This is a genomic window from Polymorphum gilvum SL003B-26A1 (assembly GCF_000192745.1).
GTDB lineage: Bacteria > Pseudomonadota > Alphaproteobacteria > Rhizobiales > Stappiaceae > Polymorphum > Polymorphum gilvum.
In genome coordinates this window covers 1-56,527 of sequence record NC_015258.1, presented here as the reverse complement: position 1 = coordinate 56,527, position 56,527 = coordinate 1, and the positions used below count along the sequence as shown (strand labels likewise).

Genomic DNA, 56,527 nt, shown 5'->3' with positions numbered 1-56,527 from the left:
CGATCATCGAGCATAGTGACGCTGGTCCTTTCAGGAGCGCGGCGTGACCCAGCTGCGTTCCCATCCCCGTCTCGTTCGTAAACTCCAGGACGCCCTCGGCGACCAGCTTTGCGTCGCACTCGACGATGCAACGGTCGTCGAGATCATGCTCAATCCCGACGGAAGGCTGTTCATCGAACGGCTGGGGCATGGCGTTGCCCCGGCCGGTGCGATGAGTGCCGCCACTGCCGAAGTCGTCATCGGCAGCGTCGCTCATGCCCTGCAGTCGGAAGCCGACGATGAGCAACCGATCATTTCCGGCGAACTGCCGATCGGCGGACATCGGTTCGAGGGCCTGCTTCCGCCGGTGGTATCGGCGCCCGCGTTCACGATCCGGAGACGGGCGTCGCGGCTCATCCCGCTCGACGAATACGTCAAGTCGAAAGTGATGACGGAGGCACAGGCCTCGGTTCTGCGCAGCGCGATCGCGTCGCGCATGAACATCGTCATTTCCGGCGGAACCGGGTCCGGCAAGACGACACTCGCCAATGCCGTCATCGCCGAGATCGTCGCGACGGCGCCGGACGATCGCATGGTCATCTTGGAAGACACCGCCGAGATCCAGTGCGCGGCGGAAAACGCCGTGTGCCTGCATACCACCGACACGGTCGATATGGCCCGGCTCCTGAAAAGCACCATGCGTTTGCGACCTGACCGCATCATTGTCGGCGAGGTCCGCGACGGCGCCGCACTGACACTGCTCAAGGCATGGAACACCGGCCATCCGGGGGGCGTCACCACCATCCACTCCAATACGGCGATGTCGGCCTTGCGCCGGCTGGAGCAGCTGACCGCGGAAGCGAGCCAGCAGCCCATGCAGGAAGTGATCGGGGAGGCCGTCGATCTCGTCGTCTCCGTCGAGCGCACGGGCAAGGGAAGGCGGGTCCGTGAGGTAATCCATGTCGAGGGTTTCGGCAATGCCCGCTACCGGACCGAACATTACGCCCAGGTCGATGAGGACAGCCATGTTGCATAAGACAAAGATCACGCTCGCCTGCTTGGGCCTCGCCGCTATCGCTCTCGCCCTGGCGGAACCGGCACTGGCTTCCTCGGGTGGTGGCGGCCTTCCATGGGAGTCGCCGCTGCAGCAGATTCAGCAGTCCATCACCGGGCCTGTTGCCGGCTTCATCGCTCTGGCAGCTGTGGCAATCGCCGGCGCCATGCTCATCTTCGGCGGCGAGCTCAATGATTTCGCGCGGAGGCTTTGCTACGTCGCCCTCGTCGGCGGCGTTCTGCTGGGCGCAACTCAAATCGTCGCCCTGTTCGGCGCAACCGGCGCCAGCATCGGCGAGGTCGAAGTGCGATCGGCACCTCACATCACCGAGCCGACGGAAGTGCTTCGCACGGAAGGGGAGGGGGCTCATGGCTGAGGCCGGCTCCAGGCTGTCCCGTTCGCGCGTGCACAGGGCGCTGTCGCGTCCGAACCTGCTGATGGGCGCCGACCGCGAGCTCGTGCTGTTGACCGCGCTTGCCGCTGTTATCCTGATCTTCGTCGTGCTGACCTGGTACGCGGCGCTCTTCGGCATCGCAATCTGGCTGATCGCTGTCGCGGCGCTGCGCATGATGGCGAAAGCTGATCCTTTGATGCGGCGGGTCTATGTCCGCCATATCTCTTATAAGGCGTTCTATCGCGCGACGTCGTCGCCTTGGCGCAAGTTCTGAGGGTTTTCGATGGTTGCCCTCAAGTCATTCCGTCATTCCGGTCCGTCCTTTGCCGATCTCGTGCCCTATGCCGGCCTGGTCGACAACGGTATAATCCTGCTCAAGGACGGCTCGCTGATGGCCGGCTGGTATTTCGCGGGGCCGGACAGCGAGAGCTCGACCGACGCCGAGCGCAACGAGGTGTCGCGGCAGATCAATGCAATCCTGTCACGGCTCGGCTCCGGATGGATGATCCAGGTCGAGGCCATCAGGGTTCCGACCGGAGACTATCCGACCGAGGACGATTGCCACTTCCCCGATCCGGTCACGCGGGCGATCGACGCCGAACGACGAGCCCATTTCCAGAAGGAGAGGGGGCATTTCGAGAGCCGGCACGCGCTGATCCTGACGTGGCGGCCGCCGGAGCCAAGGCGCTCAGGCCTGACGCGCTATGTCTATTCCGACGCCGGCAGCAGGTCCGCCACCTATGCCGACAAAGCGCTCGATAGCTTCCAGACCTCGATCCGCGAAGTCGAGCAATATCTCGCCAATGTCGTGTCGATCCGCCGGATGATGACACGCGAGACGTCAGAGCGCGGCGGCTTCCGGGTCGCCCGCTATGACGAGCTGTTTCAGTTCATCCGCTTCTGCATCACCGGCGAGAACCATCCGGTGCGCTTGCCCGAAATCCCCATGTATCTCGACTGGCTGGTGACGGCCGAGCTGCAGCACGGTCTCACCCCTTTGGTCGAAAACCGCTTTCTCGGCATCGTGGCGATTGACGGCCTGCCGGCAGAAAGCTGGCCCGGAATCCTCAATAGCCTCGACCTGATGCCGCTCACCTATCGCTGGTCATCGCGCTTCGTCTTCCTTGATGCCGAGGAGGCGAGGGCGAAACTCGAACGCACCCGCAAGAAATGGCAGCAGAAAGTCAGGCCCTTCTTCGACCAGCTTTTCCAGACGCAAAGCCGCTCGGTCGACCAGGACGCCATGCTGATGGTTGCCGAGACCGAGGACGCGATTGCCGAAGCCTCCTCCCAGCTCGTCGCCTATGGCTATTACACGCCCGTGATCGTCCTCTTCGACGAGCAGCAGGCGCGCCTTCAGGAAAAATGCGAGGCGGTCCGCCGGCTGATCCAGGCCGAAGGTTTCGGCGCACGGATCGAAACGCTGAATGCGACCGACGCCTTTCTCGGCAGCCTGCCGGGCGTCTCCTATGCCAATATACGCGAGCCGCTGATCAACACCCGCAATCTTGCCGACCTCATCCCGCTGAACTCGGTTTGGTCGGGCACCCCTGTCGCGCCATGCCCGTTCTATCCGCCTGGCTCGCCGCCGTTGATGCAGGTGGCCAGTGGCTCGACGCCGTTCCGGCTGAACCTACATGTCGACGATGTCGGACACACGCTGATCTTCGGGCCGACCGGTTCGGGGAAGTCGACCCTGCTGGCGCTGATCGCCGCGCAGTTCCGGCGCTACAGCCAGGCCCAGGTCTTTGCCTTCGACAAGGGCGGTTCAATGCTGCCGTTGACGCTTGGTCTTGATGGCGATCACTACCAGATCGGCGGCGATATCGGTCCTTCGGCAGAAGGCGAAGTGAGGGCGCTGGCTTTCTGCCCGCTTGCCGAGCTTTCGACCGATGGCGACCGCGCGTGGGCGTCGGAATGGATCGAGACCCTGGTGGGGCTGCAGGGTGTGACCATCACCCCGGACTATCGCAACGCCATCTCCCGGCAGATCGGGCTGATGGCGGAATCGCGTGGCCGTTCGCTCTCGGATTTCGTGTCGGGCGTGCAGATGCGCGAGATCAAGGACGCGCTGCATCACTACACCATCGACGGACCTATGGGTCAGCTGCTCGATGCCGAGGAAGACGGTCTGGCGCTCGGCGCTTTTCAGTGCTTCGAGATCGAGGAACTCATGAACATGGGCGAACGCAATGTCGTGCCCGTCCTCACCTACCTCTTCCGTCGCATCGAAAAGCGCCTGACCGGCGCACCCAGCCTGATCATTCTCGACGAGGCCTGGCTGATGCTCGGCCACCCGGTGTTTCGCGACAAGATCCGCGAATGGCTGAAGGTGTTGCGAAAGGCCAATTGCGCCGTCGTGCTCGCCACCCAGTCGATCTCGGACGCGGAGCGCTCCGGCATTATCGATGTGCTGAAGGAGAGTTGCCCGACCAAAATCTGCCTGCCGAATGGGGCTGCCCGGGAGCCCGGCACACGAGAGTTCTATGAGCGCATCGGCTTCAACGAACGGCAGATCGAGATCGTCGCGACGGCGCTTCCAAAGCGCGAATACTACGTCGTCTCACCCGAGGGCCGCAGGCTCTTCGACATGGCGCTCGGTCCCGTCGCGCTCTCCTTCGTCGGGGCATCCGGCAAGGAAGACCTGAAGCGCATTCGTGCTCTTCATTCCGAACATGGGGCCGCATGGCCTTGTCCTTGGCTCCAGCAAAGGGGGATCGCCCATGCCGAAACATTCTTCCCGGCCAAGTAAGGTGGCGTGCGCCACCGTTATGGCGGCCATCATGCTCTCCGCCAAGCTACCGGTTTCCGCCTATGCAGGCGGCGTCACCGGTCAGGCGACCGAGTGGACGCAGCTCGCCAACAATGCCGAGCTCGTCTCGCTGGTCGGCAAATCGGCTGAGCAGGTGAACAATCAGATCACCCAGATCTCCCAGCTTGCAGAGCAGATCCAGAACCAGCTCAATATCTACAACAATCTACTGCAGAACACGGCGCAGCTTCCGAACCATATCTGGGGGCAGGTCGAAAGCGACCTGAAGAACCTGCAAAACGTTGTCGCCCAGGGACAGGGCGTCGCCTTCTCGATGGGCAATATCGACGACGTGCTCAAGCAACGCTTCCAGAGCTTTTCCGAGATGAAGAGCAATCTGCCTGAAGGAGCGAGCTTTTCCACGACTTACCAGAACTGGTCGGACACGAACCGCGACACGATCGCCGGTACGCTGAAGGCAGCGAACCTGACCGCCGACCAGTTCTCGAGCGAGGAGAGCACGATGTCGCAGCTCAGGTCGATGTCGGAAACGGCCGATGGCCAGATGAAAGCGCTGCAGGTCGGGCATCAGATCGCAGCCCAGCAGGTCGCCCAGATGCAGAAGCTGCGCGGCCTTGTCTCCCAGCAGATGACGATGATGGGCACATGGTTCCAGTCCGAACAGGCGCAAAAGGATCTGGCCCAGGCACGACGGGAACAGTTCTTCAGCGGAACCGAGCGCGATATCCGCGGCGGCCAGACGATGGAGCCCCGCTGGTGAGTCCGCGTCTGGTCGTCATCCTCGTATTGGCGGGCATTGCCGCACTCAGTGCCAGCGTCGTCACCTGGAATGTGATCCAGCCGCGTCCGGTTCCCATGTCCGGATCCGGTACAGCCGCTACGCGACCTGCCTCCGAAACCGAGCGCCGCGAGCATCGCGAACAGTTCTTCAGCGGCGACCCGGACCGCGACATCCGCGGTGGCCAAGAGATGAAGCCGCGATGGTGATCGTCCGTCCCTCCCGGAAGCTGGAGCTTTCGTTCATTTCGATCGGCCTCATCCTGTTGGTCGCGACACCGGCGCTTGCCCAACAGGGTTCGGTTCTAACCACACTGGAAAACTCCGTCGTCACAGCCGCGAAAGGCTGGGAGACGACGGTGATGAACGCGGCGCGGTCGCTGTTCTGGATCCTTGCCGGCATCGAGGTCGGGATCGCCGCGGTGTGGCTGGCGATCAACGCCGCCTCGCTCGACAGCTGGTTCGCCGAACTCGTCCGGCGGATCATGTTCATCGGTCTCTTCGCCTTCATCCTCGACCAGGGCCCGTCCTTCGCCAAGGCCGTGGTCGACAGCCTCTATCAGATCGGTGCCGGCGGCGGCTCGGCTTCACCCGCAAATATCTTCGACGCCGGCATTCGGGTCGCGACCAAAATGTCCGAGCAGGCGAAGTTCGGGCTTTGGGAAGACAATGCGCTGGCGATCGCCGCCGTCTTCGCCATGGTCGTGGTCGTCGTCTCCTTCTCGTTGGTTGCCGCGATTTTCGTCGCCGTCATGGTCGAGATGTATGTCGGTCTGCTCGCCGGCATGATCATGCTCGGTCTTGGCGGCTCGTCCTTCACCAAGGATTTCGCGGTCAAATATCTGGTCTACGCCTTCTCCGTCGGCATGAAGCTGATGGCGCTGGTGATGATCGCCAAGATTGGCTCCGACATCCTGCTCGGCTTGGCGGAAGCGCCGACAGCGACCTCCGAGCAGTTCATCACCACACTTGCCATCGCCGGCATCTCGGTGGTGGTCTTCGTGATCGCCATGTATGTCCCGCCGATTCTGCAGGGTGTGGTCCAGGGCGCGTCGATTGCCGGAGGTATGGAAGCGATCCGTCATGGCGGCCAGGCCGCGACATTCGCGGCCGGCGGCGCTTTCCTTGGCGCGAGTGCCGCAACGAAAGGAGCGCAGACGGCTAGCTCGGCGAGGGCAGGGGGCTCTTCGTTGGCTGGAGCGGCGCTGCGCGGCATGGCGTCCGGTATTGGAAGTGCTGGATGGGCTGCCGGATCCGCAGCCAAGGAGAAGGCGATCGCGTCTCCCGGCGCCTATGCCGGATCGCTGCTCGGGCTTGCCAACGCCAAGCTCGACCAGACGCGTCAGTCGGGCCGACCAACACCGCCACCTCCACCCCCACCCATCAACGAGAACAAGTAGAAGGCTGACAACGCATGGCCGGACGCAATGCGCCAGATAATACCCATATCGCCAATCCCTATCTCGCTGCGCGCAACGAATGGAACGAGCGCTATGGCTCCTATGTGAAGGCGGCCGCGGCCTGGCGCATCGTCGGCATCACGGGCATGGCCATGGCGGTGATCGGCTTCACTTACGCACTTTATCAAAGCACGCAGGTGAAGCTCGTCCCCTATATCGTCGAGGTCGACAAGCTCGGAACGGCCTCCAATGCCGGCTTCCCGCAGCAGATCGAATATGCCGACCCGCGTGTGGTGCGCGCCACGCTCGGCAGCTTCGTCTCGAACTTCCGGAGCGTAACGCCGGATGCCGTCGTCCAGAAGCAATATATCGACCGAACCTACGGCCTGCTTAGGACCTCGGATCCCGCAACCGAGAAGGTCAATGCCTGGTTCCGCTCCAATTCGCCCTTCGAGAAAGCGAAGACTACGACAGTGGCGGTCGAGGTCAACAACATCGTCGCTCTGTCGAACCAGTCCTATCAGGTCGACTGGACCGAGTTCGAGCGTGACCGCCGCGGGAAGGAGACGGCGGTGCGCCGTTTTCGCGGCATAGCCACCGTGACGCTCACGCCTCCGCAGGACGAGGGCGTCATCCGCTTGAATCCCATCGGTCTTTATCTCCGCGATTTCGACTGGACAGCGCAGCTTTGAAAGGCATGGCCCCGAACATGAATATCCGACTTGAGAATTTTTCGGCCATGTTGATTGCCGGCGCCACCGCATCGACGGCACTGGCGGCCATTGCCCTTGCCCCTCTCCACGCTTTTGCGGCCGATGGCGTCACCGCCAATGAGGCGAAGGGCGTGAGCATCTCCGGCCAGTGGCGGGGATCGCGCGGGCTTGTGACCAAGGGAGCCGACGGCAAGGTGATTTTTCTTTTTGGCGAGGTGCAGCCGTCGGTCGTCTGCTCGCCACTCCAAGTCTGCGACATCGAGCTTCAGGGAGGCGAGGTCGTTCGCGACGTCCTCGTTGGCGACACCGTGCGGTGGAAGGTCGAGCCGGCGACATCAGGTGCGGCGGGCGGCCAGGCGATCCACCTGATCGTCAAGCCGTCGGAGCCTGGTCTCGTCACCTCGATGGTGGTGACGACGTCGCGGCGGACCTATCATATCCAGCTCAAGTCGCATGCCACGCAATACATGGCCCGCGTCGGTTTCGAATATCCGGAGGACGTCTCGGCGAAGCTCGCCGATATCAATGCCCGCCTCGAGGCGAGCACCATTCCAGGCGCCGGCGTGCCGGCCGAGCAGTTGAACTTCTCCTATTCGGTCTCAGGCAGGGCCGGCTGGCGGCCGACACGGGTCTATTCCGATGGCCTGAAAACCTACATCCAGTTCCCGCGCTCGATTTCCGGCCAGGATGCACCGGTGCTGTTCGTCACCTCCGGCGGACAGAACCGGATCGTCAACTACCGGATGAAGAACGACATGATGGTGGTCGATTATCACATCGATCGCGCGGTGCTCGTCTCCGGCGTCGGATGGAAACAGGAAAAGGTGACGATCAGAAGAGGAGGGCGGTGATGCGAAACTTTGCCGACAATCTCTTCTTGCGCCCCATCCGCGCTATTGCCGCAGCCGGCACCTTCGCCATCCTCCTCTCCGGATGCCAGTCTATGGGGACTGACGGTCTCGTCGCCAGCAACGCACCGGCGGAAATCTCCGGCCCGGCGGCAAGCGCCATTGCCGGCGATATGGTCAGCCGGCTTGCCGAACAGATCGGACCCGGGAAGGCGACCGTTGCGCTCAAGCCGGACGCCTCGCCGTTCGGACAGGCGCTGGAAGCGGCGCTGAAAGGCTGGGGTTATCCCGTCGTCACCGATCAGAAGACGGACAGCGGGACAAAGATCATCCCGCTCGCCTATGTGATCGTGCCATTCGACGGGCAAGTGCTGGCGCGTCTTTCGACCGATAGTGTCGAACTTGGCCGCGCCTACACAGTAACGGCAAGCGGCGCGACGCCGGCGAGCGCGCTCTCGCTGATGCGGCGCGGCTGAGGGAGAGCATCATGGTCCAATCCTTGCAACTCGGTGGTGCTGCGAATGCCGAAGCGGAATCCGGCATCAAGCGGATTAATCGTCTGCCGATTGTCGTGGTGATCGTGCTGGTCATCGCCTTTCTTGGCGTTATTTTCTATGGCCTCACGACACGCGGACTCAACTTTGGCAAGGACACCGGACCGGAAACGAGCTCGGGCAATCCGGCCTCGACCTTCGCCGACCAGATCAAGCGCGGTGTGACGGACGGCATCATCGGCGAGCCGCAGCAGCAGACGACGTTCCAGCCGACACCTGTCGAAACAAAGGAGGAGAAAGACAAGGCGAAGAATCCGTTCACGCCGCAGCCGGGAGAGCGTCAGGAACAGCAGCGCGGACAGGAGCTGGAATCGGAAAAAGTCTGGCGGGCGCGTCTAGAACGGGAACAGCAGGAACAGTATCTGCGCGAGCGGCATCGCCAGCGCATGGCCCGGTTGCAGGCGAATGACGCGGCCTATGACGCGCCGCTCGCCATCGACCGCAGCAAGCTGGAGGCGAGGGCAGACGAGACCACCTCAGCAGGAACGACGACGAACACTGCGTCATCGACGACCACCGGCGCCACCTCCGATCTTTATGCCGCCGCGTTGCGGGCTGGTCTCGGCGGGCAGAATATCGATCCGAACGGACAGTCCTCCAAGGAGGATTTCTTCAATGCCGATCTCAAGGATCTCGGATACCTTCCCAAACGCGTCGTGCCGCAGCAGTCACCCTTTGAACTGAAGCGCGGTTCGGTCATCCCGGCGACCCTGATTACCGGCATCAACTCGGATCTGCCCGGTCGCATCACAGCCCAGGTCAGCCAGAACGTCTATGACAGTGCAACAGGGCATCGCCTCCTCATTCCGCAGGGAACGAAGCTCTTCGGCCGCTACGACAGCAAGGTGTCGTTCGGGCAAAGCCGCGTTCTCGTCGTCTGGACGGATATCATTTTCCCGAACGGCTCCACGCTGCAGATTGGCGGCATGGCGGGAACGGATGCACAAGGCTATGGCGGTTTCCACGACAAGGTGAACAACCACTATTGGCGGACATTTGGTTCGGCGGCGCTAATCGCGCTGATTGGAACTGGGATCGACGCGTCCTTACCCGAAAGTTCGACGCTTGCCACGCAGGACACGGCATCCGATGCGGCAAGACGGAATTTTGCGGAGAGTTTCGGTCGCGTGGCCGAACTGACGATCAGCCGCAATCTCAATATCCAGCCGACCCTCGAAATCCGACCGAGTTACAAGTTCAACGTCTTGGTTGATCAGGACATCGTCTTTGCGAGGGCTTATCCATGAGGCCAGTCGATCCGATTTCAGCGAACCTTGTGCTGCTCTTTTCAAGGTTGTTCAGTTCCCCCCACAATGCTTGCTTCAGCCGAAATTTTTCGCCTGGTCGGCGCGCTGCTGCTTGAACAGAACGACGAATGGGCCGTCCAGCGGTCTCGCTACATGACACTTGAGACCATTGCTACGATGAACGATGATCCGCTCATCAGCCTGCCAACGGCAAGCTGATCCATTCCCGGCTCTGTCCGGTAGGCCACGGCGAGCGCCGAAGCTACACCACCTCTTGGGACACGATCGCCATTTGCGCGTCATGAATGTGACCGGCACTTGTGCGGACAATTTTCGGCCGCTGTAAAGCGCCCGCAAGTGGTCCACTGCCCTCAGAACCGGGTCATCGGGGCGAAACGACCGGAAGGAGAATGTGCGGAAGATAAGCTTTCCGAATTTCCGCAGCGATTTGTGTCGTTCGATAAGCTCATCGAACTCGTCGTTATTGTCGGGCCGAACAACAGAACTGGCAGCCGCCATGCTGGCCATCAGCCCGTCCCAGCCCAGCGAGGCCGCGATCGCCGAGGAGAGATCGCTGCCGTTTTCGCGAGCAGCCAGAAGCGCCTCGCCAAGCTTGAGATGGTCGAGCGCCACCCCGTCAAGAATCTCGGCATCCTTCAGACGACGTTCTTTCCGGCTGAGTTCAGCCTTGCGGCGCGTGCTGCCGATCAGCTTGCAGAACATGTCGATCGCAAGATCGGTGATGGCCGCCTGCCTTTCTATGACGAAGGCTGTCAGGGTGGCGTGACGTCGTTCGACAGTCAGACGCCGTATCTCCCGGGCATGCAGGATACGGGCATCGCGAGCGATGATGCCATAGCGGTTGGCATGGATCGTTTTACGCCGGTCATCGGAAATGGCGGCCGAGCGCAAGACCTCGAGACGGGCGATCAGGGCTTTGAGGTTTTTCAGCTTCACGCCTTCCGGCGCTTCGGCAATCCAGCTCAGATGACTCCGGTCGCCAGATCGATCGACAAGCAGCCGATCAAGCGCCGCTATGGACGGTTGCTCCAGATCCCTGATCAGCCCGCGATAGGCTTGCCGCCGTGCCGCCGCCCGGCCCGCCATCGCCAGCCGGATCAGCAGTTCCGGCATGGGAACGAGCAGCTTTCTATCCTTCAGGGCTTCGATCACTGCCTTGGTGATCGGCTGGCCTTGCTCGGTCGCGGCCGCCTCGCGGGCTGCTGCTGTGATCAGGGTTCGATAGTCGCTCGTGCGAACGGGCTGAAGGTCCAGTGCCGCAACAATCTCCCGCGTATGTTCTCGGCGGGTTTCCTCACGCTGCGCGTAGAGCGCAAACACGGCAGGGTCGATGTCCAACTGATCAGCGACGACAGAGACGACCGCCTCCGGCGGAACCTCTCCTACGCGAAGTGGCCGGCCGAGGTCCCGTACCAAGGCAAGCTGGATGGCAAAACCCAGACGATTATGAGAGCGGCGATGCGCTGTGGCGAAGGCGACATCTTCTGCAGATAGTGCATAGCGGGCCAGCACCTCTTCATAAATGTCAGGCGGATCAAACAGAACAGCGCGTGTCTGCGCGTCGAGGAAGGCCATGGGCACGCCTGCTTTCAAACCGGGGTGGCAGGGTCATCTGCTTTGCCCGGTCCGGTCCAACCGGCTCGTCGTAATGTATCGATCAACGTCGAGCGCGGTACATGGAACGTCCGGCACACGGCCGCCTTGCTGGAGCCGGCTTCCAGCGCCGCCAGAATCTGCTCGATTTTTTCCGTGTCGATCGTCGGAGGTCTGCCGCCCTTGCGTCCACGTCGGCGAGCCGCTGCCAGGCCGGCGTTGACCCGTTCCGTGATCAGCGTTCTTTCGTATTCGGCAAGCGTCCCAAACAGGTTGAACAAAAACGACCCGTGGGAATTCGTTGTGTCGATCGCTTCCGTCAACGAGCGGAAGGCAATACCATGCGTCTTCAGATCTTCGACGATCCGAATCAGATGGGAGAGCGACCGGCCCAGACGGTCAAGCTTCCAAACGACCAGCACATCTCCTTCGCACAATTCAGCAAGGCAAGCCTTCAGTCCTGGTCGATCGTCGCGCGCACCCGAAGCTCGATCCTGATGCAGGTGACGTTGATCCACACCGACGGCAAGCAGGGCATCACGTTGCAACGCAACCGACTGACGCTCGTCACTGCTTGACACCCGCATGTAACCGATCAGCATGTACGACAAACCTCAAATTCCGCCTTGTCGTACACTCTCACAATCCGACAGGGCTTGTCGCGTAAAAAATCGGCGTCCGGCGGCATCGATGTGGGTCAATCGAGCCCTTGCACGGAAATCATCTGTTTTCCGTCACACCGAAAATCCCTTAGCGGGTATTATTGCAGAGATTCCCACGGAGCCTCCTCAAGCTGTCTCAGCGGGCTCCTCCAAACCTGCAATTGACGGCATTGGCGTCTGGCCCTTCAAGGTCGACCTATCAGGCAGTTCGCTGCTGCGACAGCGTCAGCGCCAGGTCCTCGATCATGTCCTCCTGGCCACCGACCATGCCGCGGCGACCCAGTTCCAGCAGAAGGTCGCGCGCGGGAACGCCGTAGCGCTTCTCGGCGCGCTCGGCGAATAAAAGGAATGAAGAATAAACACCGGCGTAACCCAGCACGAGCGAACCGCGGTCAACACGGATCGGCCGGTCCATCATCGGAACGACAAGATCCTCTGCGACGTCCATGATCTTGAACAGATCGACGCCCGTCTGAGCCCCCATGCGCTCGAACACGGCGACCAGCAGTTCTGTCGCGGCATTGCCGGCACCGGCGCCGAGTCCGGCGATCGCCCCGTCGATACGGTTTGCACCGGCGGCAACCGCGGCGACCGAATTGGCGATGCCCATGCCGAGATTGTGGTGACCGTGGAAGCCGAGCTCGGTCTCAGGCTTCAGTGCGCCGCGGATCGCGGAGATGCGGGCCGTCACGTCGTCCGGCAGCATATGCCCGGCGGAATCGGTGCAATAGACGCAGTTGGCGCCGTAGCTTTCCATCAGCAGGGCCTGCTCGACCAACTTCTCCGGGCCGGCGCGGTGCGACATCATCAGGAAGCCGACGGTGTCGAGACCGGTCTTGGCGGCATAGGTGATGTGCTGTTCGGCGCAATCGGCCTCGGTGCAGTGGGTGGCGACCCGCACGCCGGAAATGCCGCAGTCGATGGCTTCCTTGAGCATGTCCACGGTGCCGATGCCCGGCAGGAGGAGGGCGGAGACCTTCGCCTGCTTCAGGTTCGGCACGACGGCGCGCAGATAGTCCGCATCCGTGTGGGCGGCGAATCCGTAGTTGACCGAAGCGCCGCCGAGGCCGTCGCCATGGGTCACCTCGATCCACGGCATGCCCGCCTCGTCGGCGGCCGTGGCGATGGCAACCATCTGGTCGGTCGAGATCTGGTGGCGCTTGGCATGCATGCCGTCGCGCAGGCTCATCTCGTGAAGGGTGATCTTGCGACCGTCAATGTTCATGGTCTCTCTCCTCAACCGCGCGCCGGCAGGGTGACGACGCCATTGGCCGCCTCCTGGGCAAAAAGTTCGGCGGTGCGAAGGGCAGCCGCCGTCATGATGTCAAGATTGCCGGCATATTTCGGAAGGAAGTCGCCAAGGCCTTCTACCTCGAGGTAGATGGACACGCGGCGGCCGTCGAACACCGGACCGTTCACCAGTTTGTAGCCGGGCACATATTTCCGCACCTCGGCCACCATGGCCTTGACGCTTTCGGTGATCGCGGCTTGGTCCGGTTCGCCTTCGGTCAGGACATGCACCGTGTCGCGCATCAGAAGCGGCGGCTCGGCGGGATTGACGATGATGATAGCCTTGCCGCGCTTGGCGCCGCCGACCTTTTCGATGGCCGCCGCCGTCGTGCGGGTGAATTCGTCGATGTTCTTGCGCGTACCTGGGCCGACCGAACGCGACGATACCGCCGCGACGATCTCGCCATATTCGACCGGTTGCACGCGCGACACTGCCGCCACCATCGGAATGGTGGCCTGGCCGCCGCAGGTGACCATGTTCACGTTCATCTCGAGCTTCTTGGCGTGATCCGCGAGATTGACCGGCGGAATGCAGAAGGGCCCGATCGCCGCCGGCGTTAGGTCCACCATGATGACCCCGAGTTCATTCAGCTTGCGCGAGTTTTCCGCATGCGCATAAGCCGAGGTGGCATCGAAGGCGACGCGGATATCATCGGCGATGACGTGTTCCAGGATGCCGTCCACGCCGGTTGCACAGGCCTTCACGCCCATGTCAGCCGCCCGCTTCAGCCCCTCCGAGCTCGGGTCGATGCCGACCATCCAGACCGGCTCCACCCATGCGGAACGCTTCATCTTCATCAGGAGATCGGTACCGATATTGCCGGGGCCGATGATGACCGCCTTGAGTTTGCTGCTCATATTGGATTCCTTTGACTTACATTCCGAAGAAGGCGGGCAGCGCCAGCGAGAGCGCGGGCACATAGGTGATGACGAGGAGCACGGCGATCATGACGAGCATGGGCGTGATCGCACCCTTGACGACCGTCTCCAGCGATAGGCCGGACACGCGCGAGGCGACGAAGAGATTGACGCCGACGGGCGGGGTGATCATGCCGATCGCGAGGTTGACGATCATCACGATGCCGAAATGTTCGGCACTGACGCCGAGCGCGGTCACCAGCGGCAGGAGGATCGGGGTCAGGATGATGATCGCTGCGATCGTTTCTATGAAAGTGCCGACGATGAGCAGGATCACGTTGATGGCGAGGAGCAGCAACCAGGCCTGATCGACGGCCGAGGTGATGAAATCGGCCAGCATCATCGGCACACCCTCGATTGCCAGTGCCCGGCCGAAAATGGTCGCCGTGCCGACGATCAGCATGATGGTCGCGGACGTTAGCGCAGATCCCGCGAAGATCTTGTAGAGATCCTTCAGCTTCAATTCGCGATAGACGAAGGTACCGACCACCAGGCCGTAGATGACGCCGACTGCGGCGGCCTCGGTCGGGGTGAAAATGCCGCCGTAGATGCCACCGAGAATAATGACCGGAACCATCAAGGCCCACTTGGCATCGTTGAGGACGGCCAGCATTTCGCGACCTGTCGGGCGATAATCGCCCGGCTTCTGCCCGTCCTTCTTCGATTGCAGCCAAGCATAGGCGATGAGCGCAAACCCGATCAGCAGGCCGGGAACCACGCCGCCCATGAACATCTTGGAAACCGACACGTTCGCGGAGGTCGCATAGATAACCATCGGGATGGATGGCGGGATGATGACGCCGAGCGAACCGGAGCAGGCCACCAGGCCGGACGAGAAGCTGGGCTTGTAGCCATCCCTGGCCATGGCCGGCAGCAGGATGGCGCCGACGGCCGCAACTGTCGCTGGTCCGGAGCCGGAAATGGCGGCGAAGAAGATGCAGGTGACGACGGCGATGATCGCCATGCCGCCGGTGTAGCGGCCGAAGAACATGCGGCCGACATTGATCAGCCGCTGCGATAGGCCACCCTGGCCCATCAGGTCACCGGCGAGGATGAAAAAGGGAACCGCCATCAGCGGGAAGCTGTCGATAGAGGTCACAAGGCCTTGCGGCACGTAGGAGCCGGACACCTTGCCCGAGACGATGAGAGCAATCGTCGAGGCGATGCCGAGCGAGATCGCGATCGGAACCGACAGCAGAAGCAGCAGAGCGAGAAGGCCGAAGAGGATGAGCGAGATCATCGGGCGGCTCCCTGTCCCGCGGCGCGCAAATCGATGACGATCGCCTGGATCAAACGCAGAACGACGAGCAGAAAGCCGGTAAATGGCGCCAGATAAATGATGCCCATCGGAATGCCGAGCGAGGCGGACTTCTGGCCGAAGCGGAAGGTCTTCTCGACCATGAACCAGCCCTGGTACATGACGAAGAGCGCAAAGGCGCCGAAGATGACATGGGTCAGGATGCGGACATAAGTCTGGCCCTTTGCCGACAGCAGGTCCGTGCCCATGGTTACGCGGATATGCGCGTCCTTGCGCACTGCATAGGCGATGCCGACATAGGTCGCCCAGATGAAGAAGTAGCGCGCCAGTTCCTCCGACCAGGACAGCGAGGCGCCCATCACGTAGCGCATGAAGATCTGCACGCCGATGAGGACCGACATCAAGGCCATCAGGGCCACGACGATCGCCTCCTCGAAATGCTCATCGATAAGCTTGAACATGAACTCCTCCCGCGCAACACGGGTGCACCCGCTCGCGCCAGTTCAATGAAAAAGGCAAAGGGCCTGGCGGCTTTTGCGCCGGGCCCCAGGAAGTGATGCTTACTTGGCGGCAGCCAGCAGGCGGTCAACGAGATCCGCGCCGGCCTTCTGCTTGACCAGATCGACGATCGGCACGACTTTGTCGGAGAAGGCCTTGAGCTCTTCCGGGGTGAGCGTGGTGAAGGTCACGTCGGTCATGGCCGCTTCGGCCTTGTCGTCCGCTTCCTTGGCAAGGCCGCGCTGGTAATCAGTGGCGGCCTTGACGGCTTCGTCAAAGATTGCGCGGTCCTCATCGCTGAGGCTCGCGAGCTTGTCTGGATTGGCAAGGAGCGGCCACGGCGAATAGATGTGGTTGGTCTTCGAGATGAACTTCTGCACCTCGTTGAACTTCATGTCGTAGAAGAGATTGATCGGGCCTTCCTGCGCATCGAAGGTGCCCTGCTGGAGCGCGGTGAACAGCTCATTGAAGGCGAGCGGCGCCGGGTTTGCGCCTTCGGCACGCCAGGCTGCGATGTGCACCTCATTTTCCATGGTGCGCATTTTCAAGCCGGCGAGGTCGTCCGGAGAGCGGATTTCCTTCTTGTTGTTGGTCAGCTGGCGGAAGCCGTTTTCCCAATAGGCGAGACCAACCATGCCCTTGTCGTTCAGCGAGCCGAGGATTTCCTTGCCGACGTCGCCGTCGAGCACCTTGTAGGCCTGCCCGCGATCCTTGAACAGGAAAGGCACGTCGAAAGCGAAGAACTGCGGTGCGAAGGATGCGACCGGCGCCGAGGAGACGAAGGTCAGGTCCACATTGCCGAACTGGATGTTCTCAACCAGTTCGCGCTCGCCGCCGAGCTGCGAGTTCGGGAAGATTTCGAGTCCGATGCGGCCACCCGACTTTTCGCGCAGTTCCTTGTCCAGGAATTCGAAGGCCTTGTGGCCGGTCGACGACGGCGTCGAGGAATGGGCGGCGCGGAAGGTGATTTCCGGTTCTGCGGCGGCGGTGGTGCTGAAAAGCGCGGCCGATGCGAATGCGGCAACGAAACCTGCGCGCAGCGTGTGCGCGGCTTTTGTAAGCGACATGTCTGTCCTCCCTGTGATGCAAAAACCGTTGCCGGTCTTCGTTCTGGCTCCTGCCGGGTTTTGTCGTGGACCCGAGCGCAAGGCGGGTGCCTCCGCTCCTCCCCCAGCGCGGCCGAGATAAACAGAGGCCCGTTTCTTTGTCAAATAGTAAAATCAATTTGCAATATGTGCAATTTTCGGCCAAATGCCGCTCGAAACAGACCGGGAGGAACCCATGAACCTGGAAAGATCGTCCGCAGGCCTCCTCACCGCGCTCAAACGCGCCGTGGGAGACAGCAACATCAAGCGCGGCTCGGACATACCCGAGGCGGCGTTGCGCGACTGGAGCGACGAACGCGGCGGAACACCGCTCGCGCTGGTGACGCCACGCGATACGGACGCTGTGGCGGCGGCCTTGAGGATCTGCCACGACTATGACACGCCGGTCGTGCCGCAGGGCGGCCGCACCGGTCTTGCCGGCGGCGCGGTTCCCTCGGAAGGAGCCGTTCTCTTGTCGATGGCCGGCCTTGACCGCATCGATGAGATCGACACAGCTTCGGGCCTGATGGTCGTCGGCGCCGGCTGCATCCTGCAGCGCATCCAGGAAGCCGCACTCGACGCCGGCTTTTCCTTTCCCCTCGATCTCGGGGCCCGGGGCTCCTGCCAGATCGGCGGCAACATCGCCACCAATGCCGGCGGCAACCGCGTCATCCGCTATGGGATGACGCGCGATCTGGTTCTGGGTCTGGAGGTGGTACTGGCCGACGGCACGGTGCTGTCGATAATGAACCGCATGCCGAAGAACAATGCCGCCCTCGATCTCAAGCACCTGTTCATCGGCTCGGAAGGCACGCTCGGCGTGGTGACGCGCGCCGTGCTCAAGCTGCATCCCGGTGTCGGCGGCGCCAATGCGGCTCTGGTGGCGGTCGCCGATTTCGAGGCAGCCGCGGGCTTGCTGCGGCATGCGCAACGCGCATTGTCGGGCCGCGTCACGGCCTTCGAGCTGATGTGGAACGACTATTACCGGGCCGTCCTGGCCGAGACCGGTGTTCGCGCGCCGGTGGAACCGGATCATGCGATCTACGCCCTTATCGAAATGCAGGGCGCGGATGCCGATGCGGAGCGTCCGGGCTTCGAAGCCATGCTCGAGGCCGCCTTCGAGGCCGGGCTTGTCGCCGATGCGGCGATCGCCCAGTCGCAGCGGGAGGTCGAGGCCTTCTGGTCGCTGCGCGACGGCATCGCCGAAATCCTGTCACGCCGGGCGCCGACGATCAATTTCGACGTGTCCGTACCGCTTGCCCGGATCGGGGCCTGCGTCGACGAGATCCGCGCCGCCCTCGAAACGGCCTTCCCGGCACTGAAGGTGATCTTCTTCGGCCATGCCGGCGACAGCAATATCCATCTGGTCGCCGGGCCGATCACGGACATCGACCCGACGGGCCATGGCATCGAAAAGGCTGTCTACGAGATCATCAGGGCCTATGGGGGTTCGGTGTCCGCCGAACACGGCATCGGGCTGCACAAGAAGCCCTGGCTTGCCTATAGCCGTTCGGAAAACGAGCTTGCCATGCTGCGACAGCTGAAGCGGAGCCTCGATCCGAAGGGCATCCTCAATCCGGGCAAGGTTCTCTGATCTTCGCCCGGGCAACCGCCGGGGCGTGAAGAGCGGCGGCGCGGCTCAGCGGGGCCGCGCGCCGAGTTCGGCGGAGATCCCCGCGGCCACCCTCTGGACCTCGGGAACGAGGTCGCGCATGCGGTCCGGCGACATGTATTCCAGCGTCGAGGAGACCGAGATGGCGGCAATGATCCGCCCCGTCGCGTCGCGGATCGGGGCTGCCACGCAACGGATCGACGGCTCGTCCTCGCCGAGATCGTAGGAGTAGCCGCCGGAACGATAACCCGCCATGAGCTGCAGCCAGTCGGCTTCGCTCATATCGCCGGGCAAAAGATGGTGATCCCGCTGGTAGAGCCTGGACAGGCTGGCCTCCGACTCATCGAGGACCAGCGCCTTGCCGACCCCGGTCGAGATGACGGGCTTGCGGCCGCCGATCCGCGAGCTGATCTCGACCGGTCGCGTGCCGCGCAACTTGTCGAGATAGGCGACCTCCCAGCCATCAAGCTGTGCGAGATGAACCGTGTCACGCGTCGCCCGCGCCAGATCCTCCAGCCAGGGGCGCGCGATACGGACGAGATCGGTGCGCGAATAGGCGGCAAAACCGAGTTCGATCAGGCGCGGGCCAAGGGCGAACTCGCGCGGGTTCTCCGCCTTGAGGTAACGCCGCTCCAGCAGCACCGATACGATGCGATGGACCGTGCTGTAGGTGAGCCCGGTCATAGCCGCGATCTCGGCAATGGAGCGCGCGCGATCGGCCACGGCGTCGATGATCTCAAGCCCTCGCACCAATGTCTGGCTGCGCGGTGCACGCTCTTTTTCGTCCTCGCCCGCCTCGGCAGCCATGATGACCCTCCCTGAAAATTGCGCCCCTTTCTAACCGCCTCTTGGCGGACACGAAAGAGACGTCCATCAGGAAAGGGATGCCAGGATAAGGATTTTGCAACTTACCGCCGTGTCTCTGTATCTGACGAGGAATGAAAAGGGATTCGCGAAATACAGCTATTTGCGACAATCGTTCTCAAAGATCAGGGGGTATTTTCCGGCACTGCAACGTTGATCGTGCAACGCTGATCCTTCTTCGCCTTGGCGGCCGTCTCGGCGCACACGGTAAGCGCCTCCTGGTTGGCGCGTACAAGGTTGCTGGCATCGACCACGCCGCGCCAGCCTCCAGGGCTTCCTGACTGCATCAGAGAGATTCCAGCGTTCCAGCGAGTGATCGGCGTTCATGACGGTTGCAGCAACGGCCATATCGACTGATCCCGGGAGGACGCGCGGCAGAAACAGCGTGAGCAGCACGCCAGCGACTAGGCCGGCCGCGCCAGCACCCCAAAGCAATTGATTCTGATGCCGGCGCTCACGCGCTCCGGAAATATGACGGGCGAGATTGTTGGCGGTGCGCTCAAGGTCGGACGCCTGGCGCTCGAGCTGCTGCGCCGCTGTGCGAATCAGGCCCTCGCCGCTGCGCTCAAGCCTTGCCGCATAGTGCTGCGGACCATTGCGCAAAATGGGAGACTGTTCGACGCCCTGCAGACGCTCACCGACCTGGGCGAGCTGCTGGACGATGCGGCCGAGGTCGGGGCCATAATCGGTCGGCTTCTGGAATTTCTCGAACTCTTCAAACGCCGCTTCCACGCCCTTGCGGATCGTCGTCATTTCCCGACTGAGGTCAGCGGCGAGATCTTCGACCGTCTCTCGCAACGCCTCGAAAGCGGCGGCTGGATCGCCTGCGTCCGCAGGCGATACCTCCGGGTCGAATCCTTCTTTCTTGTCGTCGTCCGTCATGACCTCTCCTATCGTTCTATCCCCATGTTCTGGCTGCGGCCGCGTGTCAGACTGCGTTCCATGTCACGGGCCAGGCTTTCGCTCTGCCGAACGTGGCCGATTCCGAGGTCCTGGCTGCGGTTGCGCAGGATTGATTCAACCTGCGGATCACGCTCAAGGCTCTTTGCCATGCTGCGCATTTGTCCCTCGACCTTCTGACGAGCATCGTCGCGGCTCCAGCCGCGAAGCTCCTGACGCTACCCCTGTAGCTCCTGCCAACGGTTCACAAACCGGTCGGCCCTGACGTTCGGGTCCGCCAGTGCGGCGCGCTCCCGATCCGTCCCGGCGATGAGCTGCCCGGCGCGCTCGCGGCCAGAAAGCTCAGTCATCGCCCGCCGCGTTTCCGGATCATGCTGCAAGGCGGATACTATCAGCGCCGATGTTCCCGGCCGCGCCTGGTCGAGCTGCTGACCGGCCTGACGCAACTCCTGTTTCTGCGCTTCCAACATCGGCAGGTCCTGGCGCAGATTCCTGTCGGTCGCCTCGAAGGCCCGCGCATAGCGGTCAGGCGGCCGGCGTTCCGGTCCGCAAACTCGTCCATGCCGGCGTAGAGCTGCGCCCCGTCGCGATGCCGCGTCATGGCGACATAGGTTAGATGCCGATCCATCGTGCCCGACACCATCACAAAGGCACGGTCGACCGCCGCGCCCTGGTTCTTGTGAATCGTCGTCGCATAGCCGTGGTCGAACGCCCGATAGTCGTTCGTCGGCACGCTGATGCTGTTGCCGCCCTTGCCATCGAGCTGCGCGACGATCCTGCCGGCCTCGACGCTCTCGACGGTCCCAAGCATCCCGTTTTTGACGCCAAGGTCGCGATCGTTCTCAAGGAACACGATGCGGTCGCCCGGCGCAAACTCGCGTTTGCCGTCATTGGTCTGGGACGTCAGTGCCCGGCCAAGCCCCTCGCGTTGCTGCTCGGCCGCCTCGCCCGGCACCTCTGCACACGCCAGCTCGCCGCGCTCCTGCAGGGCCGATCTGATCTCGTCGTTGATGGCGCGAACATCGGCCCGGCGATGCGCCGTCCCAACACGGGTTCCGTCTGGCCGCTCGTCTCGATCGGCAAGGTAATCCCGCACGATCTCGCCGCGCGCCTCGTCCTTCGTCTCGCTGAGCCGAACGTCGCCACGCTCACGATAGGCGGCCAGGCCCTCGGCCGTCCGATGCGTGGCGAAGTCAACCGACGCCTCACGCTGCCAGTCCACGCGCTGCCGGCGTATCTCCGAAAGCTCGGCATGGCCGACCTGCTCGGCAACGGCGCGGAACGGCGCGCCGGCCCCGATCGCCTGTAGCTGCTCATGATCGCCAACAAGGACGATCTTGGCGTCGCGCGCCTCGGCCTCGTTGATGAACCGGGAGAGCTGGCGGCTCCCGATCGTGCCCGCCTCGTCGATGACGAACACGTCGCCGCAGCCGAGTGTGCCGCGGTCGTTCTGCCAACGGTATTCATACGACGCCAGCGTGCGGCTCTGGATACCGGAAGATTCCTCCAGGCCCTCGGTCGCCTTGCCCGACAAGGCCGCACCGTGAACCGTGTAGCCCTGTGCCTCCCATGCCCCGCGCGCCGCCGCGAGCTTCGTGCTCTTGCCCGCGCCGGCATAACCGACAACCGCCGCGATCTGCTCCGGCCCGGTGATATGCTCGATCGTCCGGCGCTGCTCGTCGGAAAGACGCGCTGAAACATCGACGGCGCTCTGCTGAATCGCCGCTGTTGGTTTCCGGCCTTGGCTCCACCGACTCCGCCACCGGTTGCCCAGCTTTGTTCGTCGGTTTCTCAGCTACTACGCCAGAGTCAGACTTCTCCGTGTCGTTCATCGGCGGCTACGACTCCTCGCCTTCCCGCTGCGGACCACGCCCTCAATAGAAGAGGTCGGGGCCGACCCGGAGATCTCCCGGTTCCCGCGCAAAGAGCTTCCATGCATGCCAGGGTCTACGACCGCGCCGGATTGGTCGGGCGCTCGCAATAGCGCACCTTCCCATGTGGCCTTCCGCCATGACAACGGCGTCGGCATCCGAGATGAGGCGATTTCGCGGCTCAATGGCTGGCCTGCATGCTCCCCTACCGACGCTTCGCCGACGCCCTCACGAGCGTCTGCGCACGGCTCGGGGCCGATGTGGGTTGCTACTCCTTCATCGTGACGGACTTGCACCATCTACTCCTTGCCGGTCTCCCGGCGCACTGCCATTCCGCCCTCAGCCGGAACCGACCCCAATAAGGACAGTCAGTGCCAAATCCTACAATTCCTACAAGGCGGCCCACCTCGGATGCGTACCTTGCAAGCATGCTTTGGTTACTTGCTTCCGACACGATTGGCGCGTAAACTTAGAGACTGTTGTGCTATCGGTATGCCGAAGCGCTGATGGAATCTGGACAATGAATGATCATTCGACATCAACGAGCTTGCAATCCTTGGATGCGATCGACCGCCATCGTGTTCTGACAGATCATCCCGCGCATCTAATTCGGCGCAGTTACCAAATCTTTCTATTTTGCTTCGACGAAGCTATGGCAGGCTTGCGTTTAACGCCAGTGACCTGGATCATTCTCGCCACAGCGCACAATTTTCCGGACCTTTCAGTGACCGAACTGGCACGTAGAGCCGCCGTAGACAAGGCCAGCTGTGGACGAGCCGCTGCCGTTCTCCAAAAACGTGGACTGCTCCGTAAGCGCGACGCCGACCACCTCCTGCCATTTCTGAGCTGATCCGGCCATTCTGCGCGCATGTGCGTGACGGAGGGTTTGGATATTGGAAAGAGACGGCAAAATGGACGTCCATTTGGACGGCTCAAGGGGTGTTGGGGTTTCCCGGCTCGAGGTGATCGAGGGGCCCAGCGGGCGTCGGCGGCGGACGAAGGCTGATCGGGCGCGGATCGCGGCGGAGAGCATGATGCCGGGTGTGAAGGTGGCCGATGTCGCGCGCAAGCACGGCACCACCCGCTGGCAAATCTACGATTGGCGCAGGCAGATACGCAAAGGCAACCTGGTTCTGCCCGATAGCATCGCGGCGCTTCCGATGTTCGCGGAACTGGTTGTCGACGACAGCGCGGTGGATGCAGCGACGGCGCGTCCCGCATCCGATCTGGAGATTGTTGTAGGCGATGTCGTGATCCGGGCGGGTGCCGATACCGACGAAAGGCAACTGACGCGAGCGATCCGCGCGGCGCGGGCCGCGGCATCATGATGTTCGGCCAGGGCGGGTCGGCGAAGGTCTTCGTGGCGACACGGCCGGTGGACTTCCGCAAGGGTATTGATGGCCTGGCGCTGGCGGTGCAGGAGATGTTCGGGCTCGATCCGTTCTGTGGCGCGGTCTTCGTGTTCCGGTCGAAACGCGCGGACCGGATCAAACTTCTGATATGGGATCAGACCGGGATGGTGCTTGTCCACAAGCGGCTGGAATGCGGCAAGTTCGTCTGGCCACAGGCGCAGGACGGGGTGATGCGGATATCCTCCGCCCAGATGGCGGCCTTGTTCGAAGGGCTGGACTGGCGGCTGGTCCGGCCGGAGCGCGCGCGGCGCCCGCTGGTGGCGGGATGATCGCCTGGGGGCTCTGGAAACTCCTGTTTTTGCTGGCCAGAACGGGTGTCTCATGATTCACTTCGGACCATGGATGCCGCCGTTCTCGCCCGAGAAAACGCCCTTCTGAAAGCCCGCCTGATTGAGGTGGAGGCGGCGCTTGCGGAGTCGCAGGAGGCGAACCGTAGGCTGGAGGACATCCTGCGCACGTCGCAGCGCGAGAAGTTCGGCAAGCGCTCGGAGAAGCTGTCGCCTGATCAGTTCAACCTCCCTCTGGAAGATGCCGAACTGGCCCAGGGAGTGCTCGAGGCCGCACAGGAGAAGGCTGAAGCTGCGATGCAAAGGGCGCGCGGTGAAGAGCCCCGTAAGCCCAAGCGCAACCGTGGGCATCTGCCGTCGCATCTGCCCCGGGTCGAGCGCGTGATCGAGCCTGCAAGCACGCGCTGCCCCTGCGGCTGCGGCGAGATGGCGAAGATCGGCGAGGACGTGTCCGAACGGCTCGACGTGATCCCCGCGCAGTTCCGGGTGCTGGTCACGCGGCGGCCCAAATATGCCTGCCGCCGCTGCTCGCAGGCCGTGGCACAGGCGCACGCACCCGAGCATGTCGTGCCCGGCGGGCTGCCCACGGAACTGTTCATCGCCTCGATCATCGTGTCCAAGTTCGGTGACCACCTGCCATTTTACCGCCAGGCGGAGATCTTCAAACGGCAGGGGATAGATCTGGACCGCGGCACGCTCGGCAACTGGGTCGGCCGCGCCTGTTTCCACCTGATGCCGATCATCAATCACATGAAGGCTCATCTGCGCGGCGCGGACCGCATTTTTGTCGACGAGACCCGCGCGCCGGTGCTGGACCCGGGCCGCAAGGCAACCAAGAGCGGCTTCTTCTGGGCCGTCGTGTCCGATGATCGCGGCCATGGCGGTGTCGGCCCACCCATCGTGCTCTTCCACTAGCCCCCGGAGGGGGAAGGAGCATCCGCTGAAGTTCCTTGCCGGATACCGCGGCCGGTTCCTGCAATGCGACGCCTATCAGTCCTACAACGCTCTGACGGAGATCGCGCGCGACACCGGCCCGTGGCAGCTGGTCTATTGCTGGACCCATGTCCGCCGCCGCTTCGTGAAACGCTTCGAGAGCGACCGCTCCCCCATCGCCGAGGAGATGCTGCGCCAGATCGCGCTGCTGTATCAGATCGAGAAGACCGTGCGCGGCAAGGATGCGGAAGTGCGGCTGCTCGCCCGACGCGAACATGCAAGCCCGATCATCACAGCACTCAAGCCCTGGCTGGAAGCCCAGCTCTCGCGCATCCCGCAGAAATCCCAGCTGGCCGAGGACATCCGCTACACCCTCGCGCACTGGCCCGGCCTGATCCGCTTTCTGGACGAAGGCACCCTCGAGCTGGACACCAACCCTGTCGAAAATCAAATCAGACCGATTGCCCTGACGCGGAAAAACGCGCTCTTCGCAGGCAACGAGGTCGGTGCCGAAAACTGGGCCATGCTCGCCTCGCTGGTCGCCACCTGCAAGATGTCCGGCGTGAACCCCGTCGACTACCTCGAAGCCACCCTTCGCGCCATCCTCGACGGCCATCCGCAGAGTGGCATCGAAGACCTTATGCCGTGGCGCTTCAGGATGCCGTCAAGCCTCGCCGCGTAGGGTCACGCCGTGGCGCTTACACTGCTCCAAATAGAGATGAGCAGATCGGATGGAAGGCAGAAAGTGCTCAATCTGACCCCTGCCGGGGATTCTCTGGTTCAGAAAGGCTTCGCTCGAGTCGAAAAGCTTAGGTCGCTGATTCTGGCAAAACTCGATGCCGAGGAAGCTCACCAGCTCGTGACAAATCTGACGAGCTTTGTGCTTAAGTCGGCAACGTATGCACGTCCGTCAATCCCGACAGGTTTTGGTTCCTGAGATTAACCATCGGGAATGATCGCCCGCTGTGGGGTGTGCCAATTGCCCCGAAATCTACACGACCAGAACCTCCATCGATCCGATCCTGTCGATCCAAGCATGCATCGTATTGCCGGGAACAACCTGCCCAACGCCCTCGGGCGTCCCGGTGAAGATGACGTCACCCACTTCAAGCGTGTAGAACCGGCTAGCCATCTCTATCAGCTCCGGCACGCTCAAAACCAAGTCACGCGTATTGGCTTTTTGCCGGGTAATCCCGTCAATCTTCAACTCGAAGTCAAGTTGCGAGGGATCTGGGATCTCATCCGCTGTAACGAGCCAGGGACCCAACACCGAATAGCTGTCGATCGATTTGCGCATGCTTCGCTCCTCGGCGCCACGCACCGTCATGTCTAGTCCGATCGTATAGCCCGCGACGTGCTCCAATGCGCGCTCTGCCGGAACTCGGTCAGCGCGACGACCGATCTGAGAGCGGCGGTGCAAAATTCGGCCACGGTAGCGGCGGGATAGTCCTGCCGCGGGCGGCGTAAAAGTCGTCCACCTATTTTCCTTCTGCAACATGTGCAGGAGGGTCAGGGGATCTACACCGTGGACTTATATCTGAAGGTGCGTCTGGCGGTCTCGGAGGGGATGAGCCGACGTCAGGCAGCGAAGCATTTCAATATCTCACGCGACAGCGTTTCCAAGATGCTGTCGTATTCGACGCCTCCGGGCTATCGCCGTCAGGCCCCGGTGCGTCGGCCGAAGCTGGACGCCTTTGTTTCGACCATTGATCATTGGCTGGACGAAGACCTGAAGGTACCGCGCAAGCAGCGCCACACGGCCAAGCGTGTGTTCGACCGGTTGCGGGCTGAGTGCGGGTTCACCGGCGGCTATACGATCATCAAGGACTACATGCGCGAGCGGGAGCAGCGCCGGCAGGAAGTGTTCGTGCCGTTATCGCATCCGCCGGGCCACGCGCAGGCTGACTTTGGCGAGGCTGTGGTTGTCATCGGCGGCGTGGAGCAGAAGGCGCACTTCTTTGTGCTCGACCTGCCGCACAGCGACGCCTGCTATGTGCGGGCCTATCCGGCGGCGGTGTCAGAGGCCTGGATTGATGGCCACGTCCATGCGTTCGCCTTCTTCGGGGCGGTGCCACAATCGATCGTCTATGACAACGACCGCTGCCTGGTGTCGAAGATCCTGGCCGATGGCACGCGCAAGCGGACAGTGCTGTTCAGCGGCTTCCTGTCCCACTACCTGATCCGGGATCGCTATGGCCGCCCCGGCAAGGGTAATGACAAGGGAAGCGTCGAAGGCCTCGTCGGCTATGCCCGTCGCAACTTCATGGTGCCGATCCCGCGCTTTGCGACGTGGGATGAGTTCAACGCCTGGCTGGAAGAGCAATGCCGCAAGCGCCAGCGCGACAGGCTGCGCGGCGAGAGCGAGACGATCGCAGAACGGCTGCAGCGCGATCTTGCGGCGATGCGGCCGCTGCCAGCTTCGCCTTTTGAGGCCTGCGATCAGGCCAGCGGTCGGGTCTCTTCCCAGGCGCTGGTGCGCTACAGGACCAACGACTACTCCGTCCCGGTCGCCTTCGGCCATCAGGATGTATGGATCCGGGGCTATGTCGACGAGGTGGTGATCGGCTGCCGTGGCGAGATCATCGCTCGTCATCCTCGAAGCTGGGAACGGGAAGACGTTGTGTTCGACCCGCTGCATTACCTGCCGCTGATCGAACAGAAGATCAACGCGCTGGATCAGGCCGCTCCTCTTCAGGGCTGGGATCTGCCCGAGGCGTTCGCCACGCTGCGCCGCCTGATGGAAGCGCGCATGGCAAAGCATGGCCGGCGCGAGTATGTGCAGGTGCTGCGGCTGCTGGAAAGCTTCGAGCTTGCCGATCTGCATGTGGCGGTGAAGCAGGCCCTCCAGATCGGGGCCATCGGCTTCGATGCCGTCAAGCATCTTCTCCTGTGCCAGGTGGAGCGGCGGCCGCCGAGACTGGACCTGTCCATCTACCCGTACCTGCCAAGAGCCACCGTCGAGAAGACATCGGCAAAGGCCTATATGCGGCTTCTGTCGACGCATGCGGGAGATGCCGCATGAGCACCCAAGCGTCAGACAATCCCCCTGCGATCCTGCTCTCCCACACGCTCAAGACCCTCAAGCTGCCGACCTTCCAGCGCGAGTATCAGAAGCTGGCCCGGCTCTGCGCCACACAGGGCGTGGACCATGTCGGATACCTCACTCGGCTTGCTGAGCAGGAGATGATCGAACGGGATCGCCGCAAGGTCGAACGCCGCATCAAGGCGGCGAGGTTCCCGGTCGTCAAAAGCCTCGACAGCTTCGACTTCGCCGCTATCCCGAAGCTCAACAAGATGCAGGTGCTGGAGCTGGCCCGCTGCGAATGGGTCGAGCGGCGCGAGAACGTCATCGCGCTTGGCCCCAGCGGCACGGGCAAGACCCATGTGGCGCTCGGTCTCGGTCTGGCCGCCTGCCAGAAGGGCTTGTCCGTCGGCTTCACGACCGCCGCTGCCCTGGTCAGCGAGATGATGGAGGCGCGCGACGAGCGACGTCTGCTGCGTTTCCAGAAGCAGATGGCAGCCTACAAGCTCCTGATCATCGACGAACTGGGCTTCGTGCCATTGTCAAAGACCGGGGCGGAATTGCTGTTCGAGCTGATCGCGCAACGCTACGAACGCGGTGCCACCCTGATCACCAGCAATCTGCCATTCGACGAATGGACCGAGACGCTGGGATCGGAACGGCTGACCGGCGCACTGCTCGACCGGCTGACCCACCACGTCAACATCCTCGAGATGAACGGCGACAGCTATCGTCTCGCTCAAAGCCGCGCCCGAAGGGCAGGCTGAAGCCCCTCAAAAAGTCGCCAACGCCGCACGCGGGAAACTCTGGTCGGGCTACGCCCTCCCGACGTTCCCCGCGTGCGGCGTCAGGTGGCCTACTTTTACGCCGCCCAATGGACGACTTTTGCTCCGCCGTTGACAGATGGCGGGCGGCGACATTCATCACCGTCATGAATCGATCCGGAGCGACCGATTCAAAACTCTCGTTGGACGAGGTGTGATTTACAGGCGACCATCCTGCGATGAGCCTCTATCCCTATCAGCTTTATTGCGAACGCATCGACCGCGCCAGGAACATGGCCCGGTACTACATGCTATCGATCCAGCCGACCCTGTTCGGGGAAACTGCGGTCGTCAGGTCCTGGGGACGCATCGGCAAGTCCGGCGGAGAAATGAGCGAGTTGTTTGAGACGGAGGCGCAGGCGGCGTTCCGCTTCCTCGAACTTGCACGGTGCAAACGGAAAAAAGGCTATCGACCGGCAGCAAGTTGTGGAAATAGCGCTCGTTCTCGCAGTGGCCGCCCCGAAGGCCCGTGACAAGAGCCCGGGCCGAAGGGGATGATCCGGCGCACGGAAGAAAGGGGATCATCCATGACGACCACCAATGAGATCGCAGACAAGATCGCATCCGAGCAGAACCTGACCAAGACGCAGGCCAAGGCCATCGTCGAAAGCGTTTTCAACCAGATCGCAGAGGCGGCAAAGGCCGGCGCGGAAACCTCCATCCCGTCCTTCGGCAAGTTCAAGGTCAAGGACACGCCTGAGCGCGAGGGCCGCAATCCCGCGACCGGTGCGACGATCAAGATCGCCGCTTCGAAGAAGCTGACCTTCACGCCGGGCAAGGCGGTGAAGGACGCGCTCAACGGCTGAGGCGAACGTGCTGCTGGTTATGGCAGCACATGGAGGCCTCCTAGAAAGGAGGCTCCGCGCTCACGCGGCCGTCCTGCTCGGCCTCGATGGCGGCAAGCTCGGCCAGCACCAGCTCCAGCTCCGCCGCAATCACGCGGCGGTCGTTGGCGTCGCAGGCATTCTTCATCTCGGCCCGAAGCTCTTCGATTTGCTGTTCGAGGGAAATCGTCATCGTCGTCTCCTTGACGTTTGTGAAAGACGACGTCCGCGGTCGGGGAGACGGGACAGGGTCAAGGATCGCTTCGCGACCGCCAGAGGCGGCGAGTGGGGGAGCCGATTTCGTGCTGGCGGCTTCAGCCGGCCATGCGAAATTGGGGGTACCGCTCGTCCTTCGACGCTGTGCCGTATCCCCGGCATGATAGGTGGATCTGAGCAGACCACACCCTCTCGGTATGGCACCCGAAAAGCCGGAAGCGGGCTCGATGCCCGCGACCGGCTTCCTGATGCGGTATGAGAAGAGCCCCGCCTGATGGCGGAGCTCCTCGGGGTTGATCAGGCCTCCCGCTTCGGGCGGTTCCAGATGAGGGCGTATTCGCCTTCCTTCTCGCTCGGCCACAGCGCCGCGGTGATCGGGGCGTTGAAGCTCGGGTCGTCCAGCTTGACGGAGATGTATTCCTCGCCGTCGTTGGAGACCGCCTTCCAGCCCGCGCCGACCTCGACGCCGTTGCCGGCGGTGATGCGGAAGTCCGGGGCGTCACGCGAGACGCGCTCGATGGGGTTCAGGCGGGCCTTCATGCTGACCGTGAGCGTGCGGACGTTGCCGATGATCGAGTTGTTGCCGTTGGTGATGAATTCGCCGATGACTGCCATTGTCGTGTTCCTTTCCGGTTTGTTCGGGCCGCGCCTGTCGCGGCCTCGATGGCGGTGTAAGGACCGGGGGTGATCGACACTGCACCCTCTGGGCCGAAACGAAGTGGAGGGCGGCCGGGAGCAGCTTTCTTGTATCGCGAGGAATGCGAACCTGTTCGCAGGGGAAGAAAGTTGCGGATGGCCGTTGCGGGATGGCGATCGAGACGAAGTCGTCCTTCGGTCACACCAGATCCATCGAGGTCTGCGCGGGTGCGCCCCACTTCAATCGAGCAAGGAACACCGATCATCGCCCGGAGTTCATCGGCGATCCCCGACGGCGACCGCGGTGATGGCACCGCTCTCTCACGATGGCTCCCGTCCGCACGGCTCGCCGTGTCCGTCGATCCCTCACCGACGCCCCATCCGCATCATGTCCATGACGAATGCGCTGGTCGGCGCCGATCGTATGGCGGCTCTTCCATCGCGCGCGTATCCTCGGACAAGGGCAACCCGGGTTTCACGGCACCTCCCTGGAGGGCGGTCGAGAGGAAGGAATGGGAGCGCTTCGAAACCAACAGGCTCGCGGCATGCCTATATCGACCACACCTGATCCGCCGTCGCGCGGCGGGGCTCGTTCCGCGTGCCTGCCGACTGCGCCCGCCCGATCAGAAGGGCCTACACGTGACGATCGCCGACACTGCACCGCGCCGTTAGACGTCGCTCGGCGAAATGAGCTTCGGCCCTCTCGTCGGGAGTATCGGCCCGCCAATCTTCCAGAGCCTCCTGCACCTTCGCCCGGAACCAGCCGTCGTGGCTGGCCGCATCAGGGCACGGTTTCGATGTCTGTCTGTCTGAACTCATCTGCCGTCGCCAGAATGGGCACGTTGTAATATTTGGCGCATGCGTAATGCAGGCAGTCACCGAGATTGAGGCCCCGGCGGCCCGCGCGATAACGATGCGCGGCGGAAAGAGCGATCCGGGTCATCGCGGTCGCAGGCGGAAGATCGCGGATTTCGATCCCGCGCTCATCGAGGAACTCGATGACGATCGGTTCTACCTCCGCCACGGCGAGGCCGAACTTGTCAGGGCGGGCAAGACCGAGCACCGCCTCAAGCACGGCGACCGGGGAGGTGAAGGCGGCCTTCGCAGACGCGATCGCATTGGAAACGCGCGCCGCTTCCGGTTCGTCGGAAAGGAGCGCGATGATGGCGCAGGCATCGACGAACATCAGCTTTCCCACAGTTCGTCATAGGCTTCGCGCGGAAGCGGCTGTCTAGCAGCGGCATCGAGTTTGACGCCATGTTGTTCGCGGAGCCGGGCAGCGGTTTGCAGCGGCGTCTCCTCGTGACGGCGGCGTTCGATCGCCTCTTTCATGGCAATCACGATCGCATCGGTTATGCTGACGCCGGCCATATGCGCGAACTTGCGCGTGAGCGCGTCCGCTTCAGGATTGTTGACGTTGATCGGCATGGGTCACTCCATGTAGATAAATTCAGGAAATAATGTAGATCGCCTCGGCCCTATCTGCAAGGTTTCTCCAACGGGTGACACGAAGGTCGCACGGCCGGATCGGGAAGGCGTCTCGCCCTCCCCGTCGATCTCCGAGGCGGAAAGCATCAGGCGGCCTGCCGCCCGGTCTCCGCATTCGGCTGGAGGTCATGAAGATAGGCGACAGCGCGTTGCGCATGTGCGGCCGCCTGGAAGATTGCCCGGCGGTCACCGTCGAGCAGCTTCAACCACGAGGCCACATAGCTGGCGTGATCAGGCCGCGGCTCCAGTTCCGGGACGATCCCGAGATCGGCGCAGAGGAAACATGCCCCTATGTCGGCACAAAGCTCTTCGCGTGCGCGCTCCGTGCGATCCTTGTGATAGCGGCTCAAATCCCGATTCAGCCGGTGGCTTGCGCCGACCCAGTGGGTCGTTTCGTGTCCGAGGACGGCGTAGTAACTCTCCGCGTCCCGGAACGCCTCGAACTCCGGCATCTGGATGCTATCGCTGGATGGCTGATAGAACGCCTGCGACCCACCATGCCGGATCACCGCGCCGGTGTTGGCAAAAAAGCGATCAGCATGTTCGATCCGCGCGACCGGATCGGCGGCCGGCTCCGGACGGTGATAATATTGGTCCGGGAGACCGTCTATCTGATCGCAATTGAAGACCGAGTACGCCTTGAGAAACGGGATGTCGCGATCGACTTCGCCACCGCTCGCGTCTTTCTCCGTCTTCGTGAAGCGGCTGGCATAGACGACGGTCGCACCGCTTTCGCCCTTGCGCACATGGGCGCCAAGTTCGTTCGCCTGCCGAAGCGTCATCCATGTGGCCGATGTAAAACCGCGCGCGATACTCTCGGACCAGAGCAGGAGAACATTCAGCCCCGAATATGGCTGTCCGTTATGGCGCAGCGGCCGGGTGATCCGGCCGGACATGTTGCCAGCACTCCAGGGCTGCACCCATGGGCGCACGCCCTTCTCCAGATCAGCGACGATCCGCTTCGTGATCCGCGCATAGATGTCGATCCTCGCGCTTTCTGATTTCCTGCTCATTCTTCTGACCTCCGTGTAAGGCCGCGCCCATCGCGGCCCCGTCGCGTTGGGCCGATGGCGGGAGCGGTCAGGCGGCATGCGCACCGGAACGGCCGGAACGAAGAGAAGGACGGCGTAGCCGTTGCGCCTGCCGTCGGCTCCTGCAGGACCGACAGAAGGGACGGGCTGCGATGGGGCGTTTTCCGTCTCGTCTTTCTTTCCCCGCTCTCCACCAGCGCCCGGCGATGACGGCCTGATACGCGAAAAGGCCGCCTCCGGCGGAGACGGCCTCGATGCGGATTGCGATGTGACAGCTCAATCGAAAGCCGACATTTGCGCCGCGGCCGCCTTGCGGTCGAGGGACTGGCCCGGATTGTCGACCGGCCGGTCGAAAGGCTTCCATGCCTCGCCAACGATCTGCTCGTAGGCGGCGACGGCACCTTCGGCGGCCATCCGCAGCGCGTGCGCCTGAACGCCCATGTCGGCCGCGAACTCGCGCTTGCGCTGGGCGGCGCTGTCATAGCCGACGGGCCCGTCGAGATCCTCGTCGCGCGCTTCGGCTGCTCCCTTGGCGGTGGCGTCACGCGCTTCGCTGACGGCGCGGGAGTAGAACTGGCCGGCGCCGTGGGCGGATCCGACATAGGCACCGACGATGCGCTGCAAGTGGATCTGCATCGCCCGTTCGCTTAAGCCCTCGGAAAGTCCTGTGGCGGTTTCGACGATCAGGCGCTCGTGCATGTCGCGGATGCCGTCGCTGTCGAGAATGGCGGTCCCGAAGCTCTCGGCGATCCGGAGCGCCTGCGCTTCATCGGGGCATGTGAGGCGGACCATTTCGATGGTGGCGCCCTTGCGGAGCTGGACGACTCGGGCGGATTGGCGGGACTGGGTTGCGGGCTTTGCCATGATGGTTTCCTTCTCGGTTTCCCCGAAGCGGTTCGGCCCCCCTTGGCCGATCTGCCCTTCGGTGCGGTCAAGAGGAGCCGGCGCAAGCCGGGAGTTTCAGGGTCCGGGCAGGCCAGATCGAGCGGAGCCGGTGCGCGGGCAAGCGGGTCTCTGAGACCTGCGAGGCCCGCGTTCCTGCTCTGCGACAAGCGGCATGACCGGCCGCCCCGCGGCGCGACAGCGGCCTTGAAACGACCGGCAGCCGGTTCAGACCGCAACGAAACCGAAGGGCGGAACGGCCAAGGGATCGACATCGGATGCCAGAGCCGAAGAGGAAAACCAGGCAAGGCCCACGCCAAACCAGTTCCCATCTGCCGGAAGAGCTCCGTTCACCAGGGCCGGAATGCTTTGACGCCCTCCTGATGTCCGCTGGTCTGCGAGGCGCTCTCGATGGGAAAGCGGCGGCGGTTGGATCTCGGCGGCTTTCCGCGATAGATGCGCTCCTGAGATGCGGGGCCATTGCAAGGTCTCCCACGGAAGGGGCACGACAGATGAGCGACCAGAGCAACGACGATTACGTCTATGACGAAGCAATCGGCGAATGGCGGCCGGCCTCCGAACTTGCCGCGGAAAAGGCGAAGGCAGCCGAAGTCCGGGATGCCTCCGGCAATGTTCTCGCCGACGGCGACTCCGTCGTGCTGATCAAGGATCTGAAGGTCAAAGGCGCCGGCCAGACGCTGAAGCAGGGCACCGTCATAAAGTCGATCCGGCTCACCGATAATCCGGAAGAGATCGACTGCCGCCACGACGCGATCAAGGGGCTGGTCCTGCGCACGGAATTCGTGCGCAAGCGCTGATCAGTGCTCTGCCTGCGGTTTCGGCGGGCGGTAACGATCAAGCCACGACGGTCCATGGGTATTTCGCAAACGCCGCAGGATGGGACCATCGTCACAGGGCGCTACGCCCATCCAGGCGTTGTTCAGGATGCGCTTCCACGAACGGCCGTGTCTGGCGGCATAATCCTGAAGAGCATTCACCTCTTCCTCGGTCAGAGGTGGAAGCGGCTCGGCGTCAAAGCGCCTCATGGCGCGCTCCTCTCACGACGGTGATGACGACATCCTCGTTCCGGACCCCGAGCGGAAGCACCAAATTCCGGTCGCGCCTGGAAAGCGGCGATGGCGGCCTGCTGGCGCGCGAGCTTGCGGGCAAGAGCATCGATCTCCGGCTGCCGTTCCGCGGTGATCGCCGCCAGACTGGAGCGATAGCGGGCGAGGAAGGCTTCCGGCGCGGGCGGTTTACCCCGCCGGTATCCGCTTCGGCGCCGCCCGAGCGACGGGATGAGAGCCGTCATCTTGGCGGTAATCTGCCGGTCGATCAAGTCGAGCTGGCGTTGAGTCTGGCGGCGGGCCTCTTCCATCCGGAAAAGCAACGCCTGACGTTCCGGGGACCGGGTCATGACGTCTCCCTCCCCTGCCAGGCGACAAAGCTCGATGGCCCGTCATAGGACCGATGACAATCGACATCGATGACGAAACCGAAACGGCCCGGCACGTATTCGGCAGACGGCAGGAGAAAACGCCGCTCCTTGGCATTGTGCTCTCGCTTCCCTCCGCGCGTGGCGATCACTTCGATCATGCCGGGATGATGATCGGAGCGAAGGGCGGCGATGACGATCCAGTCATCGGCATGGGCCGCCTCGAAAGCGCGACGGTCCTTCACATGGGATTCACCGGGCGCCAGGGTCGTGACGAAGATCGTTTCCCAGGCGTCGGGCCACCAATCCTTGATGGACCGTTCCGCGCAGCGCCGCTCAAACCCGGTGAACAGATGCGGAAAGGTGATCGCCACGATCGCCCAAGCGGAGTCCTCCTCATAGAAGCCGTCCTTCGACCGCAGCAGCGGGTGAACCTTTCGGTTGCGCTCAGCCGAGAGCTTGAAGCCGCCGTGCCCGGCGGTGGAATGGCACTCGACGCCCTCCGCATAGACGGTCGTGCGCTGCGACATTCCCCAAGGCGTATGGACACGGGTGAAGATCTCGCAGCGGCCGAGCGCCTGTCGTTCGCGCTGATGTTCGGCGTTCTCGATCACGCATGCACGAAACGCCGCCTCGTCGGCGAGTTCGCCGGAATGGCCGTAGAAGTCGGTTCGCCGCCACTCGGCGAGCGGCCGGGCGATCTTACCACCGAGGCCAAGATAATGCCGCCCATTACGGCCGGGCAACATTGCGAACGCCGTATCGGCGACACGGGCGACCGGAAAGCCATCAGCGGATCGCCCAAAAGAAACCTTCGGATATCCGGAGGCATCATTGGCCTCGGTCATGACAGGGCTGGTGTTCATGCTGCCGCCCTCCCTTCCACAACGTCGGCTGCGACCTCGTCCGCCGTGACGACCTCCAGCGCGGCATGAGGATAGCCGTGTCGGGACAGCCATTCCTCTGCGGCTTGGCGGTTCGCTGCGAGATGCACGAGCTCGGCATTGTCGCCGGCGCGATCGAACACGCGGCAACTGCCAATGGCAGGGCGTTCGACAATCGTGAACGTCAGACGGGTCTCCAGCGAGAAGGTCCGATGAACGCGGATTGTGATGACGCCGGCAGCACCTTGGTCGGCTTCATGGAGCGTGATGCTCGCGGGCAGGATGATGCTGCCTGAGCCAAGTTCTCCCTGTTTGCGGATCAGGCGGCCGTTGCTGTTATTGCTCTGCCATGCAGACAGCTTCCTGCGATGGCGTTCGGATGGCCGCGGCGCGCCGTCCGACCAGGCGATGATCGAGCCGACGGGTGCCATAAATGAGATATGTGCGGACATGCAAGTTCTCCCTAAGTTTCGAGGGTTGCGAAAACGAAACCGCCGCCGGTGGAAATCACCGGCGGCGGAACATCATTCGAAAGGAAAGTGCGGGGGCGGCTATTCCGCCGCGACGCGATAGGCCTCCTGCGCATCGTCGGAATCGGTTGTACCGGGAGCGCGGTCGAAGGTGTCGGGCAGATCGGCTTCACCCTCGAACGGATCGGGGGCTTCACGTTCATCGACGACGCTCCCACCGACCGGAGCGCCTTCGCCTGTATCTGCATCCGTCTCCGCATCGACCGCGGCGCCCTCGACGGACTCGCCGTCGAGGCCATTCTCGGCGGCGTCAACCTGGGTTTCCTCGTCGTCGGGAGTATCGGCTTGGCTGATCAGATCGGCGACCTCGTTCGGATCGGGCGCGAAGAGCGCCGACGCATGGACGAAATGACCTTCCTTGAAGTGGTCGACCAGAGCCGCACGGGTTTCGCGCACCTTTGGACGCGGCAGGACATTGACCTCCTTCGCCGCCGCTTCCAGCGCCTGCCGCGACAGGCACAACAGGAAATCTTCGGAGCCCATGTTTGGCAGAAAGCCGTCGGCGCCAATGGCGTCACCGGCGATGCGGGAGACGACGCCGCTGTTCGACATGCCGCGGCGGCAAGACAGGACGTCAGTCAACATGGAGCGGGCGGCGACGCGCACCGTCTCCGTATCGAAGGCGAGCTTTCCGTCCTCGGAAAACAGACGCGCGGCATGGCGCCGGAAACGCTTCGGGCCGAACACGGTGTCGTTGGCGCCGGAGTCGACGCGGACGTTCTGGCCGGCAAAGGCGAGAACGAGCAAGGCCATGAGCATGTCGTCCTCGATCGGCGCGCGGCCGAGCGCCTCGTGAAGTGCGTCGGTGCGGAAATCACCGATCATGTCATGGCCCTTCTGGGTGACGTCGGGGCGCGGCTTCGGAGTATCGATGACCCTGCCGTCATGGATATCGCCCTGCCCGCCTGTCGCGGAGACGCCGCCCTTGCCCCTCGCTTGTCTGTCCTCCGGCATGCGGAAAGCCACCGACTGCACCTTGCCGTCGCGGTCGAGATACATGGCCACATGGTCGGACTTCGAGGGTTTGCCGTAGACGCGTTCGGCCTTCTTCGGCAGTTCCGGCTGGCCCCAGTTGTTGACCTCGACGATCGTGCCCTTCTTCGGAAGATTGTTCGTCATCCATTCCTGCTGGGCGCCAAGGAAGGCCTCGACATTGGTGGTGTAGCGCGTGTCTTCGTCAGCCGGCGAAAACAGGTCCTCCACCCATTCGATGCCGTAGGCCGCGGCGAGTTCGTCACCGAAGCTCGCATCCTTCGCATACATGCGCGTCTTCGAGAGTGCCCGAGAGATGTTGTACCAGTCCGCCCGCTCGTTCTTCTTCGGCTTGTGTGCCTTCCAGACCTCCTTCTGCTCGTCGAGCGAGGCGGCGGCGACGGTGCGGAGCTGCTGCTCGTTCGGCAGGTCACCAAGCGCCATATGATCGAGCATGGCCGGCAGCACATTGGCGAGCAGCCTGAGCTTCCGGATCTGCCGGACCGGCAAAGCGAGTGCGACAGCGATCGCTTCCTCGGTCCAGCCCAGCGCAACGAGCCGTTCTATGCCGCGCCATTGGTCGACAGGATTGAGCGGTTCACGGGCGATGTTCTCGACCATCGAGCGCATGGCGCCGTTATCGTTGGCCGCCTCGCGGACGATCACCTCGATTTCCTCGAGGCCGGCGGCGATCGCCTGCCGGACGCGGCGGTGGCCGGCCTGAATGATGTAGCCGTTCCCGCCATCCGTCTGCGGCGACACGACCGGCGGCTGGATGATGCCGACCGCCTTCACCGTCGCCAGAAGCAGGGCATCGGCCTGGGGTGAGGATTTGGAACGGCGCGCGTCGTCGGGATTGTCCTTCAGCGCGCGGGGATCGAGTTTGAGGATCTGCATGGGATTTGCTCCTTCCGGGGTCGCGGAACCGGGACATCGCCGGCTCTTGTCCGTCTTCAGTTCTTCCGAAGACATTTCCCGGAGCGCAGGGCGGGCGGACCGGCGCAACTGCGCCCGAGCGGCCCTGCCGGTCCGGGCGAGCGGGGCGAAGCTTTGCGAGAACGACCTGCAGGGGTGCGGAGGGGGCGGTTGAGCGCCAGCGGCGACGGGAAGGCCGGTCTGCGAAAGGGGTTTCCTCCTTTCTTTCCTCCTCTTACTTTTTCAGACGGGTGAGGGAAACGCGAGGCAGCACGGGCAATCGAAGGAGCCTGCAGGTTCCGCCTGGCCCATGGTGTCAGGGATTTATCCCCGACGCAGGCCCCCCTTCCTTCTCGAATTCGTCGTTGATATCCGTATCACTGCTAGTGGCGTTTTATCAGCGATTGTTTCGCAGCCCATGTTTCATATTCCCGGAGGAGGTCCTCGACTACCGACCACTGCGGATATTTGCTCCGCAAGAGTTCATCATGCTGGTCCAAGCACGGTGACTCTCGCATAGCACTTTGCCGGAGTGGCTCGAGGGCGCTGTGACGCATCAGGGCCAGGCATTCAGGCGACGACAGATCGCGCGGCAGGTGTTCCAGCAAGCCGCTGACGATGATCACCCAATTGTTGACGACAAACGGACGACCAGCCTCTTCCACCTGATCTGTGATCTCCTCCAACATCGACAGCAGCGCGACAAACCGCACGGGCCAGGTTTCGGCAAGGAATTGCGGCGCCATCATCTCAATCGTCCCGCGAATTTCCTCGGGTAGTGCGTCGCAGAAGCCGAGTTTCGAATATTCTATCCGCGCCATTGACTGATCCTGGCATACTTGACAGCAGATTTCCGCTCCCCGTTGAGGCGCTCCTGCGTTGCCCATCTTTATCCTTCGAGAGCGAGACAGGGCAAGGCCAGAAGCCACGTCAGCAACGGGGCTAAGCGGCAATTTCCTCGGCCTCGGCATCGCCGCGCGCAGACTTCGCCAGCGCCTCCTCGACCTCACGCAACTTCTGGCGCTTCTCAGCCAATTCGTCGGCAAAGGCGAAGGTGCCACCCTGCCGCGACTGGTAGGAGGAAAGCCGCCGCTGGTACTCAGCCAACCTCAGTCGATAACGTTCCCGCTCCTCTTCGAACCCGTCGAGCGCGTGCTCGAGGCGGGAGATGGCACCGAGCGGCGTGACAGTGACGGCGAGATCGATCTCTTGGGTCGCGCCGGTGCGCTGAAGCAGGGTCTGGTAGTGGTAATTGTCACCACGGCCAAAACGTTCGCCCTCATAGATGAGATCGAAGCCGCCGATCGATGCGATGTGGACTTCACCTTGGCTCTGGAGCTGGACGAGGGTGAGGATTTCCTTCATCAACGCCCGGCCGGCATCCTTGCGCTCTGTGTACGGCTTGCCCATCACGGTGATTGCGAAGGCATCGCCTGATGTCGGGACCAGGCGTTCGATGTCCTGTCCGATCTCGCCGATGCGGCGATTCGCCGTCTCAATCTCGCGCTCGGCGTCGCGGAGCTGCCGGCGAACTGCAAAGAGATCGTCGTCATGAGCGGCGCGCAGCCGATCAAGGCGGGCAATGTCGGCCTCCAGCCCGGCCTTCTGCATCAGGCGCTCATCACCACTGGCGATGGCCTTGGCCATGGCGAACTGATTGGCCTGGCCTTCGTTCACGTCTTCCAGCCGGCGGATGGAGGTATCGCCACTGAGTGCGGCGGCAATAAACCTCGCCTTGCGCTCGTTGTTCTGCCACATCGTGGCATCAAGGCTGCCTTGCGTGGCGTAGGCGTAGATATCGACCTCGTCGTGCTGGTTGCCCTGACGCACGATGCGGCCTTCCCGCTGCTCGATCTGCGACGGCAGCCATGGGACATCGAGATGGTGCAATGCCTTTAGCCTGAGCTGGGCATTGACGCCCGTGCCCATGGTTTCCGATGACCCGATCAGGAAGCGGACCTTGCCGGCGCGGACGTCGCCGAACAGGCGCTGCTTTGCCTCGGTCTTCTTGAAATCCTGCATGAAGGCGATTTCGGTCGCCGGCACGCCCATACGGATGAGCTCGTCGCGGATCCAGCGATAGGCAGAAAACCCCCTTGTCTTCTCGACATTGATCGTGCCGAGATCGGAGAAGATCATCTGCGCCGCGCCCGGAAGTTCGTAAGGCTTGCCGTCGGGGCGGAGGTAGATGTTGTCCAAGGTCTCCTTCCAGATGCGGTGGGCGTTGCGAACGAGCAGATTGAGCTTGTTGTCCGGTTCGTCGTCCATTGCCGGCATGACCAGGCGGAGATCGATCGCCGCGTGACGCCCATCGGTGATGACCGAGAGCAGGATGTCGTCGCCGGGCTCGGCTGGACGGTCGCGTTCCTCGATCGCCTTGATGCGGGTTTCCAGGATTTGCTGGTAGGCCTTGAAGGCGGGCGTTGGTGCTGCGGTCAGGATCTGCCGCTTGCCGGTCGCGATCACTGGCACCTTCACATAGGCCTTCAGGTCCTCCGGCATCACCACATCGGCGAAGGTGCGGAACATGGCGATCAGTTCCGGCACATTGACGAAGGACGCGAAGCGGCTCACCGGCTTGTATTTGCCGGACGGTTGCAGTTCCAGCTCCGTCTTCTCGTCGCCGAAATTGCTCGCCCAGGCATCGAACTCGTGCAAGCCCCGTTCGCGCAATGCCTCGTAGCCAAGCAGCCGCTGGATCGAGAACATTTCGCCGAGCGTATTGGAGATGGGCGTGCCGGACGCCAGCACCAGAGCGCGGCCCGGATTTTTCGTCTCGATGTAGCGGGACTTCACATAGAGGTCCCAGGCTTTCTGCGAACCGTTCGGATCGATGCCCTTGAGCGTCGACATATTGGTGGCGAAGGACAGCTTGCGGAACTCCTGCGCCTCGTCGACCACGATCTGGTCGACGCCGATTTCGGAGATGGTCAGTAGGTCGTCTTTGCGGGTCGCGAGGGATTCCAGCCGTTCCTGCAAGCCTTCCTTCAGGCGCTCGAGCCGCTTGCGCGAGACCCGGTCTTCGTCATCGACCCTGGTCAGGAGATCCTCGTAGAGCTGCAGCTCGTCGTGGATCATCTGCTGTTCGAAGGCCGAGGGCACGCCGATGAACTTGAACGCAGAGTGCGTAATGATGATCGCATCCCAGGCCGCCGTCGCCGCCCGCGACAGGAGACGCTGGCGCTTGTCCTTCGTAAAATTGGTCTCGTCGGCGACGAGAATGTTAGCCGACGGATAGAGCGCCAGAAACTCGCGCGCGGCTTGCGCCAGGCAATGACCTGGAACGACCAGCATCGCTTTGGCGATCAGGCCGAGACGGCGTTGCTCCATGATCGCCGCCGCCATCGTCATGGTCTTGCCGGCGCCGACGGCATGGGCGAGATAGGTGGAGCCCGAGGAGATGATCCGCCAGATGCCGCGTTTCTGATGCTCATAAAGAACGAAAGCGCCCGAGGCGCCGGGAAGGTTCAGATGGGAGCCATCGAATTTGCGCGGCGCGATATTGTTGAAGCGGTCGTTGTAGACCCGGGCAAGCCGGTCGGTGCGATCCGGATCGCTCCATACCCAGGTCTGGAACGCTTCCTTGATCTTCTGCAGCTTGTCGCGCGCCGCTTCGGTATCGACGACATTCAGCACCCGCCGCTCGCCATCGGCGTCCTTGATCGTGTCGAAGATCTGCGGCACCCGGGAATTCAGCGCATCGGCGAGCAGTTCGCCGGCATGGCGGCGGCTCGTGCCCCATTCCGATGTCCCGGCGGCGCTATAACCAAGTTGACGGGCCTCGACCGTCCATGATCCCAGTTCCGGCATATGATGAATGCGGATCTCCGCCCCCATCATCTCCTTGACGAAGGCGACGACGTCGGACGCCGGGATCCACGGCGCGCCGAGACGAGCGGTGATGTCGGACGGACGCAGATCGGCGGGCTGGACCTCCTGAAGTGCCTCGACATTGCGCTGGAAGCCAGGATCGAGGGCGGCAGCCGCCTCCGCCGTGGCAAGCTTGGTGCGGACCGGGCCGGAGAGATAGGCGTCGGACGTTTGCCACGAACCGTCGGTCGGATCGCGGAAGATGGCCTCGCCGAGATCGGCGATCACCGCCTCCGGGTCACGATGCAGGAGTTCGGCGATATCGTCGATATCGACACGGCCGCGCTCGTTGAGCACCACGGCCAGCGCATCGGCCGCCGATGTGATCACCGGGACTGCCGGTGGCGAGATCACCCGTTCGGAAAAGATCGGACCGGGACGGGCGGTATCAGTCTCGAGGTCATAGTCTTCGATGGAAGCGACCAGCCAGCAATCGGGATCGTCGAGGAAGGGCTTCAGGTTCGGTCGGCGGTGGCTTTCCCGGACCTCGCCGGTTTCCTCGTCCTCCGCGATCGAAACCGTGGTGTGGTTGATCGGTCCAAAGTCGCGGACGAACGACGACCAGGCGATGCGCAGGCGCACCTGGCTGTCCTTCCAGGGGCGATCCTGTTCTTGGCACCTCAGCACCTCGCGCACCGCGTCCCGGACCGGGATCAGCTTGCTGATGATGCGGATGTGCTTCTCGGACAAGCCATCGCCGCTCCGGCCCTTGCGGACCTTGATCGGAACCGGAGAGCCGTCGACCATCTGCATCAGGCCGTGCCTGGCGTCGAAGAAGAAGCTGCCCTCGCGAACCTTCTCGCTTGCGGGCCGAAGATCGACGATCTCCCCGAGCTCGTCCTCCAGTTCGATGTCGATTGCTGACGGCTCGCCGTCGTAGCGATCTTCCGGAAGAAGAGAGATGGCGGCATTCAGCGCCACTTCGAGATCGACTCCGGCGCGACCACGGCACGTATACGTCTCACCGAACGGGCCCGACGTCAGCGCGTGGTCGCCAAGCACGAAATCAGGATGCCGTGCGAACCACCTGTTAATGCGGATAGCGCCTTCGTCTTCTGTTGCAGGGCGGACTTCATCCACGTCGAGCCAGGTCTGGTCGCCCTCAGCTTCTCCAGCCTTGCGCTTGCGGAAGAACAGGATGTCCACGACGACGTCCGTGCCGGCGTCCCGGCGAAAGCTGCCTTCGGGCAGGCGAATTGCGGCAATCAGGTCGGCGGATTTGGCGATATGCTCGCGGGCTGTGCTGTCCGCCTTGTCCAGCGTGCCGGAACTGGTGACGAAGGCCGCGAAGGCGCCGGGCTTCAGAAGATCGATGGACCTCGCGATGAAGTAGTCGTGCAGTCTGAGACCAAGTGACCGATATTGCCGGTCGGAACGCACGATGCGATCGGAAAACGGTGGATTGCCAATGGCAAGATCGTAGATCGGCGAGAGATCGGTGCGCGCGAAATCCCCTTCAATAATCCGAGCTTTCGGCTGCAGGAGCTTTACGATCCGCGCGGTGACAGGATCGAGTTCGACGCCGGTCACATAGCTACTGTCTCGATATTCCTCCGGCATCAGCGCCGGAAACAGGCCCGTGCCGATGCCCGGTTCCAGCACACGGCCGCCGCGCCAGCCTAAGCGCTGCAATCCGGACCAGATCGCCCGGATGATGAACTCCGGCGTGAAATGCGCATACTGCGTGCAACGGGACAGGCTCGAATAGTCACTCTCGGAGACGGCGCTCTCTAGCGACGAGCCGAGATCGTCCCAGCCGTCCCGAAACTCGACTTCACCCGGGCGGCGAAACATGCCGTTCGCCAGCTCGGAGGCGCCGAACCCCGTGAAACGGATCAACCGTTGCTGATGCTCGCGCGTGACTGGAACGTTGTGCCGCTCGATCTCGTTCGCGATCAAAATGGCCGCCACATTCAACCGGGCGCGTTCCTTCCAGGACGCAGCAAGGCCGCGATCCTCGCCGTCATCGAGATAGAAGTTCGCCCGGTCGCCCTGCCGCCGTGGTGCTAACCGCAGGGGCGCAGCGATCGGCAGCGCCGGTGCGGGCGCGGGCGGCGTCGGATCGGGATCGTCGTCATTGGCAGGTTCGGGGGCCGTCTCGGGTGCAAAGCCACCGAAGGCCGTGACGCCCAGGCCGAGCCCTGACGACAGGGCTGTGTTCCCGAACATGTCGAGGGTGCCAGAAGGACCAAGTGAAAAAGGATCGTTGGACATGAAAATGCTCTCCTTGGAAAAGGGCGAGCGTCATCGTTCCGCTGGATTTGACCTGCGGGCGGACGGTCGCGAAGTTGTTGGAAGGGTGCGCCGCGTCAGCGGCGGATCAGGCTGATCGATATGGACGTGTCGTTCATCACGAACCGCAGATGCGTCGCGTCGGGCTGAGCCGCGACGAGCGTTTCGAGTTCGACGGCGTCGATGAATTCGACCCCGTCATCGCCCCCGAAATGTTGCCGCTTGTAATGCCAGTAATCCGGATTGGTCTTCGGATCGCACTCCTCGGCATGGATGACGAGCGGACGCTGTCCCTCGGCGAGTTTTCCGTTGGACATCACGTAAACGCCCTCGTCACCGACCAGCCACAGGCCGGCTCTGGCCTCGGCTTCAGGGGATATTCCCTGATACAGAATCCGAAAGCCGCCGTTTGCGGCCGCGTCGGCACGGCCACGCGCCAGCACGGCGCAAATGTCCGTGAGAGAGAAAGTGAACATGCCACCCTCCCTCACGCCGCTTGTCGCTCGGGCAGGTAACGCAGATGTGCCGGCAGCTTCGCCGCGATCTCCACGTCCGTCAGGTCTTCTAGCAGCTTGCACGTGGTGCCGCCTGGTCTGGCGAAGAACATGACCGTGCGCTTGCCGCGATCAGCCTCTGGCCAACGCTCGCCGGCGTAGCCGCGATAGTCGTCAGCCGTGCTGCTCCAGATATGTTCGAGACGCTCCTCGCGCGTCATCGCCCGGACGGGACGGGATTCACGCTCGACGATGGCTTCGCGCATGCGTGCGGGCGAACCCTTGTCAGCGAGGTCGCAATAACCGTGGAAGTGTCGTATGCGCCCGTCGATCGACAGCGTGAAAAAGATGCTGGTGATCGAATTGGTCAGGAACTCGCGCATGGCGAACATCTCAGCCTTCATCCAGAGCGGCGGCAGGATCTCGAACATGTAATCGTGGGATGCCTCACCGATCTCGAACCATTCGCCGCGATAGAGCGCACTGTCGTCGCCCTCCCAGCGGTTCGGGCGCTGCGCATGACGGTCGAACATGCGGAACATCTGGTGCCGGTCGGTGACACCCTGGAATACCTTGCGGATGGGAGAGAGGTTCATGAGCGGGCTCCTTTCAGCCTCGTCGGGCTGAAGCGCGGCTCATCTTTGCGATGACTCCATCTTCTCTTCAGCCCTTCCTGACCCCTCCCCCGCGGCCGCCTCTCCGTCCGGTTGGGTCAAGGGCCGGCTTCAGCCGGGCGAAGCTTCACCCTTGACGCGGCCGGCGGGCATGCGGCAGGCCTCCCCTACCCACCCTTCTTTCCTTTTCTTCTCCTTTTCTCTCCTGCAATGCGTCGTTCCAGTCCTCAGCCGGCGGCGTCAGGCGGAACCAGTCGCAGCCGGCATCTTCTGCGATGTCGCGCAGGCGGCCGGCAAAGGCCTCGCCCTGACTGTTGGCATCCGTGGCGGCGACGAGCTGCGCGCCGGGGCGCGCGGCGAGCACGCGAACCGCGGCTTCTGTCGTCGGCGACCATCCCCCGCCTGTGCTGAGATAGAGGCTTCCCTCTCGCATTCCTTCGAACGCGGCCAGGCTCATGGCGTCGATCGCCGCCTCGGTGACGCAGAGGCGTGAGGCGTCGAGGGCGCCGAACCGGAACAGAACCTTTGACCCTCCTGTCGAGAAGCCACGCCAGTTAGGGCCGCGCTCCTCCCAGCCGGTGACGCCGCCATCGGCATCAACATGGGCGGCCCACATGCTGCCGTAGGGACCTTCCCGCAGCGCATCGCTTTGGAGGGCGGCACGGATGATGGTCTCCGGCAGGCAGCGTTCAGCACGCAGATAGCGCCACGTCATCGACCCTCGCCAAGGCTTGCGGCGTTTTGCCCACCGCTCGGGGATGGTCGCGGCCGGAACGCGATCTCGAACGCTTCTGGTCCACACCGGCTCTTTGGCGACAAAATCGACCAATGCGGCGACCTGGTCGAGCGCTTCGACGAAGGACACTCCTTCGAGATGCGCGGCGAGACTGAAGACGTCGCCTTTCGCGTCGGACAGGGGATCGAACCAACCCCGCCCGTCATGGATGACGATGACGATTTCCGCACCGCGCCGATATTTGACCGCCTTGCGGGTGCTCTCCTTCACGTCGACCGCAAAGCCGGATTGCTCCAACACGACCCGGCAGAGCACACGGTCCCGCAGGTCTTCCAGTTCTTTTTTCTCCATGCTTTCTGTCGGCGCTCACACGTCCGCCCTTCTTGTCCGTTTCTGTTCTCCCCGCAGTTTGCGGGACCCCTTTCCGGCGGCTCGCGAAGAGCAAAGGGGGCAAGGGCGCGGCCGGCAAGGTGCAGATCTGCACCTTGCCGAGCTGGCCGTGCCAGCCGCGGCGAAGCTTCCCTTGCCGCCTGCCGCTCGCAAGCGGCACCTGAAAAGGAGGGGGAAAGCCGGCTCAATGAGCCGGCCCGTATTCGAAGGGATCGAATTCGGCGATGGTCTCGACCTCGCCGTCATCGAGTTCGTCGCTCGGGAGAACGCCGAACTCGTTGCCGGACCTGAAGAGCGTGACCGGGACCATCAGAGTGCGGGCAAGTGCGAATGCGTGGCGCTGAGCGAGTGCAAGATCCTGTGCCATGTGAGAAACCTCCGTCCGGAGCGGGCCGATCCCGCTCGATGGCTCCTCGAAGGACCGGGGACGGTCGCGATCACCGCGAAGGCGAAGCCGAGCGGCGGCAGCTTGCTAGCCGACCCTCAACGGGTTGATCGACGGAGATCCGGACCTGGTCCAGGACGCCATCGAATCAAGAGCGGGGTTGGTTTGCTTCGGAGGGCCAGGCGGTTTTTCCGGCACAGATCTTTCACCGGTTCCGCAGCGACAGCCACGACCCGGCGTTCTTTCCATCCCGCGCCATGCAGATGCTTAGCGGTGACCGGCGCCTTCCTGATCAGCAATCGCCTTGACGGCCTCGACCGGACGTTTGCTCTCTTGCAGCAAACGATTGGCCGAAGCGGAGACTAAGCACGATCTTTAACCTTGTTGGACGTAGGTGGTCCGGTCGCGCCTTAGGGCCTGCGGCGGAATGATGTCGCGGGTTTGGAGCGGCGTCCGATAGTCCGAGCGGCGGTGAGTGCGACCAAAGCTACCAAAGAGGTGTAAATTTTTCAGTTGCGCACGGTCAACCTCAAAGATGGCGAAGCTGTTGGCGTCCTCCACAAGCACTTCATCTCCCCATGATACGCAAGCATGGTCGATCGCGGCATCGCGGTCGCGTACCAATCGGATGCTGTTGTCATTCCGGTCGAGCACTTGCCGATCTATACCCCGTTTCAACATGACCCCGGAGAACTCCTCCAGGATGGAAAAGAAAAGGGGCTGTCCGACCGGAAGCGCAACGTCGGTCGTATAGGTCGGCTCGTCTCGGCCGGTGAAAAAGCGATTGCCTTCCGAGGTCAGATTGAGAAAATCGTATGTGAGCGCATCCTCGTCATCGCGATCCAGTAAAATTGGCTCCATCTCAAGCGGCACATTAAACTGCTGCTCAAGATACTGCATGCGGTGGCGAGTAGCGCGCCGGCCGCATATGGCGACAGCGGAATCGTGGCGCGTCAATTCCGATTTGGGATCGCGCCAGGCTGACAGCCAATTGAAGGAACCGTCAACGAAGATCCTTTCGTCGACAATGAGCGACTTATTGTGGGCTCCGCGCAATCGGTGAACGGTAACGCCCAAATCCCGGAGCATTCGAATGCCCTCGGCAAAAGACCGCTTGTATGTCTCGAACAAGTCCTCAACTTTGCAATTCTTGTCGACCTGCATCAGATTGAACTCATAGTCGGTGTAGAAATGTATCTCTGCCCTTCTTGCCGCGCCCATCAACTCCGTCCACATCGTCGCCAAGGCTCCGCCGGTGATCCACGGTGAAGAAATGATAACCTCGTGCTTGGCGCCTCGCAGACAGAACGCCAGAAATTGAGACAGTTGTTCCGCCCCGGCAACGAAGGTACTGGAACACTCGCAGGTGCAGTCGAAGAGGTTGTGCTGGCAGGCACGGCAATGGAAGTTTCGCGTCATCGGATCGATCTTTTACTCATTGGTGATAATCGGTTTGACCTAGCAACATCCCGTTGAAAAATGGCGAATATCCATGAGCTATCTGCTACCCCAAACCATGTTCTCTTTGACGTGCTCTTCGATGGGTTCATGTCCCGGCAGGTAGCGCTTAAACCCTGATGACTGATCGCGTTCGAACATACCGACCTGGTTTTTTTGCTCGGCTCCTTCCCCAGGGAAAATGGAAGGTCAGGCTGAACGTGTCGTTACCAGCAGCCTTGCAGCTCAATGTGAACGGCGCCCTCGATCTTCCTTGCCTGGATGTCATAGCAATTTCTGTCACCAAGGCATTGCTGTGGCACTCGGTTGAAGTCCGCTCGCGTAAAGGGATTCATACCCTATCGTGCCTCGGAGAAGAGGCAGCAACCCGGCTTGCGGCAAACCTTTACAGCTTCATCAACAGCCACCTCTTCGACCTGATCAGCTCTGACACCGACCGCTTGAGCGAGGTGGATACGAAACTACAGACTATCACCGAGGGTAACCGGCAATATCTGGCCCATGCCGACCTCGCCCGTGCGATTGCGGGTGTAACCGGTGAAGCCGCGGCCGCGCTTTCGCACCCTCTGTTCGACCCGGAACTGATGCCAGCCACCCTGAAAGCGGTGCTGCCCCGATCGCTCGCGTTCGTTACCGATCCGGACGTGCGCCACAGATATAATGACGCGTTTGTCTCAGCTGAGCTGTCGAGATACCGGTCGTTCTTTGACAATTTAGACGGCCGGTCCTTGTCCGATCAGCAACGCGAGGCATGCATTCGACTGGAGGACAACAATCTTCTTGTCGCCTCAGCGGGGTCGGGCAAGTCCGCAACCATGGTCGGCAAGGTCGCCTATGTCCTCGACAAGCAGCTCTATCGCCCTGAAGAGATTCTCGTCCTTGCCTTCAACAAGAGCGCCGCTGACGAGCTAAAGGAGCGGATATCCAGACAGCTCGCGGTCGATCCAGGAAATTCGGAATGTAAAGTGACTACGTTTCATGCGCTGGGTCGCGGAATTATCGAGGAGGTCGAAGGCCGTCCCCCACAGCTCGCCGACTGGGTCGAACACCCTGCCGGCGAAGCGAAAATCATCGAACAGATCATTGACGATCTGCTGCGATCAGATGCGGAATTCGCCGATCTCTGGGTCAACCTCCTCGTCCTTCATCCCAAGGCGGATATCCCGGTCGAGGTGTTTGGTTCTGAGGCTGACTACGAGCGCTATCTGTCGGTGCGCCGGCGGAAAGGCAATGCGACCATCGGCACGATGGCCGGGATACATGTGAAGTCGCTCCAGGAGCAGACAATCACGAATTGGCTGTGGCTGCATTCCGTCGAATTCGACTACGAACGCCAGATCCCGATCGAAGAGAAAAACGGGCAGATCCGGTACGTCCATCCGGACTTCTATTACCCCACCAGCAAGACGATACACGAGCATCTGGCTATCAATGCCGATGGCTCATCACCCTTCACAGACTACGCCACCCATGCCGAACACAAGCTGGCCGGCTACCGCAAGGCGGGGATGGACGTTTTCCAGACGACGTCTGCACAAGCGTGCAATGGATCGCTGATTGAGGAACTCGAGGCGCAGCTCACGAAACGGGGCATCTCGTTCGAAAGAAAGAGCTATACGGCGATCGTCAAAGCCCTCGAGCCTGTTGTCATCAAACACTATCACAAGCTGATTGCGGTCTGCATCAAACACATCCGCGCCAGTCACCTCACCCTGGACATGCTGCTTGAGCGGGCCAAGGCGCTCCACGACCGCACCCGCGCCAAAGAGTTTGCTCAGGTCGTCTGGAAGATCACCGAGACCTATTCCCGGAAGCTTGAAAAAGCCAATCGCATAGACTTCGACTCGATGATCGCCAATGCCACGCGGCTCGTGGAAGCCGGACAGTATCAGAGCCCCTACTCCCTTATCCTGGTCGATGAATTTCAAGATATTTCCGAGCCGCGTGCGAACCTGATTAAGGCGCTGAAGCATCAGAAGGCATTCACCAAGATCTTTGCGGTTGGCGATGACTGGCAGTCCATCTATCGCTTCGCCGGATCGGACATAACGATCTTCACGCAGTTCGAGGCGAATTTCGGGGCAAGCTGGCAAGGTCGACTGGAGCAGACCTATCGTTGCAACCAGCTCATCGCCGAGACGGCCGCCAGTTTCGTGCAGCGCAATGCCGCCCAACTTAAAAAGTCGGTGCGATCGACACGGCCCGCGATTGCGCGGTCGATCCGGGTCATTCCGACCGACGGTGAAGGGGGCAAGCCAGATTTCGCCGATTCATGCCTCCGATTGCTGAAGCGCCTCGACACCTTCCTTGGCGGGATTTCCGTACAGTGGCGGAGTGATGGACACCAGAAACTCAAGGTCATGGTGCTGTGGCGCTACAACCAGCTGGACCCGTTCAGGGGGGCGACACCAAAATTCGAGCATATCGAGGTGTCGGGACTGTCGTTCCATCGAGCCAAGGGACTTGAGGCCGACTATACGATTCTGCTCGATGTCAGTGAAGGCGACTATGGGGTGCCAAGCCGGATAGAGGACGACGAGCTGTTCAATCTAGTCATGCCGCGACCGGAGACATTTGAGTTTGCCGAGGAGCGCCGCCTTTTCTATGTCGCATTGACCCGCGCAAGCCGCGGCGTGTTCCTGCTTACGAACAGCCGTGAGCCATCCAGATATATTCGGGAGCTCTCAGAAATCGCCGGCGAAAACTTGCGTTTCGAGACCATTGATGGTGATACGCTAAATCAATGTCCGGCGTGCGGCGTGGGCCAACTGGTAGAACGGAAAGGTCGCAACAACGGCCGCTTTCTCGGGTGTAACCAGTATCCCGGCTGTGACCACACGCAGCGACGAAGCGCCGAATGAACGAGCCACGTCGCCTGCGCGGCTGCGCGAGGTCTGCAATCGCTCTTCCAATTGATCGTGTCGGCCGGAAACAACTGCTCTACCGGCCAGATCGCACGATACCGAACGCATTTCGCGTCGGCACGGCCGATGCCAACCATTCGCGTTTTCAGCATTCGTCGATGAACATACGGAGCGTTTGTCCGAAATTTGTATGTGTATTTCGGACTCGCCTTTTGTCCGAAAAAAGTATACATCTTTCGGACATGGCAGCCGACTCACCCGATCTGAAATCAGCAATGCTCGAACGCATACGTGGGGATTCACCGCGCAAGGTTTGGACGCCTAGCGATTTCGTTGACCTCGCCTCGCGAGATGCGGTCGACAAGGCGTTGCAACGCCTAACAAAAACAGAAATCCTCAGGCGGATCGATCGAGGACTTTATGACCAGCCTGGTTTTAACAAACTAACTCAAAAGCCCAATCCTCCCGATCCGCGCTCTGTTATCGATGCCGTTGGGCGCCGCGATCAAACCCGTATGCTTGTAGACGGAATGACTGCAGCAAATGACCTCGGTTTGACAGACGCTGTTCCTGCAAAAATTATCGTCCATACCGATGCACGTCGGCGACCGATCAAGCTCGGCAATGTGACGATCACCTTTCGTCCAACAGCCGCCAGCAAATTGTTCTGGGCCGGACGACCGGCAATGCGGGTCGTTCAAGCGCTTTACTGGCTTCGCGATATTTTGCTCCGCGAAGGTGAAAGTGACCGCGTGAGCGGCAAACTTGCCAAGCTTTTCGAGGATCCTGCGGTCGGCGCGGCCATTAAAGCCGATTTGGCAGCAGGCATTACCGCGCTTCCGACATGGATGTGGACATTTCTCAAGCCGCTCATCGAAGGTGAGAGGGGCGATCATGATCAGCATGTCAGTAGCGATCGCACTGCAGATGATCACGACGCCGACGATCATCACCGCGACGACGATGATGGACATCGCCATGGCGATCCTCGCCTGAAACGTAAGTCGGTCTCGACCCGCATAGCAAGCAACAAACGCAGTCACTCCAGGCAATGAAGAAATGAATCCAGCTTATGACGAGGTCCTTGCAGCTGGAGAAGCTGCGATGTTGAGCGCCTTCGATACGACGGCGCAGCGGCTCGGCACGGCCGCCCAGAACATAGAAAAAGACTTTTGGGTCTGTTGGACCCTAGATGTCTTATTCAACGGATTAAACGACAGTGGTCCTCGCCTCCTCTTCAAAGGCGGAACCTCATTATCCAAGGGATTCGGTCTAATCAGCCGGTTCTCCGAAGACATAGATGTCACGGTATTTAGAGATGACATTGGCGAGCCGGCGACCATCGAGGAACTTGAGGAGCTCAGTGGAAAGAAACGCAAAGCACGTCTCGAGGCGATCAAGGATGCCTGCAAAGCCTACATTAACGGACCCCTGCGCGACGAATTGACGAAAATTCTTGCGGACCGCCTCAAGGCCGCCGGCGCTGATCCCTCAAACGCGAGGATCGAAGCCGACGACACCGATCCCGATGGCCAGACCTTGTTGATCTGGTATCCGGCGGCGACACCGCGGTCGGAGTATGTGAGGGCGGCCATCAAGATTGAGTCAGGTGCAAAGTCTGCGCTTGATCCCAATAGCGAAGTGCCGATTAAACCCTATGTCGATGACGATCTTCCGGCGCTTGACCTGACGGTGCCAGCCGTGCGGACTGTCGATCCTGAACGAACCTTTTGGGACAAGGTCGTCATTGTCCACGGGCTGCGGCGGTGGTTCGACAAGCGCGGTGAACTAAAGGGCGGTGGCCAACGGGTTTCGCGACACTACTACGATCTGCATCGGCTCGTCGCGACACCGGTAGGAGCAGCGGCCATCAAAGATAGAGCGCTCGGTGAAGATTGCGTCGCGCACGCCCGCATGTTCTTCAATCGGCCCGACTTCGATCTCGCCAGCGCTGTTCCTGGCTCCTTCGCACTTGCGCCGCACGACGCGATGATCGAACAGCTCCGCATTGATTACCGGGCTATGCAGGGCATGATCTTCGGCGACCCGCCAGCGTTCGAAGCCGTGATCGACAGCATCGCTTCGCTTGAGGCGAGTTTGAACAAGGGCGCAGACTAAGCGGACGGGGCTATGAAGAGGTTGGACGGAGTAGTGGGGGCGAAACCGGAGCCGGAAGCTCATCGTAACGGCAACACGGTTGTAGCTCCGCTGCGCAAGCGACGACTTACTGGCGAGCTTTATGAGCGCGACAGGAAGGTGGAAACACTCATCGCCGAGTTGGCCGCGCTGCCACGCGACGAGTTAATCGGCAGAGCTGCAATTACGAAGCGCTCCGAGCCGGGATACGTACCCAGCGAGTGCCTCGTGTATTTCATCCGCGCTAGTCGTCACGACAATAACGAAACATGGTTCGAGCGCCTTTATCGTATACTCATGGAGCGGGTGCTCCGCAGCGTGCCCAAACCGGAGAACTCCGACGGCAAGACTGAATCGCTGACGCGCAGCGTGGTGCGTGACAAAGTCTTCAGCCGGTTTGTAGAAATTCTATCCGCAGACCGAGCATCATACGTCGACAAACTCGATTATTTCGAGGTGCGATTCGATGGCGCTGTGGCGAGCTTGCGACGCGATGCTCAGGAACAGGCTTGGCGCGACGAGAACAGATCCAAGCCTCTCGAATATGACGAGGAGAGTGGTGAACTGTCAGCAGAGGTCGAGGCAGCGGCCGGAGCCCATGATCCTTTCGCCGCATCGGATTTTGACGATCCGTCTTACCGGTCGCGTTTGGATGCGGCGATTGAAGCTTTACCGCCAGAACAAATCAGGATCATACATATGCTGAAACAGGGCTTCCCAATAGATTCTAAGGAGCCAGACGTCATGACCATCGCCAAGGCCCTAGGTCGTTCCGAAAAAACGATCCGAACTTATCGCGACAAAGCGTTCGCAGCGTTGCGGGTGGCTCTGGCCGACGGTGAAAAGCAATGAGTCCCGCCGGCGAACGCCCATCCCGCGAAGCCGTGCTCGACGCATTCGCAGTCGAAAGCGAGCCCGATCGCTCGACCCTCGAACGCTACCTGCGTCTTTACCCAGAATACGCCGCAGAACTCGTCGATCTCTCGCGCGAACTCAGCCGCGAGACCTCGGAAGAGGCCGCGCCCCCTTCCGCTGCGGATCAGGCGCTGATTGATGCCGCCTGGTCGCAACATGCGAGGGCTCTGCCCGAGGCAATTCCAGATCCTTTTGCGGCTCTCACAGCCGCTGACTGGCGCACCGTCGCTCACCAACTGGACATCCCGCGCCAGGTTGTCACGGCACTGCGTGAACGGCGCGTGTCGTTTCTCAGTATCCCTCGCCGCTTTCTTGAAAATCTGGCGATCGCAATGCGCTGCTCCGTCGCCCAGCTGGAGTTGTCTTGGGGAGCCACCCCACTAGCTGCGGCTCGTAGCTACAAGGCTGACGGAAAGCCGACCACGGGTGAGCAGGTCACTTTCGAAAAGGTGTTGATCGACGCCGGCATTCCCGTTGAGAAGCGAACCCGGCTTTTGGGGGAGATGGACTGATATGGACAGCGTGGAGCTTGCCAGGCAAGTCGCCGCCGAGCTTCACGCTCACCTTGTCGAATCCGGCGCCAATCCTTGGGCACCGTATGAATTCGTCGTCGCCGAGGCCACGCGGCGGGGGATTGACGTTGAGCCGACTGCGGCGGGTGCAGCTATGCTCAACGGCGGTCGCGCTACCTTTATAGCCGCCGACGATCTGATCCTTCATGAGAATGTCGGCTCTCTATTCGAGAAAGCCTTCCTTGTTGCGCACGAGATCGGGCATGTCGAGCTTGGCGACGATCCGGACGATGAGTCTGCGCCGACGATCGACCCCGCCCGCGCCGCCGAACCATCACCGGTCGGTATTGATCGGGTTGTCGACTATGGGCGCAAGCAACGGCGCGAAGTCCAGATGGATCTGTTCGCGAGAGAGTTGCTGCTTCCTCGTAGCGTCGCCCGAGAACTCCACGTAGCTGGAGGGCTTTCTGCTTCTGAGATTGCCGAGAAGCTCGGCGCGCCGTTCGAGGTCGTGGCGCAACAGCTGCTTGATGCCCTCTTGTTGCCGCCCTTCCCGACCAAGCCGACGGCAGCGCATGAGGAACGGCCCTTGAATCCCTTGCAAGCAACGGCGGCGGGGCATCGCGGAGGGGCCTACCTGCTAGAAGCAGGTCCAGGCACTGGCAAAACCCAGACGTTAGTCGCACGCGTTGAAGGCCTCCTCGCAGACGGTGTTGATCCAAGGCGCATCCTGCTTCTGACGTTCTCGAACAAGGCAGCGGGTGAAATGGCCGAAAGGATCGCGCGCAAAAGGCCCGACGCAGCGGCCGCAATGTGGATCGGCACGTTTCACGCCTTTGGCCTCGATATCATCCGCCGGTTCTATGCGGAGCTCGGCTTACAAAAAGATCCACGGATGATGGATCGTACTGAGGCAGTTGAGCTCCTAGAGGAGGAGTTTCCGCGTCTGAGGCTGGCTCACTATCGTAACCTGTATGATCCCACCCAAATCATCTCCGACATGCTGGTTGCTATATCCAGAGCCAAGGATGAGGTGGTCGACGCCAACAGTTACGCCGCGCTCGCTGGCGCCATGCTAACGAAGGCGACTGACACCGAGGCCCGCGAAGCGGCAGAGCGTGCCGTCGAGGTGGCTCGTGTCTACGCGACCTATGAGCAGCTCAAGCGCAACGCGCATTGCATCGACTTCGGTGACCTTGTCGCGCTGCCGGTGCAACTTGAGAGCGGCGGTGCAAAATTCGGCCACGGTAGCGGCGGGATAGTCCTGCCGCGGGCGGCGTAAAAGTCGTCCACCTATTTTCCTTCTGCAACATGTGCAG

53 protein-coding genes and 6 pseudogenes (1 of these 59 cut by a window edge) are annotated in these 56,527 nt (G+C 62.1%); 29 read left to right on the top strand and 30 right to left on the bottom strand.

Features of this window, described 5'->3' with window-relative positions; translation table 11 throughout:
• From traI to SL003B_RS23470, 13 genes and pseudogenes are all read left to right on the top strand, one after another.
• Positions 1-47 carry the end of an acyl-homoserine-lactone synthase gene (gene traI / locus SL003B_RS22125; protein WP_013650745.1) on the top strand. The gene continues 589 nt to the left of window position 1, outside the view, so the window shows 47 of its 636 coding nt (coding positions 590-636); its start codon lies off the left edge, out of view; its stop codon occupies positions 45-47.
• Positions 44-1,015: a P-type conjugative transfer ATPase TrbB gene (gene trbB / locus SL003B_RS22120; RefSeq protein ID WP_013650744.1), complete on the top strand. Its 972-nt coding sequence runs from the start codon at positions 44-46 to the stop codon at positions 1,013-1,015. Before traI ends, trbB begins: the two co-directional genes overlap by 4 nt.
• The gene (gene trbC / locus SL003B_RS22115; protein WP_013650743.1) at positions 1,005-1,409 is read left to right on the top strand and encodes a conjugal transfer pilin TrbC; all 405 of its coding nucleotides are present in this window, start codon (positions 1,005-1,007) and stop codon (positions 1,407-1,409) included. Before trbB ends, trbC begins: the two co-directional genes overlap by 11 nt.
• A complete protein-coding gene (locus SL003B_RS22110) occupies positions 1,402-1,701 on the top strand; it encodes a conjugal transfer protein TrbD (RefSeq protein WP_013650742.1) in 300 nt (99 codons plus the stop codon). The genes trbC and SL003B_RS22110 overlap by 8 nt, the downstream gene beginning before the upstream one ends.
• Before the next feature lie 9 nt (positions 1,702-1,710).
• Positions 1,711-4,179 (top strand): conjugal transfer protein TrbE, encoded by a 2,469-nt coding sequence (locus SL003B_RS22105; protein ID WP_013650741.1) that lies wholly within the window; start codon positions 1,711-1,713, stop codon positions 4,177-4,179.
• Positions 4,151-4,960, top strand: coding sequence for a P-type conjugative transfer protein TrbJ (gene trbJ, locus SL003B_RS22100; protein ID WP_041376403.1), 810 nt, complete (start codon positions 4,151-4,153; stop codon positions 4,958-4,960). The genes SL003B_RS22105 and trbJ overlap by 29 nt, the downstream gene beginning before the upstream one ends.
• Positions 4,957-5,187 carry an entry exclusion protein TrbK gene (trbK, locus tag SL003B_RS22095; protein ID WP_041376402.1) on the top strand — a complete coding sequence of 77 codons (231 nt, stop codon included), beginning with the start codon at positions 4,957-4,959 and terminating at the stop codon, positions 5,185-5,187. Before trbJ ends, trbK begins: the two co-directional genes overlap by 4 nt.
• Positions 5,181-6,377, top strand: coding sequence for a P-type conjugative transfer protein TrbL (trbL, locus tag SL003B_RS22090; protein WP_013650738.1), 1,197 nt, complete (start codon positions 5,181-5,183; stop codon positions 6,375-6,377). The genes trbK and trbL overlap by 7 nt, the downstream gene beginning before the upstream one ends.
• Positions 6,378-6,391: 14 nt before the next feature.
• Complete coding sequence (locus tag SL003B_RS22085) at positions 6,392-7,069, top strand: conjugal transfer protein TrbF (protein ID WP_013650737.1); 678 nt, start codon at positions 6,392-6,394, stop codon at positions 7,067-7,069.
• A gap of 17 nt (positions 7,070-7,086) precedes the next feature.
• Positions 7,087-7,941, top strand: a complete 855-nt coding sequence (gene trbG / locus SL003B_RS22080; protein WP_041376410.1) for a P-type conjugative transfer protein TrbG — start codon at positions 7,087-7,089, stop codon at positions 7,939-7,941.
• On the top strand, positions 7,941-8,414 hold the full coding sequence (gene trbH, locus SL003B_RS22075; RefSeq protein WP_013650735.1) for a conjugal transfer protein TrbH: 474 nt from the start codon (positions 7,941-7,943) through the stop codon (positions 8,412-8,414). The genes trbG and trbH overlap by 1 nt, the downstream gene beginning before the upstream one ends.
• A gap of 11 nt (positions 8,415-8,425) precedes the next feature.
• Positions 8,426-9,739: an IncP-type conjugal transfer protein TrbI gene (gene trbI, locus SL003B_RS22070; RefSeq protein WP_013650734.1), complete on the top strand. Its 1,314-nt coding sequence runs from the start codon at positions 8,426-8,428 to the stop codon at positions 9,737-9,739.
• A 78-nt stretch (positions 9,740-9,817) separates the two neighbouring features.
• Positions 9,818-9,958: pseudogene (locus SL003B_RS23470) on the top strand (IS256 family transposase); the annotation flags it as partial.
• Positions 9,959-10,018: 60 nt separating this feature from the next.
• Here the strand turns inward: SL003B_RS23470 and SL003B_RS24150 are convergent.
• The 7 genes and pseudogenes from SL003B_RS24150 to SL003B_RS22035 all read right to left on the bottom strand — a co-directional run.
• Positions 10,019-11,335: pseudogene (locus SL003B_RS24150) on the bottom strand (DUF4158 domain-containing protein); the annotation flags it as partial.
• Positions 11,336-11,349: 14 nt separating this feature from the next.
• Positions 11,350-11,955 (bottom strand): recombinase family protein, encoded by a 606-nt coding sequence (locus SL003B_RS23005; protein ID WP_013650732.1) that lies wholly within the window; start codon positions 11,953-11,955, stop codon positions 11,350-11,352.
• Positions 11,956-12,214: 259 nt separating this feature from the next.
• Positions 12,215-13,240 (bottom strand): 4-hydroxy-2-oxovalerate aldolase, encoded by a 1,026-nt coding sequence (dmpG, locus tag SL003B_RS22055; RefSeq protein ID WP_013650756.1) that lies wholly within the window; start codon positions 13,238-13,240, stop codon positions 12,215-12,217.
• A gap of 11 nt (positions 13,241-13,251) precedes the next feature.
• Positions 13,252-14,163 carry an acetaldehyde dehydrogenase (acetylating) gene (locus SL003B_RS22050; protein ID WP_013650754.1) on the bottom strand — a complete coding sequence of 304 codons (912 nt, stop codon included), beginning with the start codon at positions 14,161-14,163 and terminating at the stop codon, positions 13,252-13,254.
• Positions 14,164-14,179: 16 nt separating this feature from the next.
• Positions 14,180-15,463 (bottom strand): TRAP transporter large permease, encoded by a 1,284-nt coding sequence (locus tag SL003B_RS22045; RefSeq protein WP_013650731.1) that lies wholly within the window; start codon positions 15,461-15,463, stop codon positions 14,180-14,182.
• Positions 15,460-15,942 carry a TRAP transporter small permease gene (locus SL003B_RS22040; RefSeq protein WP_013650730.1) on the bottom strand — a complete coding sequence of 161 codons (483 nt, stop codon included), beginning with the start codon at positions 15,940-15,942 and terminating at the stop codon, positions 15,460-15,462. Before SL003B_RS22040 ends, SL003B_RS22045 begins: the two co-directional genes overlap by 4 nt.
• Positions 15,943-16,041: 99 nt before the next feature.
• Positions 16,042-17,190, bottom strand: coding sequence for a TRAP transporter substrate-binding protein (locus tag SL003B_RS22035; protein WP_242390416.1), 1,149 nt, complete (start codon positions 17,188-17,190; stop codon positions 16,042-16,044).
• A gap of 70 nt (positions 17,191-17,260) precedes the next feature.
• Between SL003B_RS22035 and SL003B_RS22030 the strand changes: the two genes are divergently transcribed.
• Positions 17,261-18,658, top strand: coding sequence for an FAD-binding oxidoreductase (locus SL003B_RS22030; protein ID WP_148259504.1), 1,398 nt, complete (start codon positions 17,261-17,263; stop codon positions 18,656-18,658).
• 45 nt (positions 18,659-18,703) lie between these two features.
• Here the strand turns inward: SL003B_RS22030 and SL003B_RS22025 are convergent, their stop codons facing one another.
• The 4 genes and pseudogenes from SL003B_RS22025 to SL003B_RS22015 all read right to left on the bottom strand — a co-directional run.
• On the bottom strand, positions 18,704-19,483 hold the full coding sequence (locus tag SL003B_RS22025) for an IclR family transcriptional regulator (RefSeq protein WP_013650728.1): 780 nt from the start codon (positions 19,481-19,483) through the stop codon (positions 18,704-18,706).
• Positions 19,484-19,639: 156 nt separating this feature from the next.
• Positions 19,640-20,422 (bottom strand): DUF6118 family protein, encoded by a 783-nt coding sequence (locus SL003B_RS24145; protein WP_013650763.1) that lies wholly within the window; start codon positions 20,420-20,422, stop codon positions 19,640-19,642.
• Between the two features lie 8 nt (positions 20,423-20,430).
• Positions 20,431-20,592 carry a hypothetical protein gene (locus tag SL003B_RS24070; RefSeq protein WP_242390415.1) on the bottom strand — a complete coding sequence of 54 codons (162 nt, stop codon included), beginning with the start codon at positions 20,590-20,592 and terminating at the stop codon, positions 20,431-20,433.
• A 374-nt stretch (positions 20,593-20,966) separates the two neighbouring features.
• Positions 20,967-22,157, bottom strand: a pseudogene (locus SL003B_RS22015) (AAA family ATPase); the annotation flags it as partial.
• 674 nt (positions 22,158-22,831) lie between these two features.
• Here SL003B_RS22015 and SL003B_RS23595 point away from each other — a divergent pair.
• From SL003B_RS23595 to tnpC, 4 genes and pseudogenes are all read left to right on the top strand, one after another.
• On the top strand, positions 22,832-23,161 hold the full coding sequence (locus SL003B_RS23595) for a MarR family winged helix-turn-helix transcriptional regulator (RefSeq protein WP_013650760.1): 330 nt from the start codon (positions 22,832-22,834) through the stop codon (positions 23,159-23,161).
• Positions 23,162-23,222: 61 nt separating this feature from the next.
• Positions 23,223-23,639, top strand: coding sequence for an IS66-like element accessory protein TnpA (gene tnpA / locus SL003B_RS22010; protein ID WP_013650727.1), 417 nt, complete (start codon positions 23,223-23,225; stop codon positions 23,637-23,639).
• The gene (gene tnpB / locus SL003B_RS22005) at positions 23,636-23,992 is read left to right on the top strand and encodes an IS66 family insertion sequence element accessory protein TnpB (RefSeq protein ID WP_013654838.1); all 357 of its coding nucleotides are present in this window, start codon (positions 23,636-23,638) and stop codon (positions 23,990-23,992) included. Before tnpA ends, tnpB begins: the two co-directional genes overlap by 4 nt.
• A 69-nt stretch (positions 23,993-24,061) precedes the next feature.
• A pseudogene (gene tnpC, locus SL003B_RS22550) lies at positions 24,062-25,625 on the top strand (IS66 family transposase).
• Positions 25,626-25,934: 309 nt separating this feature from the next.
• Here the strand turns inward: tnpC and SL003B_RS21990 are convergent.
• Positions 25,935-26,345, bottom strand: a pseudogene (locus SL003B_RS21990) (fumarylacetoacetate hydrolase family protein); the annotation flags it as partial.
• Positions 26,346-26,468: 123 nt separating this feature from the next.
• Between SL003B_RS21990 and istA the strand changes: the two are divergent.
• From istA to SL003B_RS21975, 4 genes are all read left to right on the top strand, one after another.
• Positions 26,469-27,965 (top strand): IS21 family transposase, encoded by a 1,497-nt coding sequence (gene istA / locus SL003B_RS21985; RefSeq protein WP_013650724.1) that lies wholly within the window; start codon positions 26,469-26,471, stop codon positions 27,963-27,965.
• Positions 27,962-28,732 (top strand): IS21-like element helper ATPase IstB, encoded by a 771-nt coding sequence (gene istB, locus SL003B_RS21980; protein WP_013650723.1) that lies wholly within the window; start codon positions 27,962-27,964, stop codon positions 28,730-28,732. Before istA ends, istB begins: the two co-directional genes overlap by 4 nt.
• Positions 28,733-28,968: 236 nt before the next feature.
• Complete coding sequence (locus SL003B_RS22970) at positions 28,969-29,262, top strand: WGR domain-containing protein (RefSeq protein WP_003501373.1); 294 nt, start codon at positions 28,969-28,971, stop codon at positions 29,260-29,262.
• 54 nt (positions 29,263-29,316) lie between these two features.
• A complete protein-coding gene (locus SL003B_RS21975) occupies positions 29,317-29,595 on the top strand; it encodes an HU family DNA-binding protein (RefSeq protein WP_013650722.1) in 279 nt (92 codons plus the stop codon).
• A gap of 40 nt (positions 29,596-29,635) precedes the next feature.
• On the opposite strand, the gene SL003B_RS23650 is transcribed toward SL003B_RS21975, so the two are convergent.
• From SL003B_RS23650 to SL003B_RS21950, 6 genes are all read right to left on the bottom strand, one after another.
• Complete coding sequence (locus SL003B_RS23650; RefSeq protein WP_003501377.1) at positions 29,636-29,806, bottom strand: hypothetical protein; 171 nt, start codon at positions 29,804-29,806, stop codon at positions 29,636-29,638.
• Between the two features lie 320 nt (positions 29,807-30,126).
• Entirely contained in the window at positions 30,127-30,444 is a 318-nt protein-coding gene (locus SL003B_RS21970) for a DUF736 domain-containing protein (RefSeq protein ID WP_003501379.1), read from the bottom strand.
• A gap of 802 nt (positions 30,445-31,246) precedes the next feature.
• Positions 31,247-31,651, bottom strand: a complete 405-nt coding sequence (locus SL003B_RS21965) for a type II toxin-antitoxin system VapC family toxin (protein ID WP_035243676.1) — start codon at positions 31,649-31,651, stop codon at positions 31,247-31,249.
• Positions 31,651-31,893, bottom strand: coding sequence for a type II toxin-antitoxin system VapB family antitoxin (locus SL003B_RS21960; protein WP_003501388.1), 243 nt, complete (start codon positions 31,891-31,893; stop codon positions 31,651-31,653). Before SL003B_RS21960 ends, SL003B_RS21965 begins: the two co-directional genes overlap by 1 nt.
• A gap of 146 nt (positions 31,894-32,039) precedes the next feature.
• Entirely contained in the window at positions 32,040-32,966 is a 927-nt protein-coding gene (locus SL003B_RS21955) for an ArdC family protein (protein ID WP_003501391.1), read from the bottom strand.
• Positions 32,967-33,260: 294 nt separating this feature from the next.
• Entirely contained in the window at positions 33,261-33,848 is a 588-nt protein-coding gene (locus SL003B_RS21950) for a hypothetical protein (RefSeq protein WP_003501393.1), read from the bottom strand.
• A 530-nt stretch (positions 33,849-34,378) separates the two neighbouring features.
• Between SL003B_RS21950 and SL003B_RS21945 the strand changes: the two genes are divergently transcribed.
• The gene (locus tag SL003B_RS21945; protein ID WP_013650755.1) at positions 34,379-34,684 is read left to right on the top strand and encodes an alkylphosphonate utilization protein; all 306 of its coding nucleotides are present in this window, start codon (positions 34,379-34,381) and stop codon (positions 34,682-34,684) included.
• Here the strand turns inward: SL003B_RS21945 and SL003B_RS22955 are convergent, their stop codons facing one another.
• The 12 genes from SL003B_RS22955 to SL003B_RS21890 all read right to left on the bottom strand — a co-directional run bounded on the left by SL003B_RS22955 (position 34,685) and on the right by SL003B_RS21890 (position 48,742).
• A complete protein-coding gene (locus SL003B_RS22955) occupies positions 34,685-34,912 on the bottom strand; it encodes a hypothetical protein (protein WP_013650721.1) in 228 nt (75 codons plus the stop codon).
• Positions 34,909-35,283: a hypothetical protein gene (locus SL003B_RS21940; protein ID WP_041376399.1), complete on the bottom strand. Its 375-nt coding sequence runs from the start codon at positions 35,281-35,283 to the stop codon at positions 34,909-34,911. Before SL003B_RS21940 ends, SL003B_RS22955 begins: the two co-directional genes overlap by 4 nt.
• A complete protein-coding gene (locus SL003B_RS21935) occupies positions 35,280-36,167 on the bottom strand; it encodes a DUF7007 domain-containing protein (protein WP_041376398.1) in 888 nt (295 codons plus the stop codon). Before SL003B_RS21935 ends, SL003B_RS21940 begins: the two co-directional genes overlap by 4 nt.
• On the bottom strand, positions 36,164-36,637 hold the full coding sequence (locus tag SL003B_RS21930; protein WP_041376397.1) for a hypothetical protein: 474 nt from the start codon (positions 36,635-36,637) through the stop codon (positions 36,164-36,166). Before SL003B_RS21930 ends, SL003B_RS21935 begins: the two co-directional genes overlap by 4 nt.
• Positions 36,638-36,736: 99 nt before the next feature.
• On the bottom strand, positions 36,737-38,584 hold the full coding sequence (locus SL003B_RS21925) for a ParB/RepB/Spo0J family partition protein (protein WP_035243678.1): 1,848 nt from the start codon (positions 38,582-38,584) through the stop codon (positions 36,737-36,739).
• A gap of 401 nt (positions 38,585-38,985) precedes the next feature.
• Positions 38,986-39,423, bottom strand: a complete 438-nt coding sequence (locus SL003B_RS21920; RefSeq protein WP_003501408.1) for a hypothetical protein — start codon at positions 39,421-39,423, stop codon at positions 38,986-38,988.
• Between the two features lie 121 nt (positions 39,424-39,544).
• Entirely contained in the window at positions 39,545-44,686 is a 5,142-nt protein-coding gene (locus SL003B_RS21915) for a DEAD/DEAH box helicase family protein (RefSeq protein ID WP_013650718.1), read from the bottom strand.
• A gap of 95 nt (positions 44,687-44,781) precedes the next feature.
• Positions 44,782-45,180: a DUF3085 domain-containing protein gene (locus SL003B_RS21910; RefSeq protein WP_003501412.1), complete on the bottom strand. Its 399-nt coding sequence runs from the start codon at positions 45,178-45,180 to the stop codon at positions 44,782-44,784.
• Between the two features lie 11 nt (positions 45,181-45,191).
• Positions 45,192-45,794, bottom strand: coding sequence for a DUF1419 domain-containing protein (locus tag SL003B_RS21905; RefSeq protein ID WP_041376396.1), 603 nt, complete (start codon positions 45,792-45,794; stop codon positions 45,192-45,194).
• Positions 45,795-45,939: 145 nt separating this feature from the next.
• A complete protein-coding gene (locus SL003B_RS21900; protein WP_003501418.1) occupies positions 45,940-46,899 on the bottom strand; it encodes a DUF3991 and toprim domain-containing protein in 960 nt (319 codons plus the stop codon).
• Between the two features lie 223 nt (positions 46,900-47,122).
• Positions 47,123-47,305 carry a hypothetical protein gene (locus tag SL003B_RS21895; RefSeq protein WP_003501420.1) on the bottom strand — a complete coding sequence of 61 codons (183 nt, stop codon included), beginning with the start codon at positions 47,303-47,305 and terminating at the stop codon, positions 47,123-47,125.
• A gap of 393 nt (positions 47,306-47,698) precedes the next feature.
• On the bottom strand, positions 47,699-48,742 hold the full coding sequence (locus SL003B_RS21890; protein WP_003501424.1) for a phospholipase D-like domain-containing protein: 1,044 nt from the start codon (positions 48,740-48,742) through the stop codon (positions 47,699-47,701).
• A gap of 158 nt (positions 48,743-48,900) precedes the next feature.
• Between SL003B_RS21890 and SL003B_RS21885 the strand changes: the two genes are divergently transcribed.
• From SL003B_RS21885 to SL003B_RS21865, 6 genes and pseudogenes are all read left to right on the top strand, one after another.
• Positions 48,901-51,642, top strand: coding sequence for a UvrD-helicase domain-containing protein (locus SL003B_RS21885; RefSeq protein ID WP_003501426.1), 2,742 nt, complete (start codon positions 48,901-48,903; stop codon positions 51,640-51,642).
• The gene (locus SL003B_RS22945; protein WP_013650716.1) at positions 51,639-52,700 is read left to right on the top strand and encodes a DUF6088 family protein; all 1,062 of its coding nucleotides are present in this window, start codon (positions 51,639-51,641) and stop codon (positions 52,698-52,700) included. The genes SL003B_RS21885 and SL003B_RS22945 overlap by 4 nt, the downstream gene beginning before the upstream one ends.
• A 4-nt stretch (positions 52,701-52,704) precedes the next feature.
• Positions 52,705-53,763 (top strand): nucleotidyl transferase AbiEii/AbiGii toxin family protein, encoded by a 1,059-nt coding sequence (locus SL003B_RS21880; protein ID WP_003501430.1) that lies wholly within the window; start codon positions 52,705-52,707, stop codon positions 53,761-53,763.
• 12 nt (positions 53,764-53,775) lie between these two features.
• Entirely contained in the window at positions 53,776-54,633 is an 858-nt protein-coding gene (locus SL003B_RS21875; RefSeq protein WP_013650715.1) for an RNA polymerase sigma factor, read from the top strand.
• Entirely contained in the window at positions 54,630-55,208 is a 579-nt protein-coding gene (locus tag SL003B_RS21870; RefSeq protein ID WP_003501432.1) for a hypothetical protein, read from the top strand. The genes SL003B_RS21875 and SL003B_RS21870 overlap by 4 nt, the downstream gene beginning before the upstream one ends.
• A gap of 1 nt (position 55,209) precedes the next feature.
• A pseudogene (locus SL003B_RS21865) lies at positions 55,210-56,427 on the top strand (ImmA/IrrE family metallo-endopeptidase); the annotation flags it as partial.
• Positions 56,428-56,527 lie beyond the last annotated feature (100 nt).

Bases quoted from the DNA above. Each gene is read 5' to 3' on its own strand.
- trbC (WP_013650743.1), top strand. From the start codon at position 1,005: ATGTTGCATAAGACAAAGATCACGCTCGCCTGCTTGGGCCTCGCCGCT.
- SL003B_RS22110 (WP_013650742.1), top strand. From the start codon at position 1,402: ATGGCTGAGGCCGGCTCCAGGCTGTCCCGTTCGCGCGTGCACAGGGCG.
- SL003B_RS22105 (WP_013650741.1), top strand. From the start codon at position 1,711: ATGGTTGCCCTCAAGTCATTCCGTCATTCCGGTCCGTCCTTTGCCGAT.
- trbJ (WP_041376403.1), top strand. From the start codon at position 4,151: ATGCCGAAACATTCTTCCCGGCCAAGTAAGGTGGCGTGCGCCACCGTT.
- trbL (WP_013650738.1), top strand. From the start codon at position 5,181: ATGGTGATCGTCCGTCCCTCCCGGAAGCTGGAGCTTTCGTTCATTTCG.
- SL003B_RS22085 (WP_013650737.1), top strand. From the start codon at position 6,392: ATGGCCGGACGCAATGCGCCAGATAATACCCATATCGCCAATCCCTAT.
- trbG (WP_041376410.1), top strand. From the start codon at position 7,087: ATGAATATCCGACTTGAGAATTTTTCGGCCATGTTGATTGCCGGCGCC.
- trbH (WP_013650735.1), top strand. From the start codon at position 7,941: ATGCGAAACTTTGCCGACAATCTCTTCTTGCGCCCCATCCGCGCTATT.
- trbI (WP_013650734.1), top strand. From the start codon at position 8,426: ATGGTCCAATCCTTGCAACTCGGTGGTGCTGCGAATGCCGAAGCGGAA.
- SL003B_RS23005 (WP_013650732.1), bottom strand. From the start codon at position 11,955: ATGCTGATCGGTTACATGCGGGTGTCAAGCAGTGACGAGCGTCAGTCG.
- dmpG (WP_013650756.1), bottom strand. From the start codon at position 13,240: ATGAACATTGACGGTCGCAAGATCACCCTTCACGAGATGAGCCTGCGC.
- SL003B_RS22050 (WP_013650754.1), bottom strand. From the start codon at position 14,163: ATGAGCAGCAAACTCAAGGCGGTCATCATCGGCCCCGGCAATATCGGT.
- SL003B_RS22045 (WP_013650731.1), bottom strand. From the start codon at position 15,463: ATGATCTCGCTCATCCTCTTCGGCCTTCTCGCTCTGCTGCTTCTGCTG.
- SL003B_RS22040 (WP_013650730.1), bottom strand. From the start codon at position 15,942: ATGTTCAAGCTTATCGATGAGCATTTCGAGGAGGCGATCGTCGTGGCC.
- SL003B_RS22030 (WP_148259504.1), top strand. From the start codon at position 17,261: ATGAACCTGGAAAGATCGTCCGCAGGCCTCCTCACCGCGCTCAAACGC.
- SL003B_RS22025 (WP_013650728.1), bottom strand. From the start codon at position 19,483: ATGGCTGCCGAGGCGGGCGAGGACGAAAAAGAGCGTGCACCGCGCAGC.
- SL003B_RS24145 (WP_013650763.1), bottom strand. From the start codon at position 20,422: ATGACGGACGACGACAAGAAAGAAGGATTCGACCCGGAGGTATCGCCT.
- SL003B_RS24070 (WP_242390415.1), bottom strand. From the start codon at position 20,592: ATGGCAAAGAGCCTTGAGCGTGATCCGCAGGTTGAATCAATCCTGCGC.
- SL003B_RS23595 (WP_013650760.1), top strand. From the start codon at position 22,832: ATGAATGATCATTCGACATCAACGAGCTTGCAATCCTTGGATGCGATC.
- tnpA (WP_013650727.1), top strand. From the start codon at position 23,223: ATGGACGTCCATTTGGACGGCTCAAGGGGTGTTGGGGTTTCCCGGCTC.
- tnpB (WP_013654838.1), top strand. From the start codon at position 23,636: ATGATGTTCGGCCAGGGCGGGTCGGCGAAGGTCTTCGTGGCGACACGG.
- istB (WP_013650723.1), top strand. From the start codon at position 27,962: ATGAGCACCCAAGCGTCAGACAATCCCCCTGCGATCCTGCTCTCCCAC.
- SL003B_RS22970 (WP_003501373.1), top strand. From the start codon at position 28,969: ATGAGCCTCTATCCCTATCAGCTTTATTGCGAACGCATCGACCGCGCC.
- SL003B_RS21975 (WP_013650722.1), top strand. From the start codon at position 29,317: ATGACGACCACCAATGAGATCGCAGACAAGATCGCATCCGAGCAGAAC.
- SL003B_RS23650 (WP_003501377.1), bottom strand. From the start codon at position 29,806: ATGACGATTTCCCTCGAACAGCAAATCGAAGAGCTTCGGGCCGAGATG.
- SL003B_RS21970 (WP_003501379.1), bottom strand. From the start codon at position 30,444: ATGGCAGTCATCGGCGAATTCATCACCAACGGCAACAACTCGATCATC.
- SL003B_RS21965 (WP_035243676.1), bottom strand. From the start codon at position 31,651: ATGTTCGTCGATGCCTGCGCCATCATCGCGCTCCTTTCCGACGAACCG.
- SL003B_RS21960 (WP_003501388.1), bottom strand. From the start codon at position 31,893: ATGCCGATCAACGTCAACAATCCTGAAGCGGACGCGCTCACGCGCAAG.
- SL003B_RS21955 (WP_003501391.1), bottom strand. From the start codon at position 32,966: ATGAGCAGGAAATCAGAAAGCGCGAGGATCGACATCTATGCGCGGATC.
- SL003B_RS21950 (WP_003501393.1), bottom strand. From the start codon at position 33,848: ATGGCAAAGCCCGCAACCCAGTCCCGCCAATCCGCCCGAGTCGTCCAG.
- SL003B_RS21945 (WP_013650755.1), top strand. From the start codon at position 34,379: ATGAGCGACCAGAGCAACGACGATTACGTCTATGACGAAGCAATCGGC.
- SL003B_RS22955 (WP_013650721.1), bottom strand. From the start codon at position 34,912: ATGAGGCGCTTTGACGCCGAGCCGCTTCCACCTCTGACCGAGGAAGAG.
- SL003B_RS21940 (WP_041376399.1), bottom strand. From the start codon at position 35,283: ATGACCCGGTCCCCGGAACGTCAGGCGTTGCTTTTCCGGATGGAAGAG.
- SL003B_RS21935 (WP_041376398.1), bottom strand. From the start codon at position 36,167: ATGAACACCAGCCCTGTCATGACCGAGGCCAATGATGCCTCCGGATAT.
- SL003B_RS21930 (WP_041376397.1), bottom strand. From the start codon at position 36,637: ATGTCCGCACATATCTCATTTATGGCACCCGTCGGCTCGATCATCGCC.
- SL003B_RS21925 (WP_035243678.1), bottom strand. From the start codon at position 38,584: ATGCAGATCCTCAAACTCGATCCCCGCGCGCTGAAGGACAATCCCGAC.
- SL003B_RS21920 (WP_003501408.1), bottom strand. From the start codon at position 39,423: ATGGCGCGGATAGAATATTCGAAACTCGGCTTCTGCGACGCACTACCC.
- SL003B_RS21915 (WP_013650718.1), bottom strand. From the start codon at position 44,686: ATGTCCAACGATCCTTTTTCACTTGGTCCTTCTGGCACCCTCGACATG.
- SL003B_RS21910 (WP_003501412.1), bottom strand. From the start codon at position 45,180: ATGTTCACTTTCTCTCTCACGGACATTTGCGCCGTGCTGGCGCGTGGC.
- SL003B_RS21905 (WP_041376396.1), bottom strand. From the start codon at position 45,794: ATGAACCTCTCTCCCATCCGCAAGGTATTCCAGGGTGTCACCGACCGG.
- SL003B_RS21900 (WP_003501418.1), bottom strand. From the start codon at position 46,899: ATGGAGAAAAAAGAACTGGAAGACCTGCGGGACCGTGTGCTCTGCCGG.
- SL003B_RS21895 (WP_003501420.1), bottom strand. From the start codon at position 47,305: ATGGCACAGGATCTTGCACTCGCTCAGCGCCACGCATTCGCACTTGCC.
- SL003B_RS21890 (WP_003501424.1), bottom strand. From the start codon at position 48,742: ATGACGCGAAACTTCCATTGCCGTGCCTGCCAGCACAACCTCTTCGAC.
- SL003B_RS21885 (WP_003501426.1), top strand. From the start codon at position 48,901: ATGACTGATCGCGTTCGAACATACCGACCTGGTTTTTTTGCTCGGCTC.
- SL003B_RS22945 (WP_013650716.1), top strand. From the start codon at position 51,639: ATGAACGAGCCACGTCGCCTGCGCGGCTGCGCGAGGTCTGCAATCGCT.
- SL003B_RS21880 (WP_003501430.1), top strand. From the start codon at position 52,705: ATGAATCCAGCTTATGACGAGGTCCTTGCAGCTGGAGAAGCTGCGATG.
- SL003B_RS21875 (WP_013650715.1), top strand. From the start codon at position 53,776: ATGAAGAGGTTGGACGGAGTAGTGGGGGCGAAACCGGAGCCGGAAGCT.
- SL003B_RS21870 (WP_003501432.1), top strand. From the start codon at position 54,630: ATGAGTCCCGCCGGCGAACGCCCATCCCGCGAAGCCGTGCTCGACGCA.